Annotated in this window: 45 protein-coding genes, 21 tRNA genes, 1 rRNA gene and 1 pseudogene; 61 read left to right on the top strand and 7 right to left on the bottom strand. The window is 28.0% G+C overall.

The genetic code is table 11. From position 1 onward, the window contains the following. The first annotated feature begins 95 nt into the window (after positions 1-95). The 12 genes from dhaS (at position 96) to ABDZ60_RS03440 (ending at position 18,628) form a co-directional block, all read left to right on the top strand. Positions 96-662, top strand: a complete 567-nt coding sequence (gene dhaS, locus ABDZ60_RS03495) for a dihydroxyacetone kinase transcriptional activator DhaS (RefSeq protein WP_343776062.1) — start codon at positions 96-98, stop codon at positions 660-662. After that, on the top strand, positions 646-3,666 hold the full coding sequence (locus tag ABDZ60_RS03490; protein ID WP_343776060.1) for a histidine kinase: 3,021 nt from the start codon (positions 646-648) through the stop codon (positions 3,664-3,666). The genes dhaS and ABDZ60_RS03490 overlap by 17 nt, the downstream gene beginning before the upstream one ends. A 24-nt stretch (positions 3,667-3,690) precedes the next feature. Continuing rightward, positions 3,691-4,803, top strand: a complete 1,113-nt coding sequence (locus ABDZ60_RS03485; protein WP_343776058.1) for a response regulator — start codon at positions 3,691-3,693, stop codon at positions 4,801-4,803. Between the two features lie 132 nt (positions 4,804-4,935). Further along, on the top strand, positions 4,936-10,782 hold the full coding sequence (locus ABDZ60_RS03480) for an immunoglobulin-like domain-containing protein (protein ID WP_343776056.1): 5,847 nt from the start codon (positions 4,936-4,938) through the stop codon (positions 10,780-10,782). Between the two features lie 299 nt (positions 10,783-11,081). Then, positions 11,082-11,453, top strand: coding sequence for a rhodanese-like domain-containing protein (locus ABDZ60_RS03475; protein WP_016208098.1), 372 nt, complete (start codon positions 11,082-11,084; stop codon positions 11,451-11,453). A 243-nt stretch (positions 11,454-11,696) separates the two neighbouring features. Then, positions 11,697-12,485 (top strand): electron transfer flavoprotein subunit beta/FixA family protein, encoded by a 789-nt coding sequence (locus ABDZ60_RS03470; RefSeq protein ID WP_016208097.1) that lies wholly within the window; start codon positions 11,697-11,699, stop codon positions 12,483-12,485. An 11-nt stretch (positions 12,486-12,496) separates the two neighbouring features. Beyond that, entirely contained in the window at positions 12,497-13,699 is a 1,203-nt protein-coding gene (locus ABDZ60_RS03465) for an FAD-binding protein (protein WP_343776053.1), read from the top strand. Beyond that, entirely contained in the window at positions 13,689-15,089 is a 1,401-nt protein-coding gene (locus ABDZ60_RS03460) for an FAD-binding oxidoreductase (RefSeq protein WP_343776051.1), read from the top strand. Before ABDZ60_RS03465 ends, ABDZ60_RS03460 begins: the two co-directional genes overlap by 11 nt. Positions 15,090-15,291: 202 nt before the next feature. Beyond that, positions 15,292-15,579, top strand: a complete 288-nt coding sequence (locus tag ABDZ60_RS03455; RefSeq protein WP_343776049.1) for a hypothetical protein — start codon at positions 15,292-15,294, stop codon at positions 15,577-15,579. A gap of 172 nt (positions 15,580-15,751) precedes the next feature. Beyond that, positions 15,752-16,234 (top strand): metal-dependent transcriptional regulator, encoded by a 483-nt coding sequence (locus ABDZ60_RS03450; RefSeq protein WP_016208093.1) that lies wholly within the window; start codon positions 15,752-15,754, stop codon positions 16,232-16,234. A 74-nt stretch (positions 16,235-16,308) separates the two neighbouring features. Then, complete coding sequence (locus tag ABDZ60_RS03445; RefSeq protein WP_016208092.1) at positions 16,309-17,751, top strand: FAD-dependent oxidoreductase; 1,443 nt, start codon at positions 16,309-16,311, stop codon at positions 17,749-17,751. Next, positions 17,741-18,628, top strand: coding sequence for a tocopherol cyclase family protein (locus ABDZ60_RS03440; RefSeq protein ID WP_343776045.1), 888 nt, complete (start codon positions 17,741-17,743; stop codon positions 18,626-18,628). Before ABDZ60_RS03445 ends, ABDZ60_RS03440 begins: the two co-directional genes overlap by 11 nt. A gap of 177 nt (positions 18,629-18,805) precedes the next feature. Here the strand turns inward: ABDZ60_RS03440 and pflB are convergent, their stop codons facing one another. Further along, positions 18,806-21,034 (bottom strand): formate C-acetyltransferase, encoded by a 2,229-nt coding sequence (pflB, locus tag ABDZ60_RS03435; RefSeq protein ID WP_016208090.1) that lies wholly within the window; start codon positions 21,032-21,034, stop codon positions 18,806-18,808. 319 nt (positions 21,035-21,353) lie between these two features. Between pflB and ABDZ60_RS03430 the strand changes: the two genes are divergently transcribed. From ABDZ60_RS03430 to ABDZ60_RS03380, 11 genes are all read left to right on the top strand, one after another. After that, positions 21,354-22,106: a DeoR/GlpR family DNA-binding transcription regulator gene (locus ABDZ60_RS03430; RefSeq protein WP_016208089.1), complete on the top strand. Its 753-nt coding sequence runs from the start codon at positions 21,354-21,356 to the stop codon at positions 22,104-22,106. Beyond that, entirely contained in the window at positions 22,103-23,008 is a 906-nt protein-coding gene (gene pfkB / locus ABDZ60_RS03425) for a 1-phosphofructokinase (RefSeq protein ID WP_016208088.1), read from the top strand. Before ABDZ60_RS03430 ends, pfkB begins: the two co-directional genes overlap by 4 nt. A gap of 16 nt (positions 23,009-23,024) precedes the next feature. Next, positions 23,025-24,899 carry a PTS fructose transporter subunit IIABC gene (locus ABDZ60_RS03420; RefSeq protein ID WP_343776040.1) on the top strand — a complete coding sequence of 625 codons (1,875 nt, stop codon included), beginning with the start codon at positions 23,025-23,027 and terminating at the stop codon, positions 24,897-24,899. Between the two features lie 216 nt (positions 24,900-25,115). After that, positions 25,116-25,703 (top strand): rubrerythrin, encoded by a 588-nt coding sequence (gene rbr, locus ABDZ60_RS03415; RefSeq protein WP_016208086.1) that lies wholly within the window; start codon positions 25,116-25,118, stop codon positions 25,701-25,703. A 184-nt stretch (positions 25,704-25,887) separates the two neighbouring features. Further along, complete coding sequence (locus tag ABDZ60_RS03410; protein ID WP_343776036.1) at positions 25,888-27,714, top strand: ATP-binding protein; 1,827 nt, start codon at positions 25,888-25,890, stop codon at positions 27,712-27,714. Between the two features lie 20 nt (positions 27,715-27,734). Further along, positions 27,735-28,328 (top strand): response regulator, encoded by a 594-nt coding sequence (locus ABDZ60_RS03405; RefSeq protein WP_343776033.1) that lies wholly within the window; start codon positions 27,735-27,737, stop codon positions 28,326-28,328. A gap of 47 nt (positions 28,329-28,375) precedes the next feature. Then, the gene (locus ABDZ60_RS03400; protein WP_047000401.1) at positions 28,376-28,816 is read left to right on the top strand and encodes a hypothetical protein; all 441 of its coding nucleotides are present in this window, start codon (positions 28,376-28,378) and stop codon (positions 28,814-28,816) included. A gap of 224 nt (positions 28,817-29,040) precedes the next feature. Further along, positions 29,041-29,337 (top strand): DUF3892 domain-containing protein, encoded by a 297-nt coding sequence (locus ABDZ60_RS03395; protein ID WP_047000402.1) that lies wholly within the window; start codon positions 29,041-29,043, stop codon positions 29,335-29,337. 506 nt (positions 29,338-29,843) lie between these two features. Next, positions 29,844-30,539, top strand: a complete 696-nt coding sequence (sfsA, locus tag ABDZ60_RS03390) for a DNA/RNA nuclease SfsA (RefSeq protein ID WP_343776025.1) — start codon at positions 29,844-29,846, stop codon at positions 30,537-30,539. Positions 30,540-30,590: 51 nt separating this feature from the next. Next, the gene (locus tag ABDZ60_RS03385; RefSeq protein WP_016208078.1) at positions 30,591-31,088 is read left to right on the top strand and encodes an NAD(+) diphosphatase; all 498 of its coding nucleotides are present in this window, start codon (positions 30,591-30,593) and stop codon (positions 31,086-31,088) included. Between the two features lie 84 nt (positions 31,089-31,172). Continuing rightward, on the top strand, positions 31,173-31,667 hold the full coding sequence (locus ABDZ60_RS03380; RefSeq protein ID WP_343776022.1) for a peptidoglycan recognition protein family protein: 495 nt from the start codon (positions 31,173-31,175) through the stop codon (positions 31,665-31,667). 98 nt (positions 31,668-31,765) lie between these two features. Here ABDZ60_RS03380 and ABDZ60_RS03375 read toward each other — a convergent pair whose 3' ends face one another. Together ABDZ60_RS03375 and ABDZ60_RS03370 are read right to left on the bottom strand one after the other, a co-directional pair. Then, positions 31,766-32,110, bottom strand: coding sequence for a hypothetical protein (locus ABDZ60_RS03375; RefSeq protein WP_343776019.1), 345 nt, complete (start codon positions 32,108-32,110; stop codon positions 31,766-31,768). 3 nt (positions 32,111-32,113) lie between these two features. After that, positions 32,114-33,280: a DUF1576 domain-containing protein gene (locus ABDZ60_RS03370; RefSeq protein WP_343776016.1), complete on the bottom strand. Its 1,167-nt coding sequence runs from the start codon at positions 33,278-33,280 to the stop codon at positions 32,114-32,116. Positions 33,281-33,528: 248 nt separating this feature from the next. Here ABDZ60_RS03370 and ABDZ60_RS03365 point away from each other — a divergent pair, with 248 nt between their 5' ends. The 8 genes from ABDZ60_RS03365 (at position 33,529) to ABDZ60_RS03330 (ending at position 42,573) form a co-directional block, all read left to right on the top strand. Then, positions 33,529-34,206: a beta/alpha barrel domain-containing protein gene (locus tag ABDZ60_RS03365; protein WP_016208074.1), complete on the top strand. Its 678-nt coding sequence runs from the start codon at positions 33,529-33,531 to the stop codon at positions 34,204-34,206. A gap of 174 nt (positions 34,207-34,380) precedes the next feature. After that, positions 34,381-35,673, top strand: a complete 1,293-nt coding sequence (gene lysA, locus ABDZ60_RS03360; protein ID WP_016208073.1) for a diaminopimelate decarboxylase — start codon at positions 34,381-34,383, stop codon at positions 35,671-35,673. Positions 35,674-35,794: 121 nt separating this feature from the next. Then, entirely contained in the window at positions 35,795-36,040 is a 246-nt protein-coding gene (locus ABDZ60_RS03355; protein WP_343776013.1) for a DUF3006 domain-containing protein, read from the top strand. Then, positions 36,037-36,600: a signal peptidase I gene (gene lepB / locus ABDZ60_RS03350; protein ID WP_016208071.1), complete on the top strand. Its 564-nt coding sequence runs from the start codon at positions 36,037-36,039 to the stop codon at positions 36,598-36,600. Before ABDZ60_RS03355 ends, lepB begins: the two co-directional genes overlap by 4 nt. Positions 36,601-36,623: 23 nt before the next feature. Next, the gene (gene ftsH / locus ABDZ60_RS03345; protein WP_343776010.1) at positions 36,624-38,489 is read left to right on the top strand and encodes an ATP-dependent zinc metalloprotease FtsH; all 1,866 of its coding nucleotides are present in this window, start codon (positions 36,624-36,626) and stop codon (positions 38,487-38,489) included. A gap of 144 nt (positions 38,490-38,633) precedes the next feature. Next, positions 38,634-40,733, top strand: coding sequence for a HelD family protein (locus tag ABDZ60_RS03340; protein ID WP_343776007.1), 2,100 nt, complete (start codon positions 38,634-38,636; stop codon positions 40,731-40,733). Between the two features lie 229 nt (positions 40,734-40,962). Further along, positions 40,963-41,439 carry a hypothetical protein gene (locus tag ABDZ60_RS03335; protein ID WP_016208068.1) on the top strand — a complete coding sequence of 159 codons (477 nt, stop codon included), beginning with the start codon at positions 40,963-40,965 and terminating at the stop codon, positions 41,437-41,439. A 24-nt stretch (positions 41,440-41,463) separates the two neighbouring features. Beyond that, positions 41,464-42,573: an ABC transporter ATP-binding protein gene (locus ABDZ60_RS03330; RefSeq protein WP_343776004.1), complete on the top strand. Its 1,110-nt coding sequence runs from the start codon at positions 41,464-41,466 to the stop codon at positions 42,571-42,573. 177 nt (positions 42,574-42,750) lie between these two features. Here the strand turns inward: ABDZ60_RS03330 and ABDZ60_RS03325 are convergent, their stop codons facing one another. Continuing rightward, on the bottom strand, positions 42,751-43,470 hold the full coding sequence (locus ABDZ60_RS03325; RefSeq protein ID WP_343776001.1) for a superoxide dismutase: 720 nt from the start codon (positions 43,468-43,470) through the stop codon (positions 42,751-42,753). Between the two features lie 104 nt (positions 43,471-43,574). Between ABDZ60_RS03325 and ABDZ60_RS03320 the strand changes: the two genes are divergently transcribed. The 4 genes and pseudogenes from ABDZ60_RS03320 to ABDZ60_RS18650 all read left to right on the top strand — a co-directional run bounded on the left by ABDZ60_RS03320 (position 43,575) and on the right by ABDZ60_RS18650 (position 46,860). Next, positions 43,575-43,874 (top strand): thioredoxin family protein, encoded by a 300-nt coding sequence (locus ABDZ60_RS03320; RefSeq protein WP_343775998.1) that lies wholly within the window; start codon positions 43,575-43,577, stop codon positions 43,872-43,874. A 150-nt stretch (positions 43,875-44,024) separates the two neighbouring features. Further along, entirely contained in the window at positions 44,025-44,723 is a 699-nt protein-coding gene (locus tag ABDZ60_RS03315) for a response regulator transcription factor (RefSeq protein ID WP_016208064.1), read from the top strand. Positions 44,724-44,919: 196 nt separating this feature from the next. Next, positions 44,920-46,386: pseudogene (locus ABDZ60_RS03310) on the top strand (sensor histidine kinase); the annotation flags it as partial. A gap of 15 nt (positions 46,387-46,401) precedes the next feature. Then, the gene (locus ABDZ60_RS18650) at positions 46,402-46,860 is read left to right on the top strand and encodes an ATP-binding protein (RefSeq protein ID WP_425544843.1); all 459 of its coding nucleotides are present in this window, start codon (positions 46,402-46,404) and stop codon (positions 46,858-46,860) included. 87 nt (positions 46,861-46,947) lie between these two features. On the opposite strand, the gene ABDZ60_RS03305 is transcribed toward ABDZ60_RS18650, so the two are convergent. After that, on the bottom strand, positions 46,948-47,208 hold the full coding sequence (locus tag ABDZ60_RS03305) for a Vpu (RefSeq protein WP_016208062.1): 261 nt from the start codon (positions 47,206-47,208) through the stop codon (positions 46,948-46,950). A gap of 270 nt (positions 47,209-47,478) precedes the next feature. Here ABDZ60_RS03305 and ABDZ60_RS03300 point away from each other — a divergent pair, with 270 nt between their 5' ends. Next, entirely contained in the window at positions 47,479-48,981 is a 1,503-nt protein-coding gene (locus ABDZ60_RS03300; protein ID WP_343775991.1) for an ABC transporter substrate-binding protein, read from the top strand. 138 nt (positions 48,982-49,119) lie between these two features. Here the strand turns inward: ABDZ60_RS03300 and ABDZ60_RS03295 are convergent, their stop codons facing one another. After that, a complete protein-coding gene (locus ABDZ60_RS03295) occupies positions 49,120-50,694 on the bottom strand; it encodes a hypothetical protein (protein ID WP_343775988.1) in 1,575 nt (524 codons plus the stop codon). An 87-nt stretch (positions 50,695-50,781) separates the two neighbouring features. Here ABDZ60_RS03295 and rph point away from each other — a divergent pair, with 87 nt between their 5' ends. The 24 genes from rph to pulA all read left to right on the top strand — a co-directional run bounded on the left by rph (position 50,782) and on the right by pulA (position 56,775). Further along, entirely contained in the window at positions 50,782-51,528 is a 747-nt protein-coding gene (gene rph, locus ABDZ60_RS03290; RefSeq protein ID WP_016208060.1) for a ribonuclease PH, read from the top strand. Positions 51,529-51,532: 4 nt separating this feature from the next. Next, positions 51,533-52,144 carry an XTP/dITP diphosphatase gene (locus ABDZ60_RS03285; protein ID WP_016208059.1) on the top strand — a complete coding sequence of 204 codons (612 nt, stop codon included), beginning with the start codon at positions 51,533-51,535 and terminating at the stop codon, positions 52,142-52,144. Between the two features lie 9 nt (positions 52,145-52,153). Beyond that, a complete protein-coding gene (locus ABDZ60_RS03280) occupies positions 52,154-52,633 on the top strand; it encodes a metallophosphoesterase (protein WP_016208058.1) in 480 nt (159 codons plus the stop codon). 155 nt (positions 52,634-52,788) lie between these two features. Next, a tRNA-Pro gene (locus ABDZ60_RS03275) sits at positions 52,789-52,864 on the top strand. Positions 52,865-52,881: 17 nt separating this feature from the next. Further along, positions 52,882-52,955 (top strand) — tRNA-Gly (locus ABDZ60_RS03270). Positions 52,956-53,031: 76 nt separating this feature from the next. After that, positions 53,032-53,108: transfer RNA gene (locus tag ABDZ60_RS03265), tRNA-Arg, on the top strand. A 7-nt stretch (positions 53,109-53,115) separates the two neighbouring features. Then, a tRNA-Pro gene (locus ABDZ60_RS03260) sits at positions 53,116-53,191 on the top strand. 16 nt (positions 53,192-53,207) lie between these two features. Beyond that, positions 53,208-53,281: transfer RNA gene (locus tag ABDZ60_RS03255), tRNA-Gly, on the top strand. A 3-nt stretch (positions 53,282-53,284) separates the two neighbouring features. Next, positions 53,285-53,361 (top strand) — tRNA-Arg (locus tag ABDZ60_RS03250). A gap of 6 nt (positions 53,362-53,367) precedes the next feature. Then, positions 53,368-53,443 (top strand) — tRNA-His (locus ABDZ60_RS03245). A 5-nt stretch (positions 53,444-53,448) separates the two neighbouring features. Then, positions 53,449-53,523: transfer RNA gene (locus ABDZ60_RS03240), tRNA-Gln, on the top strand. Between the two features lie 4 nt (positions 53,524-53,527). Beyond that, a tRNA-Lys gene (locus ABDZ60_RS03235) sits at positions 53,528-53,603 on the top strand. An 8-nt stretch (positions 53,604-53,611) separates the two neighbouring features. Continuing rightward, positions 53,612-53,695 (top strand) — tRNA-Leu (locus tag ABDZ60_RS03230). Between the two features lie 18 nt (positions 53,696-53,713). Next, positions 53,714-53,788, top strand: a tRNA-Gly gene (locus tag ABDZ60_RS03225). Positions 53,789-53,794: 6 nt separating this feature from the next. Then, positions 53,795-53,868 (top strand) — tRNA-Gly (locus tag ABDZ60_RS03220). A 3-nt stretch (positions 53,869-53,871) separates the two neighbouring features. Next, positions 53,872-53,948 (top strand) — tRNA-Arg (locus ABDZ60_RS03215). Positions 53,949-53,951: 3 nt separating this feature from the next. Next, positions 53,952-54,027, top strand: a tRNA-Lys gene (locus tag ABDZ60_RS03210). 4 nt (positions 54,028-54,031) lie between these two features. Next, positions 54,032-54,107 (top strand) — tRNA-His (locus ABDZ60_RS03205). A 5-nt stretch (positions 54,108-54,112) separates the two neighbouring features. Further along, positions 54,113-54,187, top strand: a tRNA-Gln gene (locus ABDZ60_RS03200). Between the two features lie 4 nt (positions 54,188-54,191). After that, positions 54,192-54,267 (top strand) — tRNA-Lys (locus ABDZ60_RS03195). An 8-nt stretch (positions 54,268-54,275) separates the two neighbouring features. Then, positions 54,276-54,359, top strand: a tRNA-Leu gene (locus ABDZ60_RS03190). A gap of 18 nt (positions 54,360-54,377) precedes the next feature. Further along, positions 54,378-54,452, top strand: a tRNA-Gly gene (locus tag ABDZ60_RS03185). Between the two features lie 6 nt (positions 54,453-54,458). After that, a tRNA-Gly gene (locus ABDZ60_RS03180) sits at positions 54,459-54,532 on the top strand. 269 nt (positions 54,533-54,801) lie between these two features. Next, positions 54,802-56,775, top strand: coding sequence for a type I pullulanase (pulA, locus tag ABDZ60_RS03175; protein WP_343775978.1), 1,974 nt, complete (start codon positions 54,802-54,804; stop codon positions 56,773-56,775). A 235-nt stretch (positions 56,776-57,010) separates the two neighbouring features. Here pulA and ABDZ60_RS03170 read toward each other — a convergent pair. After that, positions 57,011-57,087: transfer RNA gene (locus ABDZ60_RS03170), tRNA-Arg, on the bottom strand. A 483-nt stretch (positions 57,088-57,570) separates the two neighbouring features. On the opposite strand from ABDZ60_RS03170, the gene ABDZ60_RS03165 reads away from it, so the two are divergent. Continuing rightward, positions 57,571-57,671, top strand: a 16S ribosomal RNA gene (locus tag ABDZ60_RS03165); the annotation flags it as partial.

The following is a 57,671-nucleotide window of genomic DNA, read 5'->3' as shown; positions in this document are numbered from 1 at the left end:
GAATTATGAACAGTATAATGAAATATTTTGTTTGTAAAATTTACAAATTACTAGAAATAATTATATAATAAGATTTAGATTGGGGATGATAAGTTTTGACAAGTTCACCACACACAAAAAGATTATTAGCAAAATCATTAAAGAATTTAATGAAAACTATACCTTTACATAAAATATCAGTAAAGGATGTAGTTAATGAATGTAATTTAAATAGGCAAACTTTTTATTATCACTTCCACGATATATATGAGCTTGTAGAATGGATATATAGAACAGAGGCAATTGAAAGTATATCAGAATATAAAAGTTATAGTACTTGGCTTGATGGATTTTATAAAATATTTTTATACATAGAAGATAATAAAAAATTTTGTAATAATACATTAAATTCATTAAGTAGAACACATTTAGATATGTATCTTTTTTCAGTAATTAATGAATTGCTTATGGGAGTAATTAATGAAGTATCTAGCGGAATGACTATAAAAGTTGAAGATAAAAAATTTATGGCAGATTTTTATACGCATGCATTTGCAGGACTGGTAATACAGTGGATGAAAGATGGGATGATAGAAGATCCTAAAATATTAATAGATAAATTAAAGGAATTAATAGAAGGAAACTTTATGAGGGCATTAAAGAGATATGAAGAAATGGATTAACAATTTTTATATACTTATATTTTGTTTTTTAATATTTGGATTTACTTACTATTCTATAATAAATTTTACTAATAGAAATAATTTACAAATAGAAAATGGCTATTTAGACTTATCAGATGTTAATTTAGATAAAAATGTATTTTGCATAGAAGGAAATTGGGAGTTCTATTATGATAAACTTCTATACACAGAAGATTTTATTGATAATGTGGAAAATTATCCAAAGGAATATATAAGACTTCCTGGTAATTGGAATAGATATAAAGATAAAAACAATAACAAATTCCCTTCAGGGGGAAAAGCTACATATAGAATTAAGATAAAAGTTAATGAAAGCCAGCGAGACATTGGAATTAACATTAATAATATTTGGGGGAAGAGTAAAATTATAATAAAATCAGCAAGTGATTTCATAGAAGAACGTGATTTTTCTAATAGTGTTGTGAGAATGAAACTTTTTCATATAGATGAAAAAGAGTTCGAAATACTTATTCAACTAGAAAATTCTGACTCATTAAAAAGTGGGATATTAAAATCTATATATATAGGTAGTGAGAAAAGTATTACTAATTTTAGAGATAAATATATGCTGATAGATATAAGTTGTATAATTAGCTTAATTATGTTATCACTTTATTTCTTTACTAAGATATATCAAAAAAATGAGTTGGTTTTAAATTTATCCTTAGGGGTATATAGTATTAGCGCAGCATTATTTTTAGCAATGAATGATGAGATGCTAATAACCAAAATATTTACCAACTTATCTATGGAAAAAATATCTAATATAACTATGATTTTAGGAACTATTTCTACAATAGCCTTAATTATATATATAAATGAATATTACAAGATAGGTTTATCTAAAAAAGTAATAAAAAAAATTATATATATATATATTATAGGTTTAATTATTGTTTTTTCTTTACATATATTTAAAAAAATAGATTTTGGTAAGCTTCATGCTACTGTAGGAGTAATTATTATATTATTTTCTACTGGTATTATAATTAGAAATATAATAAATAAGATTGAAGGAACAAGATTTAATATATTAGCTCTTATAAGTATGCTTCTAATGATATTAGTAGGTATATATAATACATTTAGCTCGAAGCAAATAAATTTTTTATTCCCATTCTATGTAATTATATTTACTATAAGTCAAGCAATGTTATTATCATATAATTCTTTTAATTCGATGAAGGAAGTAGAGAAATTATCAAATGAATTAAAAATATTAGATAAGAGAAAAGATGATTTTCTAGAAACAATTTCTTATGAATTAAAGGTTCCATTAAAAGGGATATTAAATATAGCTAATTCACTTATAGATGGAGTTGCAGGAATATTAACAAGTGAGCAAGAAGAAAATATAGAGATGATATCTGTTACATCAAATAGGTTAAGTATATTAATAGAAGATATTTTAGATTATTACAAATTTACTAATGGATACATAAAAAATAAAAAGGAGATTGTTAATGTAAAAAGTATTCTTTTTCTAGTAATAAATATTATAGAGTATTCTTTTAAGGATCAGCCTATAATTATAGAAAATTCTATGTGTAATGAAACAATAATAGTTAGCGGAGATGAAAATAGGTTAAAACAGGTATTTTATAATTTAATAGATATAGTGTTAATATTTACAGAGAGAGGTTGCTTAAATGTAGATTTAAGAATTATAGATAATAATGCAGTTATAGCTATAAAAAATAAAGAGTTATATATAGAGGATAGAGAGTTTATAATTAATAGTATGAAAAATATAAACTGGAATAATAGGATATATAATGATAAAAAAAGATCTGATATAGGGTTATGGGTATCCAGTAGAATAATAGATCTTCATGAGGGGGAAATAAAATTTAGTTCTACAATTGAAGAAGGAACGGAATTTTTAGTCATTTTACCTGTTATTGATAATATAGATAAAATTAATGAGTATACAAATAGCTATATAGAAGAACGAATAGTAGTACAGAATGAGAATATAAATGTTAATAAACACACTAAACATTCAATACTACTTTTGGAAGCCAGTGAAATTAATAATAAGGTAATTAATAATTCTTTAAAAGAGGAAGGATACACTGTAAATAATATAAAATCCTCTGAAGAGTTAATGAATTTAATAGATAAAGGAATAAAAAATGATCTACTTATAATTAATTCATTTCAGCCCAATACCTCAGGATATAATTTGTTAAGATCAGTAAGAAATAAGTATGATTCTATAAGTCTACCTATACTTATGATAGTAGATAAAGCATATCCAGAAAATATATCCTTAGCACTTTATTTAGAAGCTACAGATGTACTTGTTGAACCGTATGATATAAGTGAACTTAAAGCAAGAGTTCATACATTAATACAGCTTAAAAATTCTATATCTGCTTTAATAGATTCGGAAATGGCATTTTTAAAGGCGCAAATAAAACCTCATTTTATCTTTAATGCATTAAGTGTTATATCATCATTAATAACAAGGAATCCAATTAGGGCTAAGGAATTACTTCTTGATTTTAGTGATTATTTAAGAAATAGTTTCGATTTTAGTGAAGGCGATAACTTAGTTACATTATCAAAGGAAATAGAGCTTACTAAGGCATACGTAGCAATAGAAAAAGAAAGATTTAAAAATAGACTTAAAATAAGTTTTTATATAGAAGCGGATATGAGTATAAAAATTCCTTCACTAATAATACAGCCAATTGTTGAAAATGCTATAAGGCATGGGGTATTAAATAAATTAGAAGGAGGTAATATAAATATAAGAATATATAAAAGCTTAGATAATTTGATTATTAATATAAAAGATGATGGGGTAGGTATATCAGAAGAAAAAGTGAAAAAAATAATAAGTGGGAAAGATGATAAAGCTGGAGTTGGAATAAAGAATATTAATAGTAGATTAATTAGAGCCTATGGCAAAGGATTATCAATGAAAAGTGCTATAGGGTATGGAACAGAAGTAGAAATAAAAATTCCAATTCGCTAAGAAACTTTTTATGAGAGGTGAAGAATGATAAGATCAATAATAATTGATGATGAGGAAAGTACTATTGAAGAAGTTAAGGAAATTATTGAAAGTTTTAAAAGCATAAAGGTTACATTTACAGCTAGTAATCCATTTAAGGCATTAGAGATAATCGAAAATAATGAGATACAAGTAGCTTTTTTAGATATAGATATGCCAGGGATGAATGGAATAACATTAGCAGAGAAGATAAGCAGTATAAGGCCTAATATGGAAATAGTCTTTATAACAGCATATAATCAATATGCGTTAGAGGCTTTTGAAGTTAATGCTATAGACTATATATTAAAACCAGTAAGAAAAGCACGTGTAGAAAAGTCTATAAATAAAATCCTCAAAGTAATAAATGAAAATTCAAAAGAAGAAAATAAAATGGTAAAAATAAAAACTTTTAATAAGTTTGAGGTTATAATAAATAATATCCCAATAAAGTGGAGAACTTTAAAGGATAAGGAACTGTTTGCATATTTAATTGAAAATATAAATAATCCCATTCATAAAGAAAAGATAATAGAAGATTTGTGGCAAGATATAGACATAAAGAATGCTTTAATATATCTACAAAGTTCGATTTATAGAATAAGAAAAATATTAAGTAGCATAGGATATAATGATTGTATAAAATATGCAAATAATTGTTATACAATGAATAAGATCAATTTAGATTGTGATATTTGGATATATAAAAAATACTTACATATTAGTTATGAAATATGTGAATCTAATATAAGTACTTATGAAAGTATATCTTATTTATATAAGGGGGATTATTTGGAAGAAGAAGGATATATATGGGCCATAAATACATTGGAAAATATTAAGAATAAATATTTAGAATTACTTAGGCGATTAGGTGAATATTATATAAGTATAGAAAATTATAATAAAGCTATTGGGCATTTGGAGAAAATAATTGAAGTTGATCCATATTTTGATTCAGGAGTTAAGCTTTTATTCAAATTATATTATTATAAAAGTGATGTACATAATTTAAATAAACAATTTTTAAAAGCCAATAAAGTAGCTGAAGAAAAATATGGACTTGATTTAAATAAAAATTTAATAGATTATTACAATCAACTTAAAGAAAAGCTCTAATTTGGAGCTTTTTTTATTTTATAAGTATTTAATAATAATTACTATTAATAGATATAAAATGTTTAGAATTTGTTTAGAGCAATAATATAATATATAAAGGTATAAAAATTTAATAAAGAAGGAGGAGGAAAAATGAGAGGAAATAAAAAAAAGAGAAAAAGCATAGCATTAATATTAGCAACATTATTTATTAGTAATCTAATTGATGTTGGAAATATTGTTAAAGCAGAAGATAACAATGTAAATATTTCTTTAAAGCCTCAATATAATGCGGATATAGTTCTTACTGTTGAAGATTCAAATGTAGATCCATCGAATTTTGAAAAGGATTTGAAAAGCAAGTTACAAGAATTTGGAGTAAATGATTCAAGAATCAAAATAACAGGATTAAGCGCAAAAGAAGTAAGTGCAGAAGATACCTTTGCCTGGAAGATATATGATCATAAAGGGAATTGGGGAGAAGACAATTATCCAAATGGAGATGGACAATTAAATCCAGCTAATAATCAGCATATTATAGTAAAAAATTCAGGCAAAAACATAACATTTTATGGATATGGTAAACCATCCTATAAGGATTTTATGTTTATGGAGAATAATTCTACTTCAAAGAAAACATTCGATTTTGAAATTAATGAAAGTGGGATAAGCTATCATAGTATGGAAGGTGGGGGATTTTTATTTAATTCTAAAATTGAAAATAATCTCCTAAGTGGATATTGCATATTATTCGAAGAAAGTGGAGTATCACTTTACAAGATTAATTCAATAAATGTTGATAATTTTCATAATTTTGATGGGTATGTACCACTATCAAGTTATCCAGGAATAACATTAGTTAAAAGATATCAAAAAGATTCTTCAAAAAATCATACTATAAAGATAGAGGTTGACGAAAATTCTATTAGCATGTGGGATAATGGAAATAAGACTATAAACTCAGAAAAGTTAGATTCCAAGTTTGGAAATAGCTTTGGACCAATAGCTAGTTACACAAAGCATAGTTGTAATGAGTTATCTTATTTCTCATTTAATAATTTATCAATGAAAACTACTAATGTTGTTAAATTTAAGGATTTATTAAGACAGCCTAAATGGGATTTAAATTCAAAAAGATTTGTTGTTAACTTAAATGATACTTCTGATGAAGATTTTCTTAATGCAAATACATATTCAGAAATTCAATCAAGGATAATCAGCGAAAATATACATTATCTAGGATGGGGAACAAATGCTAATAAATCTGAAGCAGATGATTTAATAGCTAAGAATGATGGACATGGGCTTTATGTTGATAATTCAGATTATGCAGCATCAATAAATAAGATAGCAAAGTATATTTATGATAACTTAAAGCAAGAAAGTTCAGGAGAAACTAAGGTATTAGTTGGACAACCTATGGATGTAGCTGTAAATCCAGAAAGTCTAAAGCAGAATACTGCAGATGATCAATATCCTTATGGTGGCTGGAAGCTAAATCATAATGAAGAATATTATGAAAATAATATGGGTAAAGCAACATTTGATGGGCAGTATATGGATAACCTAGATATGATATTTGAAAAGGTTGGTGAATACGATATAACCTTTAAGGATAATATAGTTAGTCCAAATAAAGTATATGCTCACAGAAGACCTATAGCAAATTTTGATGCTAATATAGCGAATTCAAATGGCACTTATACCGTATCAATTAATGAAAGCTCTTATGATGAAGATGCTAAGGGTCAAGAAGATAGGGGCATAAAGGAAAAGATATGGAGATGGAGAGAAGCTTCATCAAGTACTTGGATTAATGGACAAATTGATCAAAATTTAGAGGCTGATAAACAATATTTAGTTGAACTTACAGTTAAGGATTATGATGATGCCTTAAGCATCCCTTTAGTTAAATATATTTCAACTAAAACTGATAATACAGAAAAACCATTAGCTAACTTTATACTAACACCATCAATATTCTATAAGCCTTTAATGAAGGATATAACTATAGTAGATAATAGTTATGATCCTCAGGGCAAGACAATAACTGATAGATTATGGACTGTAGAGAAAGATGGAAAAGTAGTATATTCAGGAGCAACTCCAATGCTTGATTTTTCTGCTAAAGAAGAAGGACAGTACACAGTTTCATTAAAAGTGAAGACCACAATTTGGTCAGAAAGTTTTTCAAGAACTTTTACTGTGAAAGATGTACAAGGTCAAGTAAATGAAGCAAGTGGAGATGTATCTATAATATATGCTCAAGGAGATAATGCAGATAGTGTTACTAAAAACTTAGGATTACCTACTACGGGAACTAATAATACTCTAGTTAGATGGAAATCAAGTGATACATTAATAACACAGGCTGGAAAAGTTTCAAGACCAGCATTCCTATCTGGAGATAAAACAGTAACCTTAACTGCGACCTTATATAATAATGGAGTGACTTCAACAAAAACATTTAATGTTAAAGTTAAAGCATTGCCAAATAATGCTCCTATAATAAAAGATTTTGAGAAAATTGGATATATAAATCAAACTGTACAATTTGAAGAGGATAATTTTACATCTAACTATAGCGATATTGAGAATAGTGATGAAGTATCAATAAAAATTATTTCATTACCTTCAAATGGGAAACTTCTTAACAATGAAGTAGATGTTAAAGTAAATGATATAATTTTAATTTCCGACATTTCAAAAATTACATTTATTCCAACAAAAGATTTTGTGGGAATTTCAACATTGATTTATCAAGGATTTGATGGGTATGATTATTCAGAAAATACTAAAATGACTATAAATATTAAAGATAATATTCCACCAGTTGCAACATCAGTATCTATAGAATCAAGCAATAGTAATAAAAGTTATGCTAAGGCAGGAGATACTATTAAGATTAGATTTACATCAAGTAAGGTATTATCTGAAACACCTAAAGTAAATATTTTAGGCAATGAAATAATAGCAACTAGCACTTCGGAAAAATCATATGAGGTAGTTTATACTATCAAAACAGAAGATACACAAGGAATAATTAACTTTAATATAAGCAAGTTAAAAGATAATTATGGAAATGAATCTGAAAATATAAGCAATACTACAGACAATAGCTATGTTATATTAGATACAATTGCACCAGTTATAGATGGAGCAATTGAAGGAAGAAGTTATAAACCAGGGGTTATAATAACTTCAAATGAAGGAAGGTTAACACTAAATAATTCATCGTTTGTCTCAGGAAGTAAGATAGATGAAGATGGAATATATACTGCTATTGCTGTAGATGCAGCGGGTAATTCTAGTCAATTAAGCTTTGAAGTAGATGGGGTTCCACCAGTAATATCAAATGTGGAAGACAACACTAATTATAATGTTTCTGTGAATCCTATATTTAATGAAGGTACAGCATTGTTAAATGGTAAAGAATTTATATCAGGAGCACAAGTGTATAAAGAAGGAACTTATAACTTAGTAGTAACAGATAGAGCAGGAAATGTTTCAACAGTTACATTTGCTATTGATAAAACACCACCTGTAATTCAAGATGTACTTGAAGGTGGACAATATAATAAAGATGTGAATCCTACATTTAATGAAGGAACAGCAACATTAAATGGAAAACCATATAATAGTGGGACTTCTATAACTAATGAAGGTACTCACACTATAGTGGTTATAGATAAAGCTGGAAATAAATCAGAGGTAACATTTATTATAGATAAAACTGCACCTATAATTACAGGGGCAGAAGATGGGAAATACTATAATAATGATAGAAGGGTTGAATTTAATGAAGGAGTGGCACTATTAGATGAAAGAGAATTTACTAGTGGTACTACTATAAAAGACGAGGGAGAACACCTATTAACTGTAGTAGATGCAGCAGGTAATCAATCAAGTATTAAATTTGTAATAGACAAAACTAATCCAGAAATATATGGAGTAGAAAATGAAGTTAGTTACAAAGATAAAGTAGTTATAACATTTAATGAAGGAGAAGCTTTATTAAACGGTAGTAAATTCAATAATGGTGCTGAAGTTATTGAAGAAGGTACTTACACTATAGTTGTTACTGATAAGGCAGGGAATTCTACTACAAAAACTTTTGTAATAGATAAAACAAAACCAGTTGTTACTAAGATTAAAGATGGTGAAACATATAAGGAAGATATGACCCCAGAATTTAATGAAGGAATAGCAACATTAAATGGAAAACCATATACACCAGGAACTAAGATAGATAAAGATGGAGAGTATACTTTAGTAGTAACTGATAATGCAGGAAATGAAACCGTAGTTAAATTTACAATTGATAAATCGATGCCATTAACTTTAAATATTAATGGTAAGGTTTATTCCTCTAAGGGTGTTGTAGAAAATGCTAAAATAATTCTTGTTGATGTAGATGGAAGAATAGTTGATACTACAACTTCATCTAAGGATGGAAGCTATAGCTTTAAAAATGAAAAAGTAGGACTTTATAAGGTAGTAGCTAATAAAGAGGGAACAGAGCAAAGTGTAGATGTAAATTTACAACCATCTAAACCAACAGATAAGGAAAAAGTAGTAGATATATATCTATCAAAATATAGAGTTATAATAACTGCTGATCCAAATTCAATAGTTGGAGATGGAGAAGATAAAACAACGTTAAAAGTTACAGTTTTAGATGAAAATAACAATCCAGTACCACAGAAGAGTGTAACAGTAGAAGTTTCAAATGGATCACTATTAAATGGAGATACAGTTGTGACAGATAAAGATGGAAATGCTTTATTTACATTACAATCATCTAAAGTAACTGGGGATGACATGGTTACAGTAACAGTTTCAGCTAAAGTAAATGGGTTAGATGTTCCGGTAGAAAACAATGCAGTACTTCATTTTGCACCAGGAAGCATAAAAGGGGTAGTTGTTGATAATAATACAGGATTACCTATTTCAGATGCAGTAGTAGAAGTATCAAAAGATTTTGATAACAATGGAATACCAGAATTCTATGCTAAGGTAACTACAAAAGCAGATGGTAAATATAAGATTGCTATACCAAAGGGAAATGTAGTATATGATGTTAAGATAACAAAACCTATTAAGATAGGTAATCAAACAAAAATGATAACATTCCATCAAAAGACCAATGCTGGAGCAGTTACATCAGAAGGAAAAGAAAATTATAACGCATCAAATACTGTTACAGGACTTCTTTTATTAAAAGATCCAAATGGTGATATTAAATCAATTAATAATTATTCAAACTATAAAGTAATGATAGTAGATGAAAATGGAAACTCAGTTAGTGGAATCACTGAGGAAGTAAATCTAAACGATGAAGTTAATGATGGAATATTTAACTTCAGTGGATTAGAGAAGAATAAAGTATATTATGCAAATGTATATTATAATTTAGCAAATGGATTAAAGATAAAAGTTGGTTCTTCAAAAATAAAAGTTAATAATGATGGAGAGATAAATATAGCAACTTGTTTAATAGATCCATATGGAGATATTACAGATAAAGAAACAGGAAAATTAATAGCCGGAGCGCATGTTAAGTTATACTATGCGAATACAGAAAGAAACAAGGAAAAGGGGATAAAACCAGATACATTAGTAGAATTACCAACTGTTAATGATTTCCCACCAGCTGATAATTTAAATCCTCAATTTAGTGATATTAATGGTAAATATGCTTGGATGGTATTCCCTTACACAGATTATTATATAGTAGCTACAGCGGATGGTTATGAAAAATATGTAAGTGGTACTATTTCAGTAGAAGAAGAAATTGTTAGACATGATATACAAATGACACCAATAAAAGCAACTGATAACATTGATAATAATACAGATAAGGGGAACGTAGAAAATACTAAGTATGATAGCCTAGTAAACACTGGTTCATCTTTTGATAGTAAGCTATTAATAGTTTTAGGTGCTATGATGATAGCATCAGGTATATTTGTATATAGAAGAAAATCAATTATTAAGTAATTCTTATAAAATTTAGAAATCTAAAAAATAAAAATCTACTTTTGAAAATCTTAATTAATATAAAAATTAAGCGATCTATCCTTATGGATAGGTCGTTTAATTTTTTACTCTAAATACTCTGCAATAATTGGTTTCTAAATTATATAATAATAGGAAACAAAAAATAGAATAATGAATATTATAGAAAGATTAAATGATATATGATTTAAATTTCTCTATTTAATCTAAATAGTCTATAACTACTAACTTTAAGGTGTAATTAGGATATAAGTTACTAACTGAAATATATAGGAGAATGTATGTTTATAAAGTTTGAGAATATTAATAATAAGAAGCTTATAGATGTTAGAACAAAATCAGAATTTTTAAATATGAATATGACAGAATATAATATTCCAGTAATAGATGAAGAGCAGCACAACATGATAAAGCGATTTTATCCATTTGCTATTTTTATAATAATAAAAAGCATAATAAAAAATAGAGAAATAATAAGAAAAAGGTTGTTAGAAATATCAAATAACAAAAGAGAAGAAGTTATAATAGCTTGTTCAAGAGGGCGATTAAGAAGTCCAATAACTTATATATATGCAAGGTTTATAGGAATAAGATGTAGAATTCTATGGGGAGGATTAAAGCAAAGATATTTATTAAAAAAGGATATTAATTAGTTAAAGTAATTTTATTTAATATCCTTTTTTATTTAAATATATGTTATAAAAATAACTATTATGGACAAGATTTAGTAAAAGGTTTACAATTATAATGAAATATTAATATAACGATAATGAAATAGAATGATTTTTTATTTCAATATACGAAATTATGTATATTAAAACTACAAATAAGCAAGAATGTTTTCTTAAATTTATATAGAAGACTTTAAAACATAATAAATCAGGGGAGATGATTTTATGAATACTATAGTTTGTATTAAACAGGTACCAGGGACCTCAAAGGTTGAAGTAGATGAAAAAACAGGAGTTCTAAAAAGAGATGGAATAGATACAAAAATGAATCCATATGATCTTTATGCACTAGAAACTGCCTTTAAAATTAAAGAAGAAAAGGGTGGGAATATAAGTGTAATAAGCATGGGGCCACCTCAAGCTATGGAAGTAATAAGAGAAGCATTTTCAATGGGAGCTGACAGTGGTGTATTAATATCAGATAGAAAGTTTGCTGGAGCAGATGTTTTAGCAACATCATATACAATATCACAAGGAATAAGAAAAACTGGGGATTTTGATTTAATTATTTGTGGTAAACAAACAACTGATGGAGATACAGCTCAAGTAGGTCCAGAAATGGCTGAATATTTAGGAATTCCGCATGTAGCAAATGTTAGAAGCATATTAAAGATAGAAGACGATTATATAACAGTAGAAATGGACATGCCGAATACTGTAGAGGTTGTAGATGTTAAATATCCTTGTTTATTAACTGTAGAAAAGGATATATTTGAACCAAGATTACCCTCATATAAGAAAAAAATAGAATCAAAAGATAGAGAAATTAAAGTAATATCATTGAAAGATTTTGAAGATAAAGATGAAAATAAATATGGTTTAAATGGATCACCAACTCAAGTTGAAAGAATATTTCCTCCTGAATCTAATTCTAGTCATGAAAAGTGGAATGGAGATTCAGACGAAATAAGCAAAAATATATTTAATAAGCTAAAAGAATTAAAGTTTGTTTAGGAGGAAAATATATGTCTAAATTAGTTGTAAATCAAGATAAAGTAGTAAATATAGATGAAATTATAAAAATTTGTCCATTTGGAGCCTTAGAAAATAATAATGGGAAATTAGATATTAATTCTAATTGCAAGATGTGTAAGCTATGTGTGAAAAAGGGTCCAAAAGGTGCAGTAGAATATATAGAAGAAGAAAAAATATTAATAGATAAAAGTAAATGGAAAGGTATAGTAGTATATGTTGATCATGTAGATGGAGATATACACCCTGTTACATTTGAACTTATAGGAAAAGCAAGAGAGCTAGCAAGTAAAGTAAAACAAGAGGTTTATTGTATATTTATAGGTCATAATATAAGTGAAAAAGCAAAAGAATTATTACATTATGGAGTAGATAAGGTATACGTATATGACAATGAAAGTCTTAACAATTTTAGAATAGAACCATATACAGCAATGTTTGAAAATTTTATAGATGAAGTTAAGCCATCAGTAGTATTAGTTGGTGCAACTACAGTAGGAAGATCATTAGCACCAAGAGTAGCTGCGAGATATAGAACAGGACTAACAGCAGACTGTACAGTTTTAGATATAAAGGAAAATACAGATTTAGTACAAATAAGACCAGCTTTTGGTGGAAATATAATGGCTCAAATAATCACTCCAAATTCAAGACCTCAATTAGCAACAGTTAGATATAAGGTTATGTCTGCTCCAGAAAGAAGTAAAGAGACAACAGGAGAAATAGTAATTTGTGATGTTGATAGAGATAAATTATTTTCAAATATAGATGTAAAAAGTGTAGTAGCTAAAAAGAAAGAACATAGCATATCAGAAGCGGATGTTTTAGTTGTAGCTGGAAGAGCGATAAAGTCAGAGAAAGATATGATGATGATAAGAGAGTTAGCAGAGTTACTGGGAGGAGAAGTTGCAGTTACTAGACCTCTAATTGAAGCTGGATGGGAAGATGCCAGTAAGCAAGTTGGATTAAGTGGAAGAACTGTTAGAGCTAAACTTATAATAACATGTGGGGTATCTGGAGCAGTTCAATTTACAGCAGGAATGAATAATTCAGACTATATATTTGCTATAAATAATGATGATAAGGCACCTATATTTAAAGTTGCTCATTATGGAATAGTAGGAGATGTATATGAGATAGTTCCTAAGTTAATCCAAAAGATTAAGGAAAATGGAGGGGAAAAGTATGCAATATAATAAGGTTTTAGAAAAGAATATAGAAGATATAAAAAGCATTGTAAAAGATGATGATAGAATATTTTATGGAAAAAATATAAATGAAGATTACAGTCATGATGAATTAGGATTTGTTAGAAAGCTTCCAGAGTTAGTAATTAAGGTTTCTACAACAGAAGAAGTGTCTAGTATTATGAAGTATGCCTATGAAAATAATATACCTGTTACAGCAAGGGGATCAGGAACGGGCTTAGTTGGAGCATGTGTACCTCTTAAAGGAGGAATAATAATTGATTTAAGTGGAATGAACAATATATTAGAACTAGATGAAGAAAACTTAACTTTAACAGTAGAGCCAGGGGTTTTACTTATGGAAATATCAAAGTTTGTTCAAGATAATGATTTATTTTATCCACCAGATCCAGGTGAAAAAACAGCAACAATAGGTGGAAATATAAGTACTAATGCAGGCGGAATGAGAGCTGTTAAATATGGAGTAACAAGAGATTATGTAAGAGGACTAGAAGTTGTAACTCCTAAAGGTGAAATATTAAATCTTGGAGGAAAAGTGGTTAAAAATAGTTCAGGATATAGTATAAAAGATTTAATAATAGGCTCAGAAGGGACTTTGGGAATAATAACAAAGGCAACGTTAAAGTTACTACCATTACCTAAGAAGGCAATAAGTTTATTAGTTCCATTTAAAGAACTAGAAACTGCAATTGAAACTGTACCTAAAATAATTAAATCAAAAGCAGTTCCAACAGCTATTGAGTTTATGCAAGGTGAAGTAATACTTGCAGCAGAAGAGTATCTAGGTAAAAAGTTCCCAGATCATAGTTCAGATGCCTATTTATTATTAACTTTTGACGGTAATTCAAAGGAAGAAATAGAAAAGAATTATGAAAAAGTTGCAGATATATGCTTAAAAGAGGGTGCTATAGATGTATTCATATCAGATACAGAAGAAAGGCAAGAAGCAATCTGGTCTGCAAGAGGAGCCTTTTTAGAAGCTATAAAATCATCTACAACCGAGATGGACGAAGTAGATGTAGTAGTTCCAAGAAATAAAGTAGCTGGTTTTGTAAAATTTACTCATAAGCTTCAAAAAGAGTATGAAATAAGAATAAAAAGTTTTGGACATGCTGGAGATGGAAATTTACACATATATATTTTAAAAGATGATTTAAGTGAAGAAGAATGGCAAACAAAACTTAACAATGTAATGAAGAGAATGTATGATGAAGCTAAAGAATTATCAGGACAAGTTTCTGGAGAACATGGTATAGGATATGCTAAAAGGGAATATTTAAGTGATTCTTTAAGTGATGAGAATATTGAAATTATGAGAGGAATAAAAGCAGTTTTTGATCCTAAAAATATACTAAACCCAGGAAAAGTATGTTATTAAAATAAATAAAAATAGCTTAGTAATAAAAAATACTAAGCTATTTTTATTTGTCTTAAATATTTATTTATAATATAAGTATTTATTCATATTTTCTTCATCAAAATTGTTTAATATAAGTCTATAGAAAAATAATTTAAAGGGGTTGATATAAAAAAGTATTTGTAAATATAAATATTCAAAATAATATTAGGAGAGTGTTAATATGAATTGTCATAGAGGAAATAATGAAAGTAAATCTGATGTTAAGCATAATAATTTTAAATATTTACTGCATATGATACTTTGTTGTGGATTGCCTATAATTATTGTGTCTTTATTACCAATAATATCTAAGGTATTTCCTAAAATAAGTGGATTACTTGGATTAATAGCACCATTTATATGCCCACTAATGATGCTATCAATGGTAATAATGATGTCTAGAGGAAAGAAAAAGAACTGTTGTGGAAATGATAGTAGTAAAGAATTATTAGAAAATGGACCGAAATAATGTAAATTTAAATTCCCTAATGATATTTACTATCATTAGGGAATTTATAGTTAATTCATAAAAATAATTATACAATCAATCTATATATTAATACAGAAATATATAACTTTATAGAATTTTATGTTTTATCGTTAAATATAATATAAAGATAGCCAAGTAGTAGGAGGATGGAATGAAGGAGAGTGAAGGATTTTATACTTTTAATAATTACTTAAAAAATGATAGTAGACTAATTACAGCTTCAATGGAAGATTACATAGAGATGATATATAGATTATCAGAAGAAAAGGGGTTTACAAGAGTAGGTGATTTATCAAAAGCATTAAATGTAAAGCCAGCATCAATAACAAAGATGATAAAAAAACTAGACGATCTTAATCTAGCCAATTATGAAAGGTATGGATATATAAAACTAACTGAAAATGGAACTAGTTATGGTAAATATTTATTAAATAGACATAATACTGTTGAAAAGTTTTTACAGGTATTAGGAGTAAAAAAATACTTACTACATGAAACAGAGAAAATAGAGCATGTCTTAAGTAAAGAAACATTTGAAAGAATAATTAACTTTATAGATGTAATTGAAAAGCATCCAGAAATAAAGAGTACTTTAGATAATAATGTGATTTTAAAAAGTGATAATAGAATATAATAAAATTATCATCTCTTAATAATTTGTTTAAATACCAAATTTAATGGAATAATAATCAAAGAGGTGATATTTTTATGAAATCAGTTTGGAGTAGAAATTATAAAATAAAGGAAAGAGAAGCTTTAAAAAGTGATATAGAAGTCGAAGCTGTTGTTATAGGAGCAGGAATAACAGGATTATTAACTGCATATATGCTAAAAGAAAGAGGAATAAATGTTGTAGTTATAGAAAGAGGAAAAATATTAAGTGGGAATACCAAAAATACTACGGCTAAAATAACAATACAACACGATATAATATATAATAAGTTAATTAAGGAGTTCGGAGAAGAAAATGCAAAAAGATATGCTAAAGCAAATCAATTAGCAATAGAAACTTATAATGATATAATTGAAGCCAATAAAATAGATTGTGACTTCAAAAGAGAGGATGCATATATATATAGCTTAAATAATTCAAGAAAAATAGAAAGTGAATATAAAGCAGCTATTAAAATAGGAATAGATGCAGAATTAGTAGATGAAATTGAGTTACCATTTAAAATAGCTAAGGCTGTAAAATTTAAAAATCAAGCACAATTTAATCCAATTAAATTTTTAAATTATATAGCAAAGGATTTGACAATTTATGAAGATACAACAGCTATAGATATAAAAGAGGATACTGTAATAACTAAACATGGAAAGATTAAAGCTAAAAGTATAGTAGTTGCAACTCACTTTCCAATTATAAATGTTCCAGGATACTATTTTTTAAGAATGCATCAAGAAAGATCTTATGTAATTGCACTAGAAAATGCTCAAATAGTTAACGGAATGTATAAAGATGAAAATACAGCTGGATATTCATTTAGAAGATATAAGGATTTATTAATTTTGGGTGGATCAGATAAAAGAACAGGAAATAATGAATCAGGAGGTTGTTATAATAATCTTAGAGAATTTGCTAAAAAGGTTTATCCTACTGCTATAGAAAAATACAATTGGTCAGCACAAGATTGTATGACATCTGATGGAATACCATATATAGGAGTATATTCTAAAGAAATGCCAAATGTTTATGTAGCTACTGGCTTTAACAAATGGGGAATGACATCATCTATGGTTTCAGCAATAATAATAAGTGATATGATAACTGGCGAAGAAAATGATTTTTGTAAAATATTTTCGGAAAATAGATTTGATATTACAGCTTCAATAAAAAATTTAGTTAGAGATGGAGTAGAAACAGCATATAATTTTATAGCTCAAAAAATAAGCCTTCCAATGGAAACTATAGAGAATGTAAATAATGGAGAAGGAGAAACAATTATTTATAATGGGGAAAAGGTAGGAGTATATAAAGATAATGATGGAAAGATATATACAGTTTCTACAAAATGTCCACATTTGGGTTGTGAATTAAAGTGGAATGTTGATGATTCATCTTGGGATTGTCCTTGTCATGGATCAAGATTTGACTATAAGGGAAACTTATTAGATTCACCAGCTATTAAGGAACTAAAATATGAAAAATAGTAAATATAATAAAAAGGGATTTTTTGAAGGATGGTACTTTAAGCACCAATGTGATGATAGAAGTATAGCATTTATTCCTGGAGTAAATATAGATAGAAATGGTTTGAAGTATGCATTTATTCAAATAATAACTAATGAAAAAACATATAATATAAAGTATGATTTTAAAGACTTTTCAATAAGTAAGGATAAATTAACTATTAAGATAAAAGATAATTTATTTTCCAAAAATGGTTTAATATTAAATGTAGTAAGTAATGAAATAAAAGTAAAAGGCAAGTTAACTTATGAAAATCTTACTCCAATTAAAGGAGATATAATGGGACCATTTGCTTTATGTCCTTTTATGGAGTGTAATCATGGAATAATAAGTTTGCATCATATGGTTAGTGGAAAATTAAGTATAAATAATGAAGATGAAATTATAGAAAATGGAATTGGATATATAGAAAAAGATTGGGGCAGTTCGTTTCCTAAGTCATATTTATGGGTTCAAGGAAATGATTTTAAAAATGAAAAAGCAAGCATTATGGTTTCTATTGCCGATATTCCATTTTTAGGACTTGAATTTAAGGGCTGTATAGCATGTGTTTTGTATAAGGGCAAAGAATATAGATTAGCAACTTATAATGGAGTAAAAATAATTAATTATAATGAAGGAGGATTAATAATAAAAAGAGGAAAATATAAATTAGAAATAGAAATTAACGAGAATTATCCTCAAAAGTTATTGGCACCAGATGGTGGAGAAATGAAAAGAACTATTTATGAAAACATATCATGTACTTCAATATATAAGTTTTACATAAAAAATAAAATAATTTTTAATTTAGAAAGCAAAAATGCAAGCTTTGAATATGTACCAGTTAGCAATTAAAATTTTATAAGTATGATTAAAAAATTTTAATATATTTTAGTAGAATTTAGGTAACAGGTAACAGGTAACAGGCAATAGATAGCAGGTAACAGATAAAAAATAAGAAATTAAAAAAAGAAAAAACCAATATGGGTTTTTTCTTTTTCATTTCATAGTTTAAAAGAAACTTTACACTAATTACATTGATTTATGGAAAGTTCTGTTTATAACATCTAATTGTTGTTCTCTTGTTAACTTAATGAAGTTTACAGCGTATCCTGAAACTCTTATAGTTAATTGAGGATATAATTCTGGGTGCTCCATAGCATCTAATAGAGTTTCTCTATCAAATACATTTACATTTAAGTGATGAGCATTTTGACCAAAATATCCATCCATTAATGAACTTAAATTCTTAATTCTGTCTTCAGGGTTTTTACCTAAAGCATCTGGAATTATTGAGAAGGTATTTGATATACCATCTTGTGAATGTTCATATGGTAATTTAGCAACTGAGTTTAATGATGCTAATGAACCACTGTTATCTCTTCCATGCATTGGGTTAGCACCTGGAGCAAATGGTTCTCCAGCTTTTCTACCATCAGGAGTAGTACCAGTCTTTTTACCATAAACAACATTTGAAGTTATAGTTAATACTGATTGAGTGTGATAAGCATTTCTATAAGTCTTATTTTGTCTGATCTTATTCATCATATTTTCAACTAAATAAACTGCTATATCATCAACTCTATCATCATCATTTCCGTATTTAGGGAAATCGCCTTCAACTTCAAAATCTATAGCAACACCTTCTTCATTTCTTATAGGTTTTACTTTAGCATATTTAATAGCAGATAGTGAGTCAGCACAAACTGAAAGTCCAGCTATACCACAAGCCATTGTTCTAAATACATCTCTATCATGAAGTGCCATTTGTAATTTTTCATATGAATATTTATCATGCATATAGTGGATAACATTTAAAGTATTAACATAAAGGTTAGCTAACCAATCTGTCATTATTTCAAATTTCTCCATTACTTCATCATAATTTAAATATTCGCTAGTTATTGGAGCTAATTTTGGACCAACTTGCATTCCATATTTTTCATCTTTACCACCATTTATAGCATAAAGTAAAGTTTTTGCTAAGTTAACTCTAGCACCAAAGAATTGCATTTGTTTACCAACTCTCATTGCAGATACACAACAAGCAATTGCATAATCATCTCCCCAGTAAGGAGCCATTAAATCATCATTTTCATATTGAACTGAACTTGTATCAATAGAAACTTTTGAGCAGAAATCCTTAAAGCCTTGAGGTAATCTTGTTGACCAAAGTACAGTTAAGTTAGGTTCTGGTGATGGTCCTAAAGTATATAGTGTATTAAGAATTCTGAAAGAGTTCTTAGTAACTAATGTTCTTCCATCTAATCCCATACCGCCGATTGATTCAGTAACCCAAGTTGGATCTCCTGAGAATAAATCATTGTACTCTGGAGTTCTTAAGAATTTAACAAGTCTTAATTTCATAACAAAATGGTCAACTAATTCTTGAGCATCCTCTTCTGTTATTAAACCAGCTTTTAAGTCTCTTTCTATATATATATCTAAGAAAGTAGATGTTCTACCAAGAGACATTGCAGCACCATTTTGATCTTTTATAGCTCCTAAGAAACCAAAATATAACCATTGGATTGCTTCTCTTGAATTAGTAGCAGGTTTTGAAATATCTAATCCATAAGTTTGAGCTAAGCCTTTTAATTCTTTTAAAGCTACAATTTGATCAGAAAGTTCTTCTCTTAATCTAATTACATCTTCATCTATAACTCTAACTTCTAAGCTTTTCTTTTGAGCAATTTTATCTTCTATTAGTCTATCTACTCCATATAGAGCAACTCTTCTATAATCACCTATTATTCTTCCTCTACCATAAGCATCAGGAAGTCCAGTTATAACACCAGATTTTCTTGCTAATCTCATTTCATCAGTATAAGCATCAAATACACCTTGATTATGGCTTTTTCTATATTTAGTAAATATTTCTGAAATTCTTGGACTTACTTCATAGCCATATGATTTAGCAGCATTTTCAGCCATTCTTACACCACCAAAAGGCATAACAGCTCTTTTTAGTGGAGCATCAGTTTGAACACCAACTATTTTTTCAAAAGCCTTATCAATATAACCGGCTTTGTATTCGTTAATTCCAGAGATAGTTTCAGTATCAATATCTAAAACACCATTTTCTCTTTCTTTTACAAATAATTCACTTACTTCATTCCATAGAGTTTTGGTAGCATCTGTTGCACCAACTAAAAAGCTGTCATTACCGTTGTATGGAGTGTAGTTTAATTGTATAAAGTTTCTAACATCAATAGATTTAGTCCATTGACCTTCTTTAAAATTAATCCATTCTTGATTCATATATTGCACCCCTTTTTCAAACAATTCAAAACATTCAGAATTTACTGGAAAAATATTATTAATAAAGAATGTTTCTCAAATAGATTTTATCATTAAAGTCAACTAGTTTCAACCGCTATAATTATAATTTTGATAATATAATTATAAAATTGATAAATTGATAAATAAGTGATTATAATCACAAAATATAAAAAAGTTTATATTTTTTAGTTTGTTGAAGGTATTTGACTTAAAAAATGAATGAAAGTGAATTTTTTTGAACGAAAATGCTTGAAAACATTTACTAAAAGGTGTATTATAAATTTGGAGGTGATATTTAGTGCTAACAGAAGAAAGACATAAAATTATATTAGAACAATTAAGTACCAATTCCGCTGTATATGTGAGCGAACTTGTAGAAATGCTAAATACCTCAGAATCTACTATAAGAAGAGATTTGAATTATTTACATAAAGAAGGAAAACTAAATAAGGTACATGGAGGGGCTACATTATTAGAGAAAGATTTTAATACACAAGATGATTTAGTATCAACAAGAGAAACATTAAATGTTATTGATAAATCTATAATTGCAAAATATTCAGCAAGTCTTATAAAAAAAGGTGATTTTGTATATATAGATTCAGGTACAACAACAAATTTAATAATTGATTTTCTAAAAGAAAAAGATGCTATATATGTTACTAATGGAATAAATCAAGCTAAAAAGCTGATAAGTAATGGATTTACAACTTATATACTTGGTGGGGAAATAAAGATATCAACAGAGGCAGTAGTTGGAGTTGAAGCCATAAATAACTTAAAAAGATATAATTTTACTAAAGGCTTTTTTGGAACAAATGGAATATCAGAATATAGAGGATATACAACACCAGATATAAAAGAAGCATTAGTCAAAGAAGAAGCAATAAAAAGGACAAGAAATCCATATATATTAGCAGACCAAACAAAGTTTAATTCAATTAGCTCAATAACTTTTGGAGAAATAGATGAAGCAGTTATAATAACAACATTATTAGAAGATAGTAGTTATTATAAAAAGGCAGAAATAGTGGAGGTTTTAAAACTATGATTTATACTATAACTTTTAATCCGGCGTTAGATTATGTTGTGAGAGTTCATGATTTTAAGTTAGGAGAGGTAAATAGAACATCTTACGAAGAGGTTTATCCAGGAGGAAAAGGAATAAATGTTTCTATAGTATTAAAAAACTTAGATGAAAAAAATATAGCACTTGGGTATATAGCAGGTTTTACAGGAGATGAAATAGAGAGGAAGGTAAAATCTTTTGGATGCAGTACAGATTTTATAAAGCTTAGTAATGGAATGTCTAGAATAAATGTTAAACTTAAATCCAAGGAAGAATCAGAAATAAATGGTCAAGGGCCTAATATATCTGATAATGATTTAGAACAATTATATAAAAAGTTGGATTTACTACAAAAAGGCGATATTTTAGTTTTAGCAGGAAGCATTCCTAAAACTCTTCCTAAAAATATATATGAAATAATAATGGAGAAGTTATCTAAAAAAGAAATTAAATTCATTGTTGATGCGACGGGAGAACTTCTATTAAATGTATTAAAATATAGTCCATTCTTAATAAAACCTAACCATCACGAGTTAGCAGAGTTATTTAATGTTACTATAAAAAATGAAGAAGACATAATAAAATATGCTAAAAAGCTTAAAGAAATGGGAGCAAGAAATGTTTTAATTTCTCGAGCTGCTGATGGAGCAATATTTATAAATGAAGACAATGAAGTAATAAAATCTAGAGCTCCTAAAGGAAGGGTTATAAATTCAGTAGGGGCAGGAGATTCTATGGTGGCAGGGTTCATAGCTGGATATTTAAAAAATGAAAGATTAGATGAAGCGTTTAAAATGGGAGTAGCAACTGGAAGTGCAAGTGCATTTTCAGAAGGATTAGCAACAAAAGAAAAAGTTTATGAATTATTAAATGAAATATTATAGATCGGGGGGTAATAAAATGAAAATAACAGATTTATTAAATAAAAAATCTATAGCAATAAATCCTAATAATGTTTCTTCAAAGGGAGAGGCTATTGATAAATTAGTTGATTTAATGAATTTATCAGGAAACTTAAATAATAAGGAAGAATATAAAAGGGAAGTTTTAAAAAGGGAAGAACTCAGCACAACTGGTATAGGAGACGGGATTGCTATACCACATGCTAAAACAAAAGCTGTTAAAGAAGCAGGTTTATCAGCAATAGTAGTATATGATGGAGTTGATTATGATTCCTTAGATGGTGAAAAAGCAAAGTTGTTTTTTATGATTGCAGCGCCGGATGGAGAAAATAATCTTCATTTAGAAGTCTTAGCAAGATTATCAACTATGTTAATGGATGAAAACTTTAGAAGTGCATTATTAAACGCTAAATCAGCAGAGCAATTTATAAAGTTAATAGATAATTTTGAAAGTAAAAAGTTAAACAAAGATAAAGAGGAAAGTAAAAATGGATATAAAGTTTTAGCTGTAACTGCGTGTCCTACAGGAATAGCTCACACTTATATGGCAGCAGAAAGTTTAGAAGAAAAAGCTAAGGAACTGGGGGTTTCAATTAAAGTAGAAACCAATGGTTCAGGTGGAGCTAAGAATGTGTTAACTTCAAAGGAAATAAAAGAAGCAGAATGTATAATAATTGCGGCTGATAAAAAAGTTGAAATGGCTAGATTTGATGGTAAAAAAGTTATCCAAACCAAGGTTTCAAATGGAATACACAAAGCAGAAGAATTAATAAATAAAGCTAAATCAGGAGATGCCCCAATTTATCATCACAATGGAGTAAAATCTTCAAATGAAGAAGTATCAGAAGAAAAAGAAAGTATAGGACATCAAATATATAAGCACCTTATGAATGGTGTATCTCATATGCTACCATTTGTTATAGGTGGAGGTATTTTAATAGCATTAGCATTCTTATTTGACGATTATAGTATAGATCCATCTAATTTTGGAAGCAATACTCCATTTGCAGCTTTCTTTAAAAATATAGGTGGAACAGCATTTGGATTTATGTTACCTATATTAGCAGGATATATAGCAATGAGTATAGGTGATAGACCGGCATTAGCAGTTGGTTTTGTAGGCGGAGCTATAGCTAATGCAGGAGGATCAGGTTTCTTAGGAGCACTGTTATCAGGATTTATAGCAGGTTATTTAGTGCTTTTCCTAAAGAAAATTTTTAAGGGATTACCAGATGCATTAGAAGGAATAAAACCTGTATTAATATATCCTTTACTTGGAATCTTATTGATAGGAGCAATAATTATATTTGTAGTAAATCCACCTGTATCAGCATTAAATAATGCTATGAATAACTTCTTAAATGGAATGGGAAGTGGTAGTAAGATTTTATTAGGCGCAGTTTTAGGTGGAATGATGGCTGTTGATATGGGAGGTCCAATTAATAAGGCAGCATATGTATTTGGAACAGCATCATTAGCTAATGGACAATTTGAATTTATGGCAGCAGTTATGATTGGTGGTATGGTACCACCACTAGCAATAGCTTTATGCACTACTTTCTTTAAGAAGAAATTTACAGCTAAAGAAAGACAATCAGCAGTAACGAATTATATAATGGGATTATCATTTATAACAGAAGGAGCAATACCTTTTGCAGCAGCTGATCCATTAAGAGTAATACCAGCTTGTGTAGTAGGTTCAGCAACAGCAGGAGCATTATCAATGGCATTTGGATGTTCACTAAGAGCACCTCATGGTGGAATTTTTGTTCTTCCAGTTATAGAGAATCCATTAGGATATTTTGCAGCGCTAGTTGTAGGTTCACTAGTAGGAATGATAGTATTATCTATATTAAAGAAAAATAAAAAATAATAATATAGAATGTAATTTTAGAATTTCTTATTTTGAGAGAATATTGAATTGAATTCATGAATATATTAATAAATAGTAATTTTAAAAAATACGTAAAAATTTAGAGGAATAAACTATTAAATAGGAATATTTATTCTTTAATTATTTGATAATAAACCATGTATGTAATATAATGGTAACGTATAGAAAAAATTATTATTTAGGAGAGTGGTAAAAATGAAAAGTTTAAAAGGAACTAAAACAGCAGAAAACTTAATGAAATCTTTTGCTGGAGAATCACAAGCAAGAACAAGATATACTTATTATTCAAGCGTAGCAAGAAAACAAGGATATGTACAAATTGCGAACATATTCATGGAAACTGCAGAACAAGAAAAAGAACATGCAAAAAGATTCTATAAATTTTTACTAAATGATTTCCAAGGAGAACAAATTGAAATCAATGCAGCATATCCAGTAGCATTTTCTCAAGAAACTGCAGAAAATTTAAAATCTGCAGCAGCAGGAGAGCATGAGGAATGGGCTCATGATTATCCAGAATTCGCAAGAATTGCAAGAGAAGAAGGCTTCCCAGAAGTAGCAATAGCTTATGAAAGAATAACTGAAGTAGAGAATATGCATGAAAGAAGATACAATAAGCTATTAAAGAATTTAGAAGAAGGCAAAGTATTTAAGAAAGATGAAACAGTTTTATGGAAATGTACTAACTGTGGATATATATTTGAAGGTGAAGAAGCACCAAAAGTATGTCCAGCATGCTTACATCCACAAGGATATTTTGAAGTAGCAGCAGAAAATTATTAATAAAAATAAAAGCTTAAGGATTTTTCCTTAAGCTTTTATTTTTATATATGAATATATGAAAAGAATTTATTGAACTTTTAAGTTTGAATTGAGTATTTTAATTGAAATAAATTATGTAGATTATTAAATAAAACATATATATAATTAAGATAGAGTTAATATTTTAAGATGGAAGGTTAATTTTATGACTAATTCCTTAAAGAAAAAATTTACGACAATATATATAACTTTAGTAGTTATTATAATAATAGTAGGTATTGTATCTACTATTAATATGTACAAAATAAAGACATCCACAGATATTTTTATAGGAAATAATTACAAAAGTATAAATACAATTAATAATATGACTAATTGTATTTATAATCAAGATAAGGCTATATTAATATACCTACAGGGAAATAAAGAAGAGGCATTAAATTTATTTCACGTAAATGATGATGAATTTTATAAGTGGTTCTATATTGAAAAGGGTAATATAACTGAACCTGGGGAAATAGAATTAATAGATACAGTTAACTTACAATATATAGAATTTAGTAAATCATTTTCAAGTCTACAAGATTATAATAATGGACAAAACCATGAAGAATTAGTAAAAATTTATGAAAAAACAATAACCAATGATGTTGTGCTAATTAATAAAAGTTTACAAGAGTTAAAGCAATTAAATGAAGATGCTATGTTTAAAAAGCAACAAATGCTTAAGGCTAATGGAAATTCATCAATATATTTCGTTATGTTTGTTTCTATAATTGGAGCAATAATTGGAGGATCTATAGCTATGTTTTTAACTAATAGATACTTTAATCCAATACATTTATTAATAAATGCTGTGAAGTCAGTAAAAGAAGGTAACTTAAATAAACAAGCTCCAGTAATATATCAAGATGAAGTTGGACTATTAGCAAAGGAATTTAATAATATGACTAATAGATTGCATGACTTTGAAAAGAATGCTGAAGATTATTTAATGGCAGAGAAGAATAAATCTTTGAGTATAATTAAAAGTATATCCGATCCGATAATATTATTAGACAATGAATATAAAGTTCAATTTATAAATGATGAAGGACAAAATTTCTTTGATATTAACGAAAAGAAATTTACCAATAGAGCTTTACTAGAAATTATAAATTTACCAGAGGTCTATGAATATATTAGATGTGAAACTAATTTAAAGTATGAGGATAAAGAAAAAATAATTGAAATAAAAAGAAATAATAAAAAGTATTTTTTTAATTTGACACTAACAATAATTAAAGGCCCAGAAGAAAAAGTTAATGGAGTAGTAGTATTATTTAAAAATATCACTAGTCTAAAAGAATTAGAAATTGTTAAAGCAAACTTTATAGGCACTATATCTCATGAGCTAAAGACCCCATTAACATCTATAATGATGGGAATTGGATTAATAAATAATAGTAGTATAGGAGTACTAAATGAAAAACAACAAAATATAGTAGAAACTATTAAAGAAGATACACAAAAATTGAATGAATTAGTATCTAACCTTTTAAAGATATCTCAAATACACTCAAATTCAACTACATTTAATATGAAAATAAGCAATGTAAATGAATTAATAGAGAGCTGTGCAACAAATTTTAAGACTCAAGCAATAGATAAGGGTTTAGATATCATGTTAGATTTGGAAAAAGAATTACCAGAGGCTAAAATAGATGAAGAAAAAATAAAATGGGTATTAAATAACTTAGTATCTAATGCAATAAGATATACAGAAAAGGGGTCAGTTAAATTAAAGACGTATGTTAAGAATAAAAAGATATATATATGTGTAATAGATACTGGTAGAGGGATACCTAATAATTATTTAGAAAAAGTGTTTGAAAAATTTGTTAGAGTAGAAGGTTTTGAAATACCTGAAGAAAGCACAGGACTAGGACTTTCTATAGCCAAAGAAGTTGTAGAGATGCATGAAGGAAAGATATGGTGTGAAAGTGAATTAGGATTTGGAAGTAAATTTATATTTACTATTCCATTATCATGAAGCTAGTAGGAGATGAGTATATGAAAAGAGTTTTAGTTATTGATGATACTAAAAATATAAGAATATTATTAAGTACTTGTTTAGAATTAAGAGGTTATAAAGTAGTTACTGCAGATAATGGTATAGAGGCATTAAATATAATAAATAATAAAAGTGAAAAAATAGATTTAATATTTTTAGATATAAGAATGCCTGGAATAAGTGGCACTGAAGTATTAAAAGGAATTAAAGAAGTTAGAAGTACTTGCCCTGTTGTTATAATGACTGCTTTTGCAACAGTAAAAAATGCGATAGAATGTACAAAATTAGGAGCACTTATATATCTTCAAAAACCTTTTTCACCTGACAGAATAAATCTAGTATTAGATGAAATTGAAAGAAAAAATAATGATAATATAGAATTTAGAGTTGATGAAATACTAAAGATATCTAAGGAACTTCTAAATATAGATGATATAGAAAAAATATATGAAGCGTATGAATTATTAAAAAAAGCATTATCGATAAATCCATATAATAAAGAAATATATTTATTGATAAGTGAAGTTAATAAATTGACTGGAAATATAGAGGAAGAAAAAAGATTTAAAGATATATATAAATTGTTTAATTAATATTAATATAATAAATATAAGAAATTTTTAAATAGGGGGATACGAATATGTTTTTGAAAGAATTAAATAAAGAAGAAGGTATTGCTTTTATAAACCTAGTTTCAATTTTTGCAGATGTAGATAATGAGTTTGCGAAGGAAGAAAAAGTACTTTTAAAGGAATATAAAGAGGAATTAGAAATAGAAGATAAGGAAATTTATAATCTTAAATATGAGGACATAATAGAAGTAATAAGAAAGTCCAGTGATAGATCTAAGAGGATTATATATTTTGAATTAGTAGGATTATCTTTAGTTGATGGTGAGTATGAAGATAAAGAAGTAGATTTTTTAGAAAATTTAGCTAGTGAATTAAAAATTACTAGAGCCACAAAAATAGCAATTGCAAATTATTTTTATAACTTTACAGATGTTTATAATTTTACAACTGTAGATGCAGAAAATAATATTAAATTATTAAAAGAACAGGCTGAAAAAATTTTAGGGTAAAAAGGATAATGAAAATTATCCTTTTTATTTTTATACAAGTTATAAAAAGTTTATCATATGGATAACTATTTATAACTTTTTCCTCTAGCTTTTGAAAGGTTATATGTAAGTTTACGGTGACTTGGAGTGGAAGGACTGAATAAGAAAATTTTGGTTTAAAAATAAAAAGTATTAAAGAATTTTTAATGGATAAAATAAAAGTATAATTAATAGGAGGTGTTATTATGAAGGAAAAAAATGAAATGATTGGAGACCTTCCAAGAAATATAAATAAGGATGTTCCAACACCAAATAATGATGCACAATCAATAAGAGCAATAATTAAGAATTCTGGGGAAATAGTTGGATATGAACTTTCAAATGGGAAAAGGATAAATAAAGAAGAAGGGGTGCAAATGGCTAAAAATGGTCAAATAGCAGGAGTTGCAGTTGGAGTTTCTAGAAAAGGAGAGGAATATTTAAGAAGTCTTCCAGATGAAAATGAAAATAATAATTTAAGTTCATTACCAGTAATTAAGTAATAGTTTTTAAGAAAGCTAACTAATATTTTGATTACTTAGCTTTCTTAAAATATTTATTAACAAATTAATTAAAATAAGACTTTTTAGGAATAAAATAAGGTCATTTATAGTGGAAAAGTGTTAAAACTGTGGAAAGTTATCCACAAAATGTGGACAAGTTGAAAAAACTGTTGAAAACTTTTCTAAAGGGTATTGACACAATATATATGTAAAGAATATATGTTTGTAACAATATGATGATTATTGATGAATAAGATTAGTATATGTAGTAAGATGCAACAAGGAAAAAAGTATTTATATTTTTAAGAAATAGAGTTATCCACGGTTTGTACAAAATGTGGATAAAAACTGTGGATAATGTTACAATAATACTATAAATATAGATAAAATGGTGATATTTTATAAATTCACCTGTGGACAACTTGCTAGGATTTATTACCTGTGGATAAAATTAATGTAAAAAATTGTAGGAAATATAGGACAATGCTGAAATTAAGGAGAAATATATGAAATATAATAAAAATATATATGAAGGAATATTTAAAAAAAGACCCAATAGGTTTAATGCAAATGTTATATTGAATGGAGAAGAAATTGTTGTTCATGTACCTAATACAGGAAGATGTAGAGAAATACTTAAAGAAGGAACAAAGGTTTTTTTAAGAGAAGAATTAAATCCCACTAGAAAAACTAAATATGATTTAATAGCAGCTATGAAAGAAGATATATTGATCAATATAGATTCCCAAATACCAAATAAAGTAGTTAATGAGGCCTTAATAAATAAGAAAATTGATTCTTTAAGGAAATATGAAAAAATTGAAAGAGAAAAAACTTTTGGAAAGAGTAGATTTGATTTTAAGTTATCTACAGAAAAAGATAATAATATATATTATCTTGAAGTTAAGGGAGTAACTTTAGAAGAAAATGGTCATTGTAGATTTCCAGATGCACCAACTGAAAGAGGTGCAAGACACATATTAGAATTAATAGAAGCTAAAAAGCAAGGATTTGGAGCTGGAATTTTATTTTTGATACAGCTAGATAATGTAAAAACTTTTTCACCTAATGATTTGACAGATCCAGGATTCGGTGAAGCCTTAAGACTTGCAAAGAAAAGCAATGTTGATATAATGGCATATAATTGTATAGTTTATGAAGAGGGAATTGAAATAAATGATATTGTTGATATAATATTATAAATAACATAGAAGTTGTAATAAAGATTTATTTAGAGAATTAAGAGGTGTAATATGAAGTACAAGTTTTGTCCTTTATGTGGAAGAGAGTTAGAGGAAAAATATAGTTGGGATGAAGGGGGTGTGCCTTATTGCTTACATGATGATTTGATGTTTTTTGACACACCAAAACCATGTATAATGGTAGCTATAATTAAGGAAGATGAGATATTATTATTAAAACAAAGCTACATATACGAGAATTCTAAGGTATTACTATCTGGATATGTTGGAAATAATGAAACCGCAGAAGAAGCAGTTTATAGAGAGGTAAAAGAAGAAGCAGGAATTGAAATAAATAATATAACTTATCTTGGGTCTGATTATGTTAAAGATAAAGAAATTCTAATGATAACATTTGTTGCAGATTTTGTATCAGGACAAATAAAAAAATCTAATGAGGTTGAAGGAATGGGATGGAGCAAACTTTCAAATGCTCTAAATGAAATGAAGGAAGATATAATAGGAACAAAAGTTGTTGAAAAGGTATTAAACGTTAAATCAAGAAGATAAATTAAGTTATTACTCATAACTTTATATTAACAAATTGAAATAGAATACATATAATTTTAATATATCAATAAGTTTGGGGTAATAATGAGGAAGAAATTAAGAAGCTTAAAAGACAAGCTTTTAAACCGACAATTTAAAATTAATGAAGTTGAATATAATTGGGCAACTCCATTAACTTACAATTTAAAGCCTTCTATGATAGTATATCATCATACCGCAGATAATAATATGACTCCTCAGCAAATAGATCAAATTCACAAAGATAGAGGATGGGCTGGAATAGGATATCACTTTTATATAAGAAAAGATGGAACTATATACAGAGGTAGACCTGAAAATGCTGTAGGATCACATGCACCAGGTGTCAATAGCAAGGCTTTTGGAATTGCTTTAGAAGGGAACTTCAACAATGAGTATTTAACTCCACAACAAATGACTAGTGTTATCGAATTATCAAAATACCTAATGAATAAATATAATATCACTGATTTAAAAAGGCATAAAGATGTAAGAAATACAGAGTGCCCAGGAGCAAATTTTCCTTTTGAAGAAATAAAGAAACAGCTAAATGTAGTATAAGCTATATAAGAATAAAACTTAAAAGTTGATAATAAAAAGCAGTTGCGAATTATTTTAAATAAATCTACAACTGCTTTTTATTATCAAAATATTGAATATTAAGAGTGGCTTCTAAATATGTTTAAAGTTAGAATTCCATCATTAAATTTAATTTCTGCAGTATCTACCATCATTCCAACTAAAGAAAGCTCCTCATCTAGTTCACAGTCGCCACCTAAGCTCCAATAATACTCTTCTAATTCATGTTGGCGTTTAGTATTTAATAGTTTATTTAGATTGGATAATTCTGTGTCATTAATTTCTTGGGTTTTTCCCCAGATAATAAAATTAGTATATGATTCTTCAGTGTGTAAATTTACATTGATATCACTACAACCTAATTTATGAAGATATGTCATTAGTTCATTAACTATTCTTAAGTTTTTCTCAAAATTAAATTTCATATTTTATACAGTCTCCTTCTTAAAAACATTAATTATAGGGATTAAAATCATAGCTACAAATCCTGCTGCTAAGCCATTATTATACAAATTAAGGCCGCCATGAAGATACCCTATATTGGTAACCATATTTACATGTAAAAATCCAGCTAAGATTCCTATTTTGATGCCGAATTTTCCGGCAATAGGAGAAAGTGCTGTAGAAAATAATATTGATAATATTAAGGATGGAGAATTTATAGGATTTACGTGTATTAAAGCACCTATTAGAGCACCTATAATAATAGGAACAACATTGCGTAAATGTTTACCAAAGGCTCCAAATCCAATTATAGTGAATATTCCAGATATAGTTGGACCATTTAAGTCTCCATCTAAAAAAATTACTAAAAGTGTAGATGTAAAACCAAGGATACTCATATTAATATAACATGTTTCTCCAAATAGTAAATAGAAATCACTAACTAATCTACCAGGTTGTTTTATGATAGAAAGTAATTTTTCTTTAGGATGAGGATTATAAAACAATCCTATTACCATTAAGTATAAAGAGATTGTAAATAATAGTATTGAAAATATTAAATTAGATCCTGTATTCCAAATCATTCTAGTTTCAAACTCTATGCCTACAGCTCTAAGAATAGACATTAAAAGTGTTGCAAATAATCCTGCTGCAAAGCCTACATTATATAAATTATAACCATTATGTGACTTTACACAGTGAGAAGCTACAGGCGCTATTATAAATCCAGTAAGTATACCTATGCCGTGCCCTAAAACTAAGGCAAATAAAGTAGAAAAATGATCAGTAAAACTAAGCTGACTTACTGTAGGTGCTAAGGTAGTTGAAAGCAAAGCCACTAGACTATAATTAAGAAAGGGTTCTTTTTGATACCTAGAATATAAGTACACACCTATAATTATTGGCCAAATGTTCAAAATGTTTTTTCCAAAGAAAGCGAAGCCAGTCATTAGCCATAAAGACATGATTGTTGAACCATTAGGTTTTACACCTATAAATATTAAAAGAAACATAGAAAGAATACTAGTTAAAGCTGAATTAAATAAGGATGCACCTATCCCACCAATTTCAACATAGTCAGTTATTAAAATATCTGGGCTTAAAATTATTTTTTTTAGTCCAGTAAATATTTCAGATGGAGAATCATGCAAAAATGCAACCAAGATAAAGAACAGATACATTACTAATAAAACAATATAAGGGGAGTAAATTTTCCTCTTTACTATAAAAATCACCTCTCAAAATAAATATCTATAAATATTAATATTAAAAACTTAAAATAATGTTGAATAAATTAAGTTAATTTTATAAAATTAACTAGTTATATAGTACTAAAGTAGTATAATATAATTATATCTAAAAATTAGTTAAATATAAATAAAAATAGGAGGAGTTCAGTGTGGATGGGAAAAAAATTAAGCAAGTACCAGAGATAAAAGGAATATTAAGAAGCCATGTGATAGAAGTACCTTCTTGCATAAGGGAATGTAGCGGAATAAAAATATTTGGAAAAAGAATAAAATCATTATTATTTACTACTGATGTTGCAATTATAAGAAATACTAATGCAGACGCTATAATAGCGGTATATCCATTTACTCCTCAACCACTTATAACTCAAGCATTAGTTATGGCAGCAGATGTGCCAGTTTTTTGTGGCGTAGGTGGTGGAATAACTCAAGGAAAAAGGGTTGTAAACTTAGCATTGGATGCAGAGTTTAAAGGTGCTATGGGAGTGGTAGTTAATGCTCCAACATCAAATGAAATAATAAAGAAAATACGAACAGTTATAGATATACCTGTAATAGTGACCATTGTTTCAGAATGTGAAAATCCTGCAGAGAGAATAGAAGCTGGATCTACTATATTAAATGTTTCTGGAGGAAAAAACACACCAGAAATTGTTAGAAGAATAAGAGAGCAGTTTCCAACTTTTCCTATAATAGCGACAGGAGGTCCAACGGAAGAAACTATAATGAAAACAATAGAAGCAGGAGCTAATGCTATAACATATACTCCACCACCATCAGGGGATGTAATGGGAAATCTTATGGATAAATATAGGGATGGATATTAATAAGCATTTTAGCAATTTATAAAGATAATGCATATAATATGATTTAGGGCTAAATATATAGGTGGAAAATAAATATATAGTGAGTGTCTATATTTTTTTATTTAACATAAGAAAATCTACCACTATGTAATATCATGGTGGTTTTATTATAATTATATTTTTGGAGGAGATTTTATGAAATTATTTGGGGCAAGTAAAATAGAAGGAAATGATTTATACATTGGAGGACTGAAGGCAAAGGATTTAGCTAATGAATACGGTACTCCATTATATGTTATGGATGAACAGCTTTTAATAGATAAGTGTAGAGAATATATAGAAAGTTTTAAAGTTAAATCTGAAAATAATAGGGTAGCGTTTGCTGGAAAAGCTTTTTTGACAGTAGGTATGTGTAAACTTATAGAAGAACAAGGGCTTTATTTAGATGTAGTTTCCGGGGGAGAATTATATACTGCATATAAAGCTAATTTTCCAATGGATAAAATATACTTTCATGGAAACAATAAAACCTTAGAAGAAATAGAGTTTGGAATTAAACTAGGAGTAGGTAGATTTGTAGTAGATAATTTATGGGAAATGACAGAAATAAATAAGGTTTCAGAAAAATATAATAAAATACAAAAAATTTATTTAAGGCTTACACCAGGTATAGAAGCTCACACTCATGATTATATTAAAACAGGACAGATAGATTCGAAATTTGGATTTGCCCCAGTTGGAAATATAATAATGGATGCTGTAAAGATGGCTATTGAATTAGAAAATATAGAATTAGTAGGGTTACATTGTCATATAGGTTCACAAATATTTGAAACAGAACCATTTGCAGATGCAGCTGAAGTAATGTTAAATTTTATAAATGGCATAAAACAAGAGACAGGTCATCTAATTGAGGAATTAGATTTAGGTGGAGGATTCGGAATTTACTATTCAGAAGGAGATAAGCCTAAGGAAACAAAGGAATATTGTGATGTAATCTTAAATAGAGTTAATGAGGTTTGCCAAAAGTTATCACTTAAAAAACCAATTTTAACAATTGAGCCTGGAAGATCAATTGTAGCAAATGCAGGAACTACTCTATATACTGTAGGATCCATAAAGGAAATCCCAGGAATTAGAACATATGCGGCTGTAGATGGAGGAATGGGTGATAATATAAGACCGGCATTATATGGAGCAAAATATGAAGCAATATTAGCAAATAAAGCTAGCAATAAAAATGAAAAGAATATTACAATAGCAGGAAAATGCTGTGAATCAGGTGACATATTAATACAGGATATAAGTCTTCCAAAAGCTGAAAATGGTGATATACTTGCGGTGTTAGCAACAGGAGCTTATGGTTTTTCCATGGCTAGCGGATACAATAAAAACTTAAGACCAGCAGTTATTTTTGTAAGAAATGGTGAAGCCAAAATTGTTTGTAAAAGGCAAAGTTATGAAGAGTTATTAACTAGTGAGATTTAATATAAAATAATGTAATAGAAGTAGGATAAGTGATATTCATTTATCCTATTTTTTATTAACATTTAATCTATTTTAATTTTAAATAAATATGATATACTAAAATATAAGATTAAAAAAAGAGGTGATTAAATACAAACATACTATGGATAATATAGAGTATATAATAGATAGAATTGAAAATGATTATGTTATAGTGGAAACAAAAGCTAATGAGTTAATTGATATTAAAAAAAGTGATATAGTAGGTATAGCAAAAGAAGGGGACATTTTACTTAAAAGAGATGGTTTATATCTTATAGATAAAGAGGCCACAAAATTAAGACATAAAAAAATTAATACAATGATGAAAGGATTATGGGAAGAATGATTGATACAAATAATAAAGATGAAGATAATAAAGTAGAAAAAAGCAATAAAAATTCTATGAAAAACTTCATTAACGAATGGGCAGTTCCAATAATCTCAGCAATAATATTAGCTTTTCTAATAAATAAGTTTTTATTATTTAAGGTTCTAATACCATCAGAATCTATGGTACCAACTTTAAATGTTGGAGATAGGCTTTTTGTTACGAGAGTATATAATTTAGATAAACTTAAGCGAGGAGATATAATAGTATTTTACTCAGAAGAACTTCAAGATTCATTAATAAAAAGATTAATAGGCTTACCAGGAGATAAAGTTAAAATTGAAAATGGTATAGTTTCAGTGAATGGTGAAGAGTTACAAGAAGAGTATATAGGTGCTACAGATAAGTTTAATGGAGAATATGAAGTTCCAGAAGGAAAGTATTTCTTTTTAGGAGATAATCGACTTTGGTCAAAAGATTCAAGATATTGGATTAATCCATATATATCTAAAGAAGATATAAAAGGTAAAGCTCAAATAAAAGTATATCCTTTTAATGAATTAGGAAAAATAAAATAGTTAATGATTAGAAAGGAAGAATTATGAGTAATAGAAATACAGAAGAAAATGATGATAAAAAGAAGCAGTATATTGTAGTGTATGCAATTATGGCATTCCTAATTTTATATGTTTTTAGCATAACGAAAAATTTTATGACTACTCAAGAAGTAAGTTATAATGAATTTTTAAATATGATAGAAAATAAGGAAGTTGAAAGTGTCATAATTTCATCTAGTGAAATACAAATTTTAAAAAAGGAAGATAGTACGAATAAAGTAAAAGGCAAGATGCTATATACTGGCAATGTTAATGATCCCAATTTAGTAAGTATATTAACGGAGTCAGGAGTAGAGTTTAAGGCTGAGCCTATGAAGAATAATTATATAATTGATTTTATATTTGATTGGGTAATAATGCCTATAATATTCTTCTTTATAATTAGATTTTTTATGGGCAAGGTTGGAAGAAAAATGGGTGGTTCACCTATGATGGGATTAGGTAAAAGTAATGCAAAGATTTATAAAGAAAATGATATAAAAATAACTTTTGATGATGTTGCAGGCCAAGATGAAGCAAAAGAATCATTAAAAGAAATAATAGATTATTTAAATAATGCTAGTAAGTACACTAGTATAGGAGCTAAATTACCTAAAGGTGCATTATTAGTTGGTCCACCAGGAACAGGTAAAACATTATTAGCAAAAGCAGTGGCTGGTGAAGCAAATGTACCTTTCTTATCAATATCAGGATCAAATTTTGTTGAGATGTTTGCAGGAATGGGTGCAGCAAAAGTGAGAGATCTTTTCCAAGAAGCAGAAAAAAATGCACCATGTATTATTTTTATAGATGAAGTAGATTCTATAGGTAAAAGTAGAGATTCTCAAATACAAACAAATGATGAAAGAGAGCAAACTCTAAATCAATTATTAACACAAATGGATGGTTTTGATTCTACAAAGGCTATAGTTGTTTTAGCTGCAACAAATAGACCGGAAATATTAGATAAGGCACTATTAAGACCTGGAAGATTCGATAGAAGAGTAATAGTAGATAGACCTGATTTAAAGGGAAGAATAGATATATTAAAAGTTCATTCTAAAGGAGTAAAACTTGGGGATGATGTAAACTTAGAAGAAATAGCAAAAAGTACTCCAGGAGCAGTAGGTGCAGACCTTGCAAATATAGTAAATGAAGCAGCATTAAGAGCAGTTAAACATGGCAGAGAGTTTGTTATGCAAGAGGACTTAAGGGAAGCTGTAGAAGTTATAATTGCAGGAAAAGAAAAGAAAGATAGGATACTATCTCCTATGGAAAAGAGAATAGTAGCCTTTCATGAAGTTGGGCATGCCCTTGTAGCTGCGCTATTAGAAAATACAGATCCAGTTCACAAGATAACTATAGTACCTAGAACAATGGGAGCATTAGGTTACACTATGCAATTACCTGAAGAAGAGAAATATCTAGTTTCTAAAGAAGAGCTAACAAATCAAATAATGGTCATGTTAGGTGGAAGATCAGCAGAAGAAGAAGTATTTAACTTACTTTCAACTGGAGCATCTAATGATATAGAAAGGGCAACAAAAACAGCTAGAAGTATGGTTACTATTTATGGAATGACAGATAAATTTGATATGATGGCTTTAGAATCAGTTCAAAATAGATATCTAGATGGAAGAGCAGTAAGAGAATGTAGTGATGAAACCTCAACTTTAATAGATGAAGAAATATTAAAAATAATAAGGACTTGTCATGAAAGCACAAAAAAATTATTAAGAGAAAATAGAGATTTACTTGATAAGATATCTGAGTACTTATTAGAAAAAGAAACTATATTTGGTAGTGAGTTTATGGAATTTGTGTACGATAAATATCCAGAACTAAGAGATAGAAAGAATAAAAAAGGTTAAAGATGCAAACCAAGTTATAGAAATATAAGAAATCTTAAAAGTTTAAAATAATGTAAAATGGATAAATTAATGAAAGGGTGTACATAATTGCTTGTTACACTCTTTCTTAATGATATAAATATAAAATCAAAGGGGGAGTAACTCTTGGATAAAATAGAATTATTAAAAGAAGAGGAAAACTTAAAAAATACATTAAATATTCTTAATGAAGAAACTTTAAAATATATAGATAAGAGAAAAGGTATTTCAGAATATATACTTGATTATAGAAAAAAGTATATTGAGGAATATAGAGATGATGAAGATAAATTAATGGAGTATTTTGATCACGAAAGATATATTAAGGAAGAATCATATAAAATGATAGATAAAAAATTAGGTGAATTTGTAAAGCTTAAAGAGTCACCTTATTTTGGGAAAGTTAACTTTATAGATGATGGATATTCAGAAGAATTGTATATAGGAAGATATGGATTAACTCCAGAAGAAAGTTATGATCCAGTAATAGTAGATTGGAGAGCACCGGTTGCATCTTTATTTTACAAAGGGATGTTAGGCAAAACAAGTTATAAAAGTCCACAAGGAGAAATGCCAGTAGATATATTATCAAGAAGACAATTAATTGTAAAAAAGGCTAAGTTGGAAGGATATTTTGATTCAGATATAAATATACAAGATGAGATACTACAAATGGTTTTATCATCCAACTCTGGAGAAAAGCTTAAGGATATTGTAAATACAATACAAAAAGAACAAGATGAAATAATAAGAGCTGATAGAAATAGAGTTGTTGTTGTAAATGGAGTTGCAGGTTCGGGAAAAACAACTATAGCTCTACATAGGATAGCATATCTTTTATATAATTATAGAGAACAGTTAACGGATAAAGTACTTATTTTAGGACCTAATGATATATTTATGAATTATATTTCAGAGGTATTACCTAATTTAGGAGAAACTGCAGTATTAAATGAGACATTTTTATCTTTTGCATATAAAGAAATAGGATTAAATGAAGCTGTAATGGATATATCTTTTTATCTAGAAGAAGTACTAAATGGAAACGAAAAAATAATCAATGAAATAAAATATAAGTCATCAAATAAATTTATAGAATTTTTAAATACTGAAATAGAAAAAATAGAAGAAAGTTATTTTAATATAGAGGCAGTTAAATTCTTAGGTGAAGAAATAGTTTCTATAGAAGAAATAAAAGAACTATTCAATAAGCATTATAAATATATGCCTATATTTAGAAGAAGTCAAAAGATAAAAAGAATATTAATTTCTAAGATAAAGGAAAAAAGAGATGAGAAGGTAAGAGAAATTAATATAAAAGCACAAGAAGAAAAATCAAAGCTATCACAACAAGAATTAGAAATAGAAGAAAATAATATTGAATTTAGAAGAAAAATTAAAATAAGAGATATAATAAGGGAAGTTATAAAAGTCAAACAGGATATAGAAAAATGGATAGATAATGACAGCATTATAAATATATATAAGAAGATTATAAATGTTGAAACTTTATCCTATTTAGATTTAGCGGCCATTTTATATTTGATGATAAAATTAGATGGAAGAAAGTTCAAAAGAGAAATAAAACATATAGTTATTGACGAAGCACAAGATTACAATATGCTTCAATTTATAGTTCTTAAAGAATTAACTGGATGTAGAAGTTATACTATAGTGGGGGATTCAAATCAAAGACTTATAAAGGTAGAAGAAGTTCCAGCAATGTTAAAGTTAAAAGATATATTTGGGAATTTCTTTAGTTTATTTGAATTAAAAAAGAGTTATAGATCAACTTATCAAATTATGGAATATGCAAGTAAGATATTAGATGAAAATGCTATAGTCCCATTTGTAAGAAAAGGTGAATTTGATGTTTTAGAAACAGTAGTACCAAAAGATGATAAGGAAGATTTAATAGATGTTATATTGAATTTATTAGAAGATTACCAAGAAGAAAAGTATGAAAATATAGCTATTATAACGAAAGATAAAGAGGAGTTAAACATAATAGCTCCAGAACTTAAGAAATATACTAATATATTAGCATTTAATAACCTAGATGTTGTCTATAAAGGGGGAAAAGTTCTTATACCTTCCTATTATGCAAAAGGCCTAGAATTTGATGCAGTAATAATAATTGATTTTGATGAAAATACTGATAATTTAATTAAATATATAATGTGCACTAGAGCACTTCATAGATTATCAATAGTAAAAATAAGATAAAACTATATTTTTTGTAGAAGGTAATGGGTAGTAGGTAGCAGTTTTTTAGAATACTGTTACCTTTTACTTTTTATTTTTAATTTGTGATATTTCACAATTTATTTAAATTTTTATTAGTCATAATTTAAGAAAAGTATAGATTAAAGGTAATAAGATTGTAATTAAAAAAAAACAAGCTATAATAAAAGCATAACTAGTTGTAAACGATATTAAAGGAGGGGGTTGAAGTTTGGATAGCTTTTACGAACAATTTCAGACTAAAAATTATAGTAACTTAGAAAAGATACTAAACAATGTATCTAAAGTAGTATTGGTTATTACAATAGTATTTATAGCAATGCTTAATTTTATAGGTGCTGCAATCTTTGCCTTAATATACTTAGTAGCATTTATTTTATCTAGAAAGCTCATAGTTGAATATGAATACGAGCTTACTGGTGAAGAATTAGTAATATTTAAAATAATGAATAAAAGTAAAAGAAAAGAAGTGGGAAATTTCAGTGTAAGAAGCATATCAAGTGTGAAAACCCCAGAACAAATGGTTAATAGTAATACTAAAATTGTAAGAGCATATTTAAAGGAGTCTGGAATAAAGGACAAGATTTATATTGCGAAAACATCTCAAGGTCTAATAGGATTTCAATTAGCCATGGACGAAAATTTGATAAGGTTAATTAAAAGAGTTAATCCACTAGCATTTTATTAATATATAAATTTGGAGGAGAAAATTATGGCAGGATTAAGTTTAAGAAATATTCAAAAAGTATACGAAAATGGATTTAAAGCAGTTCAAGATTTTAATTTAGACATTGAGGACAGAGAATTTATAGTTTTTGTTGGACCATCAGGATGTGGTAAGTCAACTACATTAAGAATGATTGCAGGCTTAGAAGAAATATCCGGAGGAGAATTATATATTGGGGATAAACTTGTAAATGATGTAGCTCCAAAAGATAGAGATATAGCAATGGTTTTCCAAAACTATGCATTATATCCTCATATGACAGTTTATGAAAACATGGCATTTGGATTAAAACTTAGAAAGCTACCAAAGCAAGAAATAGATCAAAAAGTTAGAGAAGCGGCAAAGATACTAGATATTGAGCATCTTTTAGATAGAAAACCAAAAGCTTTATCAGGTGGACAAAGACAAAGGGTTGCGATGGGAAGAGCTATAGTTAGAAGTCCTAAAGTATTCTTAATGGATGAACCTTTATCAAACCTTGATGCTAAATTAAGAGTTCAAATGAGAATAGAAATTTCTAAGTTATATAATGAATTACAGACTACATTCATATATGTAACACATGATCAAACAGAAGCTATGACTTTGGGAACAAGAATAGTTGTTATGAAAGATGGTATTATTCAACAAGTTGATTCACCAACTGAAATATACAATCATCCAGCAAATCTTTTCGTTGCAGGATTTATAGGAAGTCCTCAAATGAATATGACTTATGGACAAACTTCAACTAAAGATGGAAAAAACTTTGTTAAAATATTTGATGAATTAGTTGAAATTCCAGCAGATAAAGTTAATATAGTAAAAGAAAAGAATGCTGAAAATATAGAAGTTATAGTTGGTATAAGACCAGAAAATATTTACCATACAAAAGAAGAATTATCTAAACCAGGAGTTGTTACTTTCAAGGGTGAAGTTGATTTAAAAGAAAACTTAGGAGCAGAAACTTACATTCACCTTAAAAAAGACGGAGCTAACTTCATAATAAAATCTAGAGCAGCTAATGATTATAAAATTGGTGATCCAATAGAATTTGGATTTGATACTAATATGATGCATATATTTGATAGAGAAGAGCAAAATACAATATTTTAATCAGAGTAAAGTTTGTAGCTAACAATTAAACTGAAATTACCAGAATAAAAATAAAGCCTGCTGATTACAGCAGGCTTTTTGATTTTTAGAGTTATTAAAAATATACTAAAACTAATAAGTATCAGGCATTAATGTGTATTTTAAACTTTAACCTATGTTTATGAGTTATATAATGGCTTACTTTTTATTGCTATAATTATTTTCAGCCTGTTCCCAATTGACTACATTCCACCAATTATCTATATATTCAGAACGTCTATTTTGATATTTAAGATAATAAGCATGTTCCCAAACATCAATACCAATAATAGGGATTAGTCCTGTTGAAATAGGACTATCTTGGTTTGGAGTAGATATTATTGATAATTTTCCATCACTATTTGATACTAACCAAGCCCATCCAGAGCCAAATCTATTCAAAGCAGCTTCTTTAAATTGATTTTTAAAGTTATCATAAGATTCAAAATCTCTATTAATTGCATCTAATAAATCTCCTTTGGGTGTTTGATCTTTTTTAGGAGACATTATTGTCCAGAAAAATTCATGATTATATACGCCACCAGCATTATTTCTAACTGTTTCTCTAATATCATCTGGTACTGAATCTAAATCCATTAATATTCCTTCTAAGCCTTTAGAATATAATTCAGGATATTTTGCTATAGCTTTATTTAAATTATCTACATAAGCTTTTTGATGTTTATCATGATGAATGGTCATAGTTTCCTTATCAATATAAGGTTCTAATGCATCATAAGCATATGGTAATGGTCTTAGCTCAAATTTAGAATCACCTAATGCAGTACCTTTTACTAAAGCAGTAGGAATTAAGGAGATAAGAGTGATTATAGATAAAGCTAATAAAAAGAATGAGTAAATTTTATTTTTTGATTTCATTTTATACACCTCCTATTTTAGTATTTCTCTAAAAAGAGCATTTTATAAATAAATTATGTAAGTGATATAATAAATATAATAAGTAAATTAAAATTGGAGGAGTTATGGAAAAATTAATAAAAAATAATTCGATAAGTATAATATATTTTAGTGGTTCAACTTGTGGTGCTTGCGATGTAATAAAAGAGAAGGTACTACATGTTATTAGAGATTACAAGGAAATTAGGTTTCTTGAAATTAATGCATTGGAGCATAGGGAGTTAGCAGCTCAAAATGATATATTTTCTTTACCTATTTTGATATTGTTCATTAACAAAAAAGAAACACTAAGAGTTGGGAGACATTTTGATATATTAGAATTCAAAAATTCAATAGAAAGATATTATAATTTAATTTATAGATAGATATTTAATTAATAACTATATTTTTAAGAATTCCTTAATAAATATGATATAAACTTTGTAACTTCTTTAAATTAATATTATTAATATAAGGATGTTACTTAATATATACATTATGTTAAAATATTAATAAAAAAGACTTTTGGGGGATATATGAATAAATTGAATATTTTGGTGGTAGATGATGATAAAGAGATAACAGAAGCAATAGAAATTTATCTTATGAATGAAGGATATAATGTTTTTATAGCTTATGACGGAATACAAGCATTGAAGGTTGCTAGAGAAGAAGCAATTCATTTAATAATAATGGATATAATGATGCCAAACCTTGATGGTACTCGCGCAACAATTGAATTAAGAAAAGAAAAGGAAATACCAATAATAATGTTATCTGCTAAATCAGAAGATTCAGATAAAATATTAGGACTAAATTTAGGTGCAGATGATTATATAACTAAGCCATTTAATCCGTTAGAGTTAATAGCAAGAGTTAACTCGCAAATAAGAAGATATACTAGGTTTTCATCAATAAATAATGAAGAAAATAAAGGACTAATAACTGTAGGTGGACTGGAGTTAAATATCACTAATAAGGAAGTTTTAGTTAATGGAAGAGAAGCTAAGTTAACTCCTATAGAATTTAAAATTCTAAGTCTTCTTATGAGCAACTTGGGACGTGTATTTTCTATAGAGGAAATATATGAAAGAGTATGGAATGAAATAGCATATAATGTAGATACGGTAACTGTCCATATAAGGAGGATAAGGGAAAAGATAGAAGTAGACCCTAGAAATCCTCAATATTTAAAGGTGGTGTGGGGAGTTGGATACAAAGTTGACAAAAAATAAAATTTATAAAGAAATAAATATATTCTTAGTTATTTTATCAATAATAATTTTTTCAATATCACTTACAAAAACAATAACGGAATATAGAAATACTAAATATATTCATAAAACTAATTTTTATGATGAATATAACATTAGAAGTTATATTGATTCTTTTGATGAAACTTTGAAAACTTATTTATATGCATATGAGGATATGGAAGGTACTATACGACAAGATATATATAAGGCAGAAAAAGAAAGGGATAAAAAAGAAAAAGAAAATCTTTTGAAAGAATCTGAAAATAATATTAGAAGTATGGGAAAAAGTCAAGGATTAACAGAAGATGAAATTAATGAAAATGTTGAAAGAGCAAAAGAAAATATACTTTCTGAAGATAATGATATAGATGCTTATTTCTATAATATAAAAATAAATACATTTGAAACTATAGCTAGAACAAAAAATATTGAATTTTACATTGAAGATAATACTGGAGCAAAAATTACTAATATAAAAGATAATAGCTTTGAATATAAGATAAAGAATAAGAAATTTGAAGATGAAAATTATTATTATATGTATTTTCCAAATTCTAAAAATGATAATGAAAATAATTTGTATTCTAAGGAATTATCCAAAGTCTATCCAGATTTGATTGATTATTATAATAGAGAGACAGTTAAATATTATAGAATACCAAAGAATTTAAATGAAGGGGACAATCTTTATTATGAATGGGATTATAGGAAAGGAGCTTTAAATACATTAAAAAGATATAGTATTATTTCTTTAGCATCAGGAATAATAACCTTGATACTAGCAATTTTAAGTTATAAATATAAAAATAAAAATAAAGATGAAAATGGCTTTATGGAACGTTTATACTTAAAGTTACCATTAGATATTAAGATATTTATTCCTATATTATGTGTTAACACGATTAAAGAACTTATAACAAATGTTATACCTTATTATAGTGGTAATAGTTATTCCAACAAAATAATAGCTTTATCAATAGTAGCAATAATAGTAACTTATTTACTTATAAAGGATATGATTCTTATAATAGGAGGAAAAAGGGCCTTAGGAAATATCTTAACAAAAAAATATATAATAATAGTAATAGATAAATTAAAAAACTGTTATATTGTTAGTACAACAGCATTTAAAGTAAGTGCTATGATTTTTATGACTGCTTTAGCTATATGGTGCACTATATTAATAAATTATTATAGCTATTGGAACTATATAACTGTAATGACAGCCCAAATATATGTAATTGTATATTTAATAATATTAACAGCTTATGTGATTATAGTATTTGGTGAAGCAAATATATTGAATATAAAATCAAGAAAAATAGCAGATGGTAAATATGAAAAAGAATATAAGAAAAATAGAATGATAATTTTCAAAGAAATAGAAAGTAATATGTTAAATATAGAAGAAGGACTTAATGGAGCTTTAGACAAAGCAATTAAAAGTGAAAGAATGAAAAGTGAATTGATTACCAATGTATCACATGATTTAAAAACACCTTTGACATCAATAATAAATTATGTAGATTTATTAAAGGAAGAAAATTTGTCACAAGAGAAAAGAGACAAATATATAGAAGTTTTAGATATAAAATCTAAGAGGCTTAAAATATTAATAGAAGATTTATTTGAGGCTTCAAAAGTAACATCTGGAAGTATGGAATTTGAAAAAGAAGAATTAAATATAGTATCATTACTTAGACAAATATTAGGGGAGTTAGAAGAAAAAATATCGCTAGCAGAGTTAAATGTAATAACTAAATGGTCAGAAACAAAAGCTATATTATTTTTAGATGGTAGAAAAACTTTTAGAGCATTTGAAAACCTAGTAAATAACATTATTAAATATTCAATGAGAAATTCTAGAGTATATATAGAGGTTATAAGTAATGATGAAGAAGTTATAGTAATAATGAAAAATATATCATCATATCAGCTAGATTTCACGGCAGAAGAAATAGTTGAAAGATTTAAAAGGGGTGATAAATCTAGAAGTACAGAAGGGTCTGGACTTGGACTTGCTATAGCAAAAAGTATAGTAGAACTTCAGGGTGGAAGCTTTGAAATAGATATTGATGGAGATTTATTTAAAGTAACTATAAAATTTAAAAAATAAGTATTTATTTAAAAGAGGTTTTTCATAATGAATTTCTATTCATTATGAAAAACCTCTTTTAATTTTTAATTATAAACTAAAAATTAACTATTTTTCATCTTCATCCATTAAATCATCAAAGCTAAGAAGTTCATCTTCTGAATTTTCATTAAGAGAACTGTTAGATTTATAAGATATTTGGTTAATAGCTTGATATATTTTTTCTAAAAGATAATTTTGGATTCTTCGAGTCTTATATGCTTTATTAAAAATAATAAAACTCCATATTCCTATGATAGCAAAAGTTATCATAAATAAAGCACCAATACCATAAAAAACTATTTGAAAAATTTGAACAGCTAAATCCATATAAAAATACCTCCAAATTTTATATAAAAATTTAAAAACTTTATACTTTCAGTCTGCTATTTTACTTAAATAAGATTATTAATTAGCAGCTATTAAATTCATAAGTCAATAAATTAAGTAGATAATTAATTAAAACATATATATTATAGCATAGAAAATTACAACAATTTAGTTTAATTAGAAATAAATATGAAATTTAAATATTAATGATTACTATTAAAATTATATGTCTATAATTTAGAAAGATACTGAAGGTAAGGAGAAGAATATATGAAAAAAATAATATTATTAGCAGCATCAACTGCACTATTAATAGGGTTTTTACTAGGATTTATAGAAGTTGTAAATCAAGAGCCAACCGAAAACAAAAAAATATTTACATATTCTGTATCTTCAGTACCAACAGATTTTAAATCAGTTGGAGACTTAGACAAAAGAATGCAGGATATAGTGTGTGCTACTAGTAGAGGCTTAGTAGAATTAAATTCATCTAAAAACATAGTTCCTTCTCTATCAGAAAGTGTTGAAGTAAGAGACGATGGATTAGAATATGATTTTAAAATAAGATCAGATATTTATTGGAGTGATGGAAGTAAAATAACTCCAAAAGATATAGCAACATTTTTTAGAGAAATATTAACAGAAGAAAATGGAGAAAATATAGGTGCATTATTAAATGTGTATGGAGCAAAAGGATTTAGAGATGGATATGGATCTTTTTCTGAGAATGTGGGAATTTCCTATGGAGAAGAAAATATAATATTTAGACTAAATTCAAAGGATGATAATTTTATTGAAGAACTCACTATGCCACAATACAGGTTAAGAAAGAACGTTATATTATGGAATAATATAAAACAAAATTATGATAAGCTTGTTTACTCAGGATATTATGGTATTTCTGAAATATCAATTGATGAATTAACCCTTAAAAGAAATAATAATACAAATATAGAGTTAGTTGAAACGATAAAGGTAGCCTCAGATGAAAGTGAAGAAGTAGCAATGGCAGCTTTTGAAATAGGGGGAAGAGATATAGTTATAAATCCACCTAAAAGCCAATTAAGCAGATTAAATGAAGAAAATAGATTGATGACTTTAGAATCTGATAAGGCAATGTATTTGACATTTAATCCCAATAGTGATTCTATACCCATAGAAGGTAAAAAAAATATATATAGTTCAATAAATAAGGCTATGGAAGAATATCAATTAGAAAATAATATGTTTATAGAGCTAGCTGAAGGTAGCTATTTTAGAAATGATAAGGAAGATTTACTTAAGCTTCAAAGTAGAAAGGTAATGAGTAATGAATCAGGTGAATGGAGTAAGCCTAAGGAACTTTTTTTAGTTGCACAAGAAGGAACTGAAAATAAAGAGATTTGTGAATATATATCTAATTGGTTTGAGAAAAATACAGATATTTATATAAATTATAAATTAATTACAAATGAAGAAATGAACTCTATAAAGGATTCTAATTATTATGATATAGCATTAATTCAAGGAGATTCTAATTTTTCAGGAGATGATTCTATATATAATACAGTGGTTAAATTTCTTCCTGGAAAATATAAAGACCAATTTTCTACAGTGAAAACAGAAGGAGAAAAAGAAGCATTATTTACTAAATTAGAAGATGAGTTATTTAATACGTATCAAGTATTACCAATTATTTTTTATAATAATAATATAGCTTTAAACAGTAAAATAAAAAATATGATTTTAGATGGTAATGGAAATATAGACTACAGTAAAATAGAAAAGTCATAGTAGCTTTTCTATGGGTAAAAGCCACTAAATGTTTTCTAAAAAAGAGTGCGAAATTAAATTATTGATGTAATTTTTAACAAATTACATCAATAATTATTTATCACATATTATTTAGTTATAATAATAACAACTTAGTATTTAATTACTAGTTAAATCGTCATTATTAGATATAAGAATATTATTTTTCATGTTTTCAAGAGCAGTGTCTGGAACTTCAATAGTATCTTCCCTAATGATGATATCATCAACATATGTTTCATCAGTTTTTTCAGTATCATTATCTCTATAAGAAATATCAGATTTTATTAGGTTTGTTTCGCGCATAAAGTCATCTTTAAATAGAAAAATTATTAATTGATATATATACATATTTTTAAAGCTATCGAATGATGAACCAGATGGTGAAAAAGAATCTTTCTTTTTAGAATAAGAAATACTTTTATTAAAAATTGGCGCAACCCCTAAACTCGCAGGAGTTGATGTTGTTGGCATTCTAAAGAAGTTTTCTTCTAACATATCAGATGAATTTAAAGTTAATCCCCTATACCTTTCAGCATCATCTAAAGTAGGTGCTTCAGGCCAACATGTTATCAAGCCAGAATTTATAAAATATTTTCTATATAATGATGAAATCATATTTTTATATTCATTATATCTATTAGATTCCTTTGAATACATAATAATAGCTAGGAAGTAAAATGTGACATCAAAGCATGAATATTTTAAATCTTTTTTACCAGAAAGTTTAAGAAAAGCTTCTTTTTCATCATCATATAAAGATACTAGCTTATTATTTATTTCTTTAGCTTTTTCATTAAAGGTAATCATTTGAGTATGTTTAAATGATAAAATCAAGTTTATTAAGAATAAGCATGTAAAATCTAAAGCATCCACATAATAGTCTTTTTCATCAAATTTATTTATAAGATAATCTGTTAAGTCTACAATTAAAATTTTAGCATCATTATTTTTAGAATTACTATAAAAGATATTAATGGCAGTAAGTATTTTACATATTTCTTCAAAAGAGCATTCATAAATTTTTTCTTTAAATTCATTAAGCATTTGTAGTATTTCTAATGAAAATTTATTGTAATCTTCTGAAATATCATCATCTTCATATAACATTGAGTATAAATTATATGAAACCATCATAAATGCTTGGTCAGAAAATTTAAATTTATTATTTTTTTCTGTAAGATTAAAACCTTTATAGTTATTTTCAGAAAGATTTCTTTTTTCTATAAAGATTCCTTCAGTATTTCTTAAGTTTACTGAGTAAAAGTCAAGTTGTTTTTTAGCCAATCTCTTATAAATTTGAGAATAAGAATATAATTTTTCATCAGCATCTTTAAACTTTGAATAATAGGTAGTTAAATTCAATATACTTGAAGTCATTAAAGCATTAGTTATTGGAGCTATATCCTTTTTAAAGGATTCTTCATCAAACCCATTATAGTTCTTACTATGAATATAATTAGGGGAGGATTTTCTATATATACATAGTAGTGGAGAAAAATTACCAGATGTGGTAATATCAATGGAGGATGATATTTTTTTATAATTTTTAACTGAATCAACTAATCCACATTTTGACTCAAGAACTAATGTCCTTATGGCCTCCTTTGATAAGTGAAAAAGTTGGCCGTTAATTTCTTTTTGAGATAGTTTATTCATTCTAAAAAATGGTCCTATATATCGCAAATTCTTCACCTCTTCATTAATCCTTATATTAATAATATGAGTTTAATGTTAAAATAGTGCATAAATTTTAATAATATTAAGAATTGGAGGTAAATTATGAGAATAGATGGAAGAAAAAATGATCAAGTAAGAGCTACAAAAATAACTAGAGGATATACAAAATATGCAGAGGGATCTGTATTAATAGAAGTTGGTGATACAAAAGTTATTTGTACTGCATCCATAGAAGATAAAGTTCCACCATTTTTAAAGGGGCAAGGAGAAGGGTGGATAACTGCTGAATATAATATGCTACCAAGATCAACAGGGACAAGAAAAGTAAGAGATATATCTAGGTTGAAGATAGATGGAAGAACTATGGAGATACAAAGGCTAATAGGAAGGGCATTAAGGTCAGTTATGGATTTGAAGGCGCTTGGAGAAAAAACAATATGGATAGATTGTGATGTTATTCAAGCAGATGGTGGAACAAGAACAACATCTATTACAGGAGCTTTCGTAGCATTAGTAGATGCAGTAAATAAATTGCATAAAGAAAAACCTTTTGATGTATATCCAATAAGGAAATTTGTCAGTGCAACTAGCGTTGGTATTCTTAATGAAGAAAAAATCTTAGATTTATGCTATGAAGAAGATTCAAAAGCAAAAGTCGATATGAATATTATAGCTACAGATGAGGGTGAATTTATAGAAATACAAGGAACAGGCGAAGAATCACCATTTAGTAGAAATGATTTAAATGATCTTCTTGACTTGGCACAAAAGGGGATAAAGCAAATGGTGCAAATACAAAAGGAAGCATTAAAAATGGATTCACTTTGGATAGGTACTGGAGGAAAATAGTTAAATGAAGAAACTTATAATTGCAAGTAATAATCAAGGTAAGATAAAAGAGATGAAAAAAATTTTAGAAAATATGCCACTAGAAGTTTTCTCATTAAAAGATATGGACCTTGATATAGATGTAGAAGAAGATGGAATAACATTTGAAGAAAATGCAAAAAAGAAATGTAAAGAGATATATAAAGAACTTATAAAAATGGGAGAAAATAATTTTATAGTGGTGGCGGATGATTCAGGATTGGAAGTGGATTATCTAAATGGAGAACCAGGAGTGTACTCTGCAAGATATTCAGGAGAACATGGTGATGATAAAAAAAACAATGAAAAACTACTTTTAAACTTAAAAGGAGTTAATTATGAAAATAGAAAGGCTAGATTCGTGTGTCAATTAGCTTTAATAAATGATAATAATATTTATAAGTCAGTAACAGGAACAGTTGATGGATATATATTGGATAATGAAAAAGGATGCGATGGGTTTGGATATGATCCACTATTCTTTTATGAACCATTTAATAAAACTTTTGGAGAGCTTTCAATGAAGGAAAAAAATAGTATATCTCATAGGGGAGTTGCTCTTGAAAAATTTAAAAAAATTATAGAAGAATTTTTATAGGAGGCAAATATGAAGATTGCTGTATTAAGTGATTCTCATTATGAAACTTCATTTATAAATGATATAAAGGAATACTTAGAAGATATAGATATTATATTACATTGTGGAGATGGAGCACCAGATACTAAAGCCTTATCTAATATTTTTAGAGGAGAAATATATGCAGTTAAAGGTAATTGTGATATGAGCAAAGAATATCCTCTTGAAAGAATTATTGAAGTAATGGGAATAAAAATATTTATGACTCATGGGCATATGTATAATGTTAAAAATGAGTACAATACTATATTCTACAAAGGTAAGGAAGTTGATGCAGATATAGTCCTTTTTGGACACTCACATAAGGCACTAATAAAGGAGTATGATGGATTAGTAATAATGAATCCGGGAAGTATAAGTTTACCTTATGGTAGGGCAAAGAGAACATTTGGAATTATAGAAATATTAAAAAATAACAAACGGAATATTTCTATAAAAGAAATAGAATAATAAATTCATGCAATCCGTTATTAATTTACAATATTATTAAATATCTAGGTAAATCTCCAAAATTCTCTTATATAGATTATTTTTTTAAAAATGTATTGACGGATTGCTATTCCTATTGTAGAATAAACATTGTCGTTGAGAGATATTGAAGATATCGGGGTGTGGCGCAGATGGGAGCGCGCGTGGTTTGGGACCATGAGGTCGCAGGTTCAATCCCTGTCACCCCGACCACTTTCAAAATCAAATATGCGGGTGTAGCTCAATGGTAGAGCCCTTGCCTTCCAAGCAAGTTACGTGAGTTCGATTCTCATCACCCGCTCCATTAAATCAACAGATAAAAAAATGTTGACAATTGGCAAAGAATGATATAAAATAATTAATGTTCTTTGTAACAATATGCGTGTTTAGCTCAGCTGGATAGAGCAACGCCCTTCTAAGGCGTGGGCCAGGAGTTCGAATCTCTTAACACGCACCATAAGTATCGGGGTGTAGCGCAGATGGGAGCGCGCGTGGTTTGGGACCATGAGGTCGCAGGTTCAATCCCTGTCACCCCGACCACTTTCAAATTTAATATGCGGGTGTAGCTCAATGGTAGAGCCCTTGCCTTCCAAGCAAGTTACGTGAGTTCGATTCTCATCACCCGCTCCATACGCGTGTTTAGCTCAGCTGGATAGAGCAACGCCCTTCTAAGGCGTGGGCCAGGAGTTCGAATCTCTTAACACGCACCATAAATGGTGAACGTAGTTCAGTTGGTAGAGCGCCAGTTTGTGGCACTGGTTGTCGTGGGTTCGAGTCCCATCGTTCACCCCATTCGCTGGGATATCGCCAAGCGGTAAGGCACCGCACTTTGACTGCGGTATTCGTAGGTTCAAATCCTGCTATCCCAGCCAACTTGGTTTACTAGCTCAATCGGTAGAGCACTTGACTTTTAATCAAGGTGTACCGGGTTCGATTCCCGGGTAAGCCACCAAAATATATGCAGATGTGGCGGAATTGGCAGACGCACTAGACTTAGGATCTAGCGCCATTGGCGTGGGGGTTCGACTCCCTTCATCTGCACCATATTTTAAACTAAAATAAGCGGAAGTGGCTCAATGGTAGAGCGTCACCTTGCCAAGGTGAATGTTGCGGGTTCGAGTCCCGTCTTTCGCTCCATATTATGCGGGTGTAGCTCAATGGTAGAGCCCTTGCCTTCCAAGCAAGTTACGTGAGTTCGATTCTCATCACCCGCTCCATATGCGTGTTTAGCTCAGCTGGATAGAGCAACGCCCTTCTAAGGCGTGGGCCAGGAGTTCGAATCTCTTAACACGCACCATATGCGTTATTAGCTCAGTTGGTAGAGCACCTGACTCTTAATCAGGGTGTCCCGGGTTCGATCCCCTGATAACGCACCATATGGTGAACGTAGTTCAGTTGGTAGAGCGCCAGTTTGTGGCACTGGTTGTCGTGGGTTCGAGTCCCATCGTTCACCCCATTTGCTGGGATATCGCCAAGCGGTAAGGCACCGCACTTTGACTGCGGTATTCGTAGGTTCAAATCCTGCTATCCCAGCCAACTTGGTTTACTAGCTCAATCGGTAGAGCACTTGACTTTTAATCAAGGTGTACCGGGTTCGATTCCCGGGTAAGCCACCAAAATATATGCAGATGTGGCGGAATTGGCAGACGCACTAGACTTAGGATCTAGCGCCATTGGCGTGGGGGTTCGACTCCCTTCATCTGCACCATATTTTAAACTAAAATAAGCGGAAGTGGCTCAATGGTAGAGCGTCACCTTGCCAAGGTGAATGTTGCGGGTTCGAGTCCCGTCTTTCGCTCCATATTATGCGGGTGTAGCTCAATGGTAGAGCCCTTGCCTTCCAAGCAAGTTACGTGAGTTCGATTCTCATCACCCGCTCCAAAAAAATAAAGGATAACATAAGTTATCCTTTATTTTTTTACTTTTTAATAAAATTATAAAAAGTTAATAGAATAATATAAAATTTCATTACTTCCACCTTAGGCATATATAAGTCTAATGAAATATATTGCATTTATAATAAAATAAATTTTTAAATTATAAATAATAATTTACTATAATATTTGTATTCTTACACAAATGTTATTATAGTAACTAAAAATAATATATTTTAGAGATATAATACAATTATTAAAGGAAAGGGTGGTAGTATGAATTTTAATTATGATGAACTTGATAGTTTATATAAATACGAAGAAGAGTTAGGAGCTATTTATACGAAAAAACAAACTATTTTTAGAATATGGTCTCCACTAGCAGAAAATATGAAATTAAAGCTTTATGGAAAAGAAGGCTATGACTACTCTAGAGATTCTATAGACATTATAGAAATGAAAAAAACAGATAGAGGAGTTTTTGAAATCATAGTAGAAGGAGACTTACATGGTGAGTATTATAACTATTTAGTTAATATCAATGGAGAAATAAATGAAGTAGTTGATATCTATGCTAAGGCAGTAGGTGTTAATGGAAAAAGAGGAATGGTAATAAATTTAGATAGTACTAATCCAAAAGGTTGGGAAAATCATAGAATTCCATCATTTGATCCTTTAGATTCAATTATATATGAATTAAATATAAGAGATTTTACAATAGATAAAAACTCTTTAGTTGACGAAAATATAAGGGGAAAATTTAAAGGATTAACTCAAGAAATAAATAAAACTGATAATATAACAACTGGATTTAATCATCTAAAAGAACTTGGAATAAACACAATACAATTAATGCCGAGTTTTGATTATAAAACTGTAGATGAAGAAAAATTTAGTGAATTAGAATATAATTGGGGGTATGATCCGCTAAATTATAATTCTTTAGAAGGTTCTTATTCTACAAATCCTTATTTATCGGAAGTGAGAATAAAAGAATTTAAGGAAATGATATTAAAGGCACATGAAAATAATATTAAAATTATTATGGATGTTGTGTATAATCATACCTTTGATACAGAAAATTCCAACTTTAACATGAGTTTCCCAAATTACTATTATAGACAAAAAAGAGATGGAAATTTTTCAAATGGATCAGGTTGTGGAAATGAAATAGCATCAGAAAGGTATATGGTAAGAAAGTTTATTGTTGACTCTATCATATATTGGGCAAAAGAATACAAAATAGATGGATTTAGATTTGATTTGATGGCTCTACATGATATGGATACAATGAAGAGGATTAGAGAAGAACTTAGTAAGCTAAATAAAAATATACTAATTTATGGAGAAGGTTGGAAGGCGGATGATTCACCATTATCTGATGATAAGTTAACTCTTAAAAAAAATATAAAAAAATTTGATAAATTACAAATAGGAGCTTTTAGCGATGATATAAGAGATTCAATAAAAGGAGACGTTTTTCAAAAAGAAAAAGGTGGGTTTATAAACGGAGAATCAGATCTTGAAGAAAGTATAAAGTTTGGTATAATCGCATCTATAAAGCATAAAGATATAGATTACAATAAAGTTATTTATTCAGATGAGTACTGGGCAAAGGAACCATATCAAGTTATAACGTATACATCAGCTCATGATAATTATACTTTATGGGATAAGATATGTTTAGTTGAAACTTCATCATCGGAGGAAGAAAAAAAAGATATGAATAAAATGGCAGCAGCTATAGTACTAACATCACAAGGAATTCCATTTATACATTCAGGAGATGAAATACTAAGAACTAAGAAAGATAAAAATAACAATTTAATAGAAAATAGCTATAAATCGCCTGATTGCATTAATAAATTTGATTGGAAGAGAAAAGAAAAGTATATAGATGTTTTTAATTATTACAAAAAACTGATTAATTTAAGAAAAAAACACGAAGTATTTAAAATGAAATCAGCAGTAGATATACAGGAAAATATTTCATTCTTAAATATAGGAGAGAACTTTAATGAGAATAATATAGTTGGATATATAGCTAATGGGGACAAAGTAGGAGATAATTTAGGAAAAATAGCAGTTATATTCAATTCTAATAAAAATGAAGTTGAGGTAGAACTAGACCATAGTAAGTTTGAAGTAATAGCAGACAAAGAGGATATAAATGAAGAAGGACTTTATTATATAGAAGGAAGCAAGATTAAGGTTAAGCCTATTTCTTTTATAATATTGAAATATTTATAAATTGTAAAACAATTTATTTAGTGCACAGCTTAGAATTCACAGTTTACTTGTACAAAGTATCTATTATTTTAAACTTACCAACTAGTCATGCAAAAAAAAGGCAATAGATAAATAGTTGTACATAAACTTATCTATTGCCCTAATTTTAAATTTCTGTTCTCTTTAAATGCTTATAATTTGAATTCTGTGAATTGTGCTTTGTGAAATAGAAATTTTATTTTGCAAAATATAAAAATGGTGCACCTAGAGGGATTTGAACCCCCGACCACTGGATTCGAAGTCCAACGCTCTATCCAACTGAGCTATAGATGCTTATTACAAATTCAATAAACAAATATATTATAATACTAATACTTTTAAAATTCTACAATTTAATTCTGTAGAATTCTAATTTTAAGGTATTAATCTTACACATATCCACGAGTATCAATATATGAGAAATAAAGATATATTAATAAAATATAGTGAAAATAAAAAATAATCTTAAATAAACGGATTATATATATTTTTAGATAAGTGAAGCTATGATAGAATAATCAATGTTCTTAAGAAACAATTGTTTAATAAAAAAATATTGACAATGAATACTTGAGATGTTAAGATGTAGAAGTCGCTTATGTGACAAGATCTTTGAAAATTGAACAGAAAATAAGTTAAGTAAAATAAACCAGCAATTCTTTTAGAAGTCTTAAGTGAGAATCTAAATTTTAATTTAGTTATTCGAACTTACAACGCTGACAATAGTAAGCGTTGTTGCATTAAAAGACTCAAAGTAATTTGAGACAGATTAAACTTTTTATTGAGAGTTTGATCCTAGCTCAGGACGAACGCTGGCGGCGTGCCTAACACATGCAAGTCGAGCGAGGAGATTCCCTTCGGGGATGAACCTAGCGGCG

The organism is Clostridium sartagoforme, assembly GCF_039521405.1.
GTDB lineage: Bacteria > Bacillota > Clostridia > Clostridiales > Clostridiaceae > Clostridium > Clostridium sartagoforme.
Note: the sequence above shows the minus strand (reverse complement) of the source record. Positions and strands in the feature narration are given on the sequence as shown.

What these genes read in the sequence shown, in the direction of transcription:
- ABDZ60_RS03305 (WP_016208062.1), bottom strand. Translation starts at nt 47,208, where the DNA reads ATGGATTTAGCTGTTCAAATTTTTCAAATAGTTTTTTATGGTATTGGT.
- ABDZ60_RS03405 (WP_343776033.1), top strand. Translation starts at nt 27,735, where the DNA reads ATGAAAAGAGTTTTAGTTATTGATGATACTAAAAATATAAGAATATTA.
- pulA (WP_343775978.1), top strand. Translation starts at nt 54,802, where the DNA reads ATGAATTTTAATTATGATGAACTTGATAGTTTATATAAATACGAAGAA.
- ABDZ60_RS03420 (WP_343776040.1), top strand. Translation starts at nt 23,025, where the DNA reads ATGAAAATAACAGATTTATTAAATAAAAAATCTATAGCAATAAATCCT.
- ABDZ60_RS03380 (WP_343776022.1), top strand. Translation starts at nt 31,173, where the DNA reads ATGAGGAAGAAATTAAGAAGCTTAAAAGACAAGCTTTTAAACCGACAA.
- ABDZ60_RS03460 (WP_343776051.1), top strand. Translation starts at nt 13,689, where the DNA reads ATGCAATATAATAAGGTTTTAGAAAAGAATATAGAAGATATAAAAAGC.
- ABDZ60_RS03325 (WP_343776001.1), bottom strand. Translation starts at nt 43,470, where the DNA reads ATGAAATCAAAAAATAAAATTTACTCATTCTTTTTATTAGCTTTATCT.
- ABDZ60_RS03475 (WP_016208098.1), top strand. Translation starts at nt 11,082, where the DNA reads ATGTTTATAAAGTTTGAGAATATTAATAATAAGAAGCTTATAGATGTT.
- ABDZ60_RS03395 (WP_047000402.1), top strand. Translation starts at nt 29,041, where the DNA reads ATGAAGGAAAAAAATGAAATGATTGGAGACCTTCCAAGAAATATAAAT.
- sfsA (WP_343776025.1), top strand. Translation starts at nt 29,844, where the DNA reads ATGAAATATAATAAAAATATATATGAAGGAATATTTAAAAAAAGACCC.
- ABDZ60_RS03385 (WP_016208078.1), top strand. Translation starts at nt 30,591, where the DNA reads ATGAAGTACAAGTTTTGTCCTTTATGTGGAAGAGAGTTAGAGGAAAAA.
- ABDZ60_RS03285 (WP_016208059.1), top strand. Translation starts at nt 51,533, where the DNA reads ATGAAGAAACTTATAATTGCAAGTAATAATCAAGGTAAGATAAAAGAG.
- ABDZ60_RS03400 (WP_047000401.1), top strand. Translation starts at nt 28,376, where the DNA reads ATGTTTTTGAAAGAATTAAATAAAGAAGAAGGTATTGCTTTTATAAAC.
- lysA (WP_016208073.1), top strand. Translation starts at nt 34,381, where the DNA reads ATGAAATTATTTGGGGCAAGTAAAATAGAAGGAAATGATTTATACATT.
- ABDZ60_RS03330 (WP_343776004.1), top strand. Translation starts at nt 41,464, where the DNA reads ATGGCAGGATTAAGTTTAAGAAATATTCAAAAAGTATACGAAAATGGA.
- ABDZ60_RS03485 (WP_343776058.1), top strand. Translation starts at nt 3,691, where the DNA reads ATGATAAGATCAATAATAATTGATGATGAGGAAAGTACTATTGAAGAA.
- ftsH (WP_343776010.1), top strand. Translation starts at nt 36,624, where the DNA reads ATGAGTAATAGAAATACAGAAGAAAATGATGATAAAAAGAAGCAGTAT.
- rbr (WP_016208086.1), top strand. Translation starts at nt 25,116, where the DNA reads ATGAAAAGTTTAAAAGGAACTAAAACAGCAGAAAACTTAATGAAATCT.
- ABDZ60_RS03320 (WP_343775998.1), top strand. Translation starts at nt 43,575, where the DNA reads ATGGAAAAATTAATAAAAAATAATTCGATAAGTATAATATATTTTAGT.
- ABDZ60_RS03480 (WP_343776056.1), top strand. Translation starts at nt 4,936, where the DNA reads ATGAGAGGAAATAAAAAAAAGAGAAAAAGCATAGCATTAATATTAGCA.
- ABDZ60_RS03450 (WP_016208093.1), top strand. Translation starts at nt 15,752, where the DNA reads ATGAAGGAGAGTGAAGGATTTTATACTTTTAATAATTACTTAAAAAAT.
- pfkB (WP_016208088.1), top strand. Translation starts at nt 22,103, where the DNA reads ATGATTTATACTATAACTTTTAATCCGGCGTTAGATTATGTTGTGAGA.
- rph (WP_016208060.1), top strand. Translation starts at nt 50,782, where the DNA reads ATGAGAATAGATGGAAGAAAAAATGATCAAGTAAGAGCTACAAAAATA.
- pflB (WP_016208090.1), bottom strand. Translation starts at nt 21,034, where the DNA reads ATGAATCAAGAATGGATTAATTTTAAAGAAGGTCAATGGACTAAATCT.
- ABDZ60_RS03465 (WP_343776053.1), top strand. Translation starts at nt 12,497, where the DNA reads ATGTCTAAATTAGTTGTAAATCAAGATAAAGTAGTAAATATAGATGAA.
- ABDZ60_RS03470 (WP_016208097.1), top strand. Translation starts at nt 11,697, where the DNA reads ATGAATACTATAGTTTGTATTAAACAGGTACCAGGGACCTCAAAGGTT.
- ABDZ60_RS03490 (WP_343776060.1), top strand. Translation starts at nt 646, where the DNA reads ATGAAGAAATGGATTAACAATTTTTATATACTTATATTTTGTTTTTTA.
- ABDZ60_RS03455 (WP_343776049.1), top strand. Translation starts at nt 15,292, where the DNA reads ATGAATTGTCATAGAGGAAATAATGAAAGTAAATCTGATGTTAAGCAT.
- lepB (WP_016208071.1), top strand. Translation starts at nt 36,037, where the DNA reads ATGATTGATACAAATAATAAAGATGAAGATAATAAAGTAGAAAAAAGC.
- ABDZ60_RS03445 (WP_016208092.1), top strand. Translation starts at nt 16,309, where the DNA reads ATGAAATCAGTTTGGAGTAGAAATTATAAAATAAAGGAAAGAGAAGCT.
- ABDZ60_RS03375 (WP_343776019.1), bottom strand. Translation starts at nt 32,110, where the DNA reads ATGAAATTTAATTTTGAGAAAAACTTAAGAATAGTTAATGAACTAATG.
- ABDZ60_RS03315 (WP_016208064.1), top strand. Translation starts at nt 44,025, where the DNA reads ATGAATAAATTGAATATTTTGGTGGTAGATGATGATAAAGAGATAACA.
- ABDZ60_RS03280 (WP_016208058.1), top strand. Translation starts at nt 52,154, where the DNA reads ATGAAGATTGCTGTATTAAGTGATTCTCATTATGAAACTTCATTTATA.
- ABDZ60_RS03440 (WP_343776045.1), top strand. Translation starts at nt 17,741, where the DNA reads ATGAAAAATAGTAAATATAATAAAAAGGGATTTTTTGAAGGATGGTAC.
- ABDZ60_RS03410 (WP_343776036.1), top strand. Translation starts at nt 25,888, where the DNA reads ATGACTAATTCCTTAAAGAAAAAATTTACGACAATATATATAACTTTA.
- ABDZ60_RS18650 (WP_425544843.1), top strand. Translation starts at nt 46,402, where the DNA reads ATGGAATTTGAAAAAGAAGAATTAAATATAGTATCATTACTTAGACAA.
- ABDZ60_RS03300 (WP_343775991.1), top strand. Translation starts at nt 47,479, where the DNA reads ATGAAAAAAATAATATTATTAGCAGCATCAACTGCACTATTAATAGGG.